Raw genomic sequence first — 57,671 nt, 5'->3', positions numbered from 1 at the left:
CCACGCCTGGCCGCTGATCGGCATGATCGACGCCGGACGCTCCATGTTCACCGTGGACGGCGCGGAGCACCGCCGGCTGCGGACAAAGACCTCCCAGGCCCTCACCCCCCGCCGGCTGGAAGCGATCCGCCCGGACATCGAGAAGTTCACCGAGGAACTGCTGGACGCGCTCGCGGAGCAGGGCAAGGACGGGGTCGTCGACCTAAAGACCGTCTTCGCCCAGCCGCTCCCGATGAAGGTGGTCGGGCTGCTGATGGGAGTGGACGAAGCGCTGCATCCCATGCTGACCCGGCAGTACAAGGCATTCTTCTCCATGCTCACCCCGCAGGAGGACCGGCTGGCACTGCTGGCCGAGCTCGATGTCTTCTACGCCGAGCTCGTACGGGAGAAGGCCGCGCACCCCACCGACGACCTCACCAGCGCGCTGATCCTCGCCGAGGAAGGCGGGGAGCCCCTCACCGAGGAGGAGGTCGTCGGCAACCTCAAGGCGATGGTCGCCGCTGGGCACGAGACCACGATCGGGCTCATCCTCAACGCCGTACGCGCACTTCTCGCCCACCCCGGCCAGCTGCGCAAGGTGCTGGACGGGGAGATCCCGTGGGAGACGGTCGTCGAGGAGACCCTGCGCTGGGACACGCCCTCCACGCACCTGCTGATGCGGTTCGCCACCGAGGACATCCAGGTCGGCGACCAGGTCATAGCCAAGGGGGAGGGTGTGGTGATCTCCTACCGCGCCATCGGCCGCGACACCGCACACCACGGGGACGACGCCGACGCCTTCGACATCACCCGGCCGACGCCCATCCGGCACATGACCTTCGGCCACGGGCCGCACATCTGCCCCGGCGCCGCGCTGTCCCGGGTCGAGGCGGGCATCGCGCTGCCCGCACTGTTCGGGCGCTTCCCCCAGCTGCGGCTCGCGATCGCCGACGACGAGATCCGCAAGCTGCCGGTCATGACGCAGAACGACATGGAGGCCTTCCCCGTCCTGCTCCACGGCTGACGGCCGACCATCTGTGGGTGCACGTCCGGGCGGACGGGCGTGCATCTGCCCCGATGACTCAACTGCACTTGCAGATAACCCTGTTCGGGATTTCGCGCGACGTCCGGTTTCCCGGTGGAAGCAGGCGCCGCGCGGCAACCGATGCGGTCACGGCGGCGACTGCGGGGTGGACTCCCCACCCCGACCCCCAAGGAGGTCCCCTCGTGAGCCGCACTCCGATGAGAACCCTCGCCGTACTTCCCGCAGCGTTCCTGATGGCCCTCGTGCCTGGCAGCGCGTCCGCCTACCCCAACCCCGGCGCCGTCAACGGCGACATCGTCGTCCACGACCCCAGCATGATCCGCAGCTCGTCCGGCCAGTACCTGCTCTACTCGACCGGCGAGGGTCTCCAGCTGCGCACCTCCACCGACCGCACCGCCTTCGGCCGCTCCGGAAACGCCTTCACCACCAAGCCCGGCTGGTGGAAGAACTACTCCTCGGCGTCCGACCCCTGGGCTCCCGACATCTCGTACCGGGGCGGCAAGTACCTGATGTACTACGCCGTCTCGTCCTTCGGCTCCAACACGTCGGCCATCGGCCTGGCGGCCTCCACCACCGGGCAGGCCGGCAGCTGGAGCGACTACGGGATCGTGTACACGTCGAACTCGTCGAGCGACTTCAACGCCATCGACCCCAACCTGTTCGTCGACGACGACGGCAAGTGGTGGCTGTCCTTCGGCTCCTGGTGGACCGGGATCAAGATGATCCGGCTCGATCCGTCCACGGGAAAGCAGTACGCCGGCGACACCACCCGCCGCTCGCTCGCCTCCCGGCCCACCGGGACCAAGGCCGTCGAGGCGCCCTCCATCGTGAAGCGCGACGGCTACTACTACCTCTTCGCCTCGTACGACACCTGCTGCGCCGGCACCAGCTCCACGTACAAGATCAAGGTGGGCAGGGCGACCAGCGTCACCGGACCGTACAAGGACCGCAACGGCGTCAGCATGCTCAGCAACGGCGGCACCCCCGTCATGGAGTCCCACGGCCGCTACATCGGGCCCGGCGGACAGTCGATCCTGGCGGACTCCGACGGCGACCTGCTCGTCTACCACTACTACGACGGCCAGGACAACGGCACCCCGAAGCTCGGTGTCAACCTCCTGAACTGGAGCAGCGGATGGCCCGTCGCCTACTGACCGTGTGCGGCGGTGGCGCCGGCTGAACCACACCAGCCGGCAGGCCGAACCCGTGCCGGTCTCCCGGGACCGCACCCGGCCAGCTCCAGGTCCGCCGCAGCTCACGGGCCCCGGCAACCGTAAGCTGCGGCGGCATGGCTGAACTCCTCGCCCTCGCCCCGCACCGCTCCACCACGGCCACCCTGCTGGCCGGCGCGGCCCGCGAGCGCGGCATGGACGTGACGGTCCTGCCGCGCGGCGGGACGCACGCCCTGCCGCCCGCGGACACCCGGGTGCACTACTACGGCGGTCCGCTCTTCGCCGACACGGCCGCCGTCCGCCTCGGGATCGCGCTCCTGGAGCCGGGTGACGGCTGGCTCGACGCACTGCCGTACGCCTTCACCGGGCGCCACGTCCGGTGCGTACCGCTCGGCGAGGCCCGTCGCACACCTGGCCCCCTCTTCGTGAAGCCACCCACCGGCAAGAGCTTCCCGGCAGCCGTGTACGCGGACGGCGGTGCCCTCCGCGTCCCCCCGGGCCCCCAGGGCGATCCCCTCGTCCAGATCAGCGAAGTGGTCACCTGGGTCAGGGAGTTCCGGCTCCATGTGCTGGACGGGGAGATCCGCACCGGCTCGCAGTACGCCACCTTCGGCAGGCTCGACGCGGCGCCCCTGGCGGGCCACCCGGATGAGCCCGCCGTACGCGAATTCGCCGGGCGGCTGGCCGCGGCGCACGCGGAGACCTGGCCCAGCGGAGTGGTGCTCGACGTCGGACAGATGCGCAGGGGCGACGGGGCGGGGGACGCGCAGTGGGCGGTGGTCGAGGCCAACATGGCCTGGTTCAGCAACGTGTACGCCGCCGACCCCGCCCGCGCGCTCGACGTGGTGCTCCGCTCCGCGGGCCCCGGTGACGCCGTGTCGGAGAGGGACGCACGCTTCCGGCGGACGTGACACCGGACCCGGCACCGTCTGGGCGGCTGCGGACGTGACCGGGACCGGACCCGGCACCGTCTGGGCGGCTACGGACGTGACCGGGACCCGGCAACCTTCGGGTCGGCTGCGGCGACTACTGCCCGGAACCCCACCTCTTCCCGACGAACGGATCAGGCCATGGCAACCGTGCGACGACGACACACCGACCTCCACCCCGGACCGCGCAGGGCGGTGACGGCGGGCGCGGCGGCGCTCCTGGCCGTGGCCTCCGTCTGGTCCTTCGGCACCGCATCCGGTGCCGAGGCCGCGACCACCCTCACCGTCGCCAAGGACGGCAGCGGGCAGTACACCACCGTGCAGGCAGCGGTGAACGCGATCCCCTCGGGCAACACCGCGCGGGTCGTCGTCTCCATCAAGCCGGGCACCTACCGCGAGCTGGTGAAGATCCCCTCCACCAAGCAGAACGTCACCCTCCAGGGCAGCGGATCCAGCCGCAACGACACAGTCATCGTCTACAACAACGCCTCCGGCACCCAGAAGCCCGACGGCTCCGGTACCTACGGGACCAGCGGCAGCGCGACCGTCGCGGCCGAGGCCAACGGTTTCCAGGCCCGCAACCTCACGATCTCCAACGACTTCGACGAGGCCGCCAACCAGAACATGAGCGGACTCCAGGCCGTGGCCCTGCGCACCGCCGCAGACAAGGTCTTCCTCGACTCCGTGATCGTCACCGGCGACCAGGACACCCTGCTGCTCGACACCGCGTCCAAGGCGACGCTCGGCCGCGTCTACATGTCCAACTCCTACGTCATCGGCAACGTGGACTTCATCTTCGGCCGCGCCACGGCGGTGATCGACAAGTCGGTCATCACCTTGAAGAAGCGGTGGGACGGCAGCTCCGGCGGCTACATCGCGGCCCCCAGTACGGCCGCCGACCGCAAGGGCTTCCTGATCACCGGCTCCACCGTCAACGGCAGTGTCTCCGCTTCGTCCTTCCACCTCGGCCGGCCGTGGCACGCGGGCGGCGACGCCTCGCTCGACCCGATGGCCACCTTCCGCGGCACGACGCTCAGCTCGGCGGTCAGGTCCGCCCCGTGGACGGACATGAGCGGCTTCTCCTGGAAGGACGACCGCTTCGCGGAGTACAGGAACACCGGGCCCGGATCCGGTCCGGCGAGCAGCGACCGGCCGCAGCTCACCGATGCCCGGGCCGCCGAGCAGGAGACCGCCGACTGGCTGGCAGGCTGGACACCCTCGGCGTCCTGAGTCACGGTGGCGGCAGCGGACCGAACCGGTGAGCGGCGGTCGAAGCGCTTCGACTCCACTCTGGACAGTGCCTGTGAGCGAGTCTAGGCTCGAGGGTGTCTGTGCATGTCAGAGTGCGAAGGGGAGCACAGCAAGGCGCTGTCGAAGCGCTTCACCCGCTCTCCCTTGCGGTCGCCCACTGTAGGGGAGAAGCCGAATGGTCACGCTTGCCGAGGTCGCCCAGCACGCAGGAGTCTCCGCGAGCACGGTGAGCTATGTCCTCAGTGGTAAGCGGTCGATCTCGGCCTCCACCCGGGAACGGGTCGAGGACAGTATCCAACAGCTGGGCTACCACCCCAACGCCGGTGCGCGCGCCCTCGCCAGCAGCAGGTCCAACATCATCGCTCTGATGGTGCCGCTCCGCACCGACATGTACGTGCCGGTGATGATGGAGATCGCCATCGCCGTCGCCACGAGCGCCCGTACGCACGGCCATGACGTCCTGCTGCTCACCGGCGAGGAGGGCCCGGCGGCCGTCCGCCGGATCGCGGGGAGCTCGCTGGCGGACGCCATGATCCTGATGGACGTCGAACTGCACGACGAACGGCTGCCGCTCCTCCGCGATTCCGGCCGGACCGCCGTCCTGATCGGCCTGCCCGCCGACACCTCGGGGCTGACCTGCGTGGACCTCGACTTCGAGGCCACCGGGGCGCTGTGCGTGGACCACCTCGCCGGCCTCGGGCACCGCGAGGTGGCGGTGATCGGAGAGGCGGCCGCCGTCTACGAGCGGCACACCGGTTTCGCCGAACGGACCGTGGACGGCATACGGGCCAAGGCGCAGGAGACGGGGATGCGGATCCTGCACCGCCCCTGCGAGGGCGGGTACGCCGCCATGGCCGGCACCCTGGGCCGGATCTTCGACGAACGGCCGGGAACGACCGGCTTCATCGTCCAGAACGAGGCCGCCGTCGAGCCGCTGCTCAATCTGCTCCAGCAGCAGGGGCGCGCCGTGCCGGAGGACGTGTCCGTCGTGGCCATCTGTCCCGAACAGGTGGCCACGCAGGCATCGGTGCGGCTCACCTCCGTGGCCATTCCCGCGCAGGAGATGGGGCGCAGAGCGGTGGAACAGGTGGTTGCCGAACTCGCGGGCCGGGGTACCGACGAAGTGGAGCTGCTGGAGCCGGTTCTGACGGTGCGCGCGAGTTCCGGGCCGGCGCCGGTCTGAGTGCCGGGGCGCGTTCACCCGGCCGGGTGGTGTGTGTCCCGGCGTGCTGTCGTGCGGACCGCCACGCGTGCGTCACGGGTCGTCAACAGGGCCTGGATCGAACCTGGTTGCTGAAGATCCGACGTGATAACTTCACGGTCTGTCATAACGGCGTTACCGACTCGACGGGGGTGGTCGGTGGTGGTGCACGGGCTGCCCGGAGTGGATGAACCGGACGAGACCAGAGCGCAACTCATCGGAAGACTGGTCGAATTCCTGTGCGTGCAGGATTTCGTGACCGATCGCGATCAGTGCGCCCAGTTCATCGCCTTCGCCGCCGAACAGCTCGGCGCGGAGTTCACCTATCGGCGTCAGAATCCACGCGCCGACATGCTGTTCTTCGTCAGGGACCTGCTGAGGTACGAAACGGGCCTCGCGGCCCTGGCCTTCACCGTGGGTGTCATCGGGGGGCCCGAATCCTCCGCCCAGCTCGCCCGGCTCTCGGAGCTCGCCCGGTCCGGCGGGGCGGGCGCCATGGGTGCACCCGACTTCACCGACAGGTCGGTGCGCGAGATCCACCGGCTGCTCGCCGACGTACGGCGCGTCGACGACGGCCGTCTGCACGCCCTGCTGAACCACGAGTTGGGCGTCGACATCCCCTACGGGCAGACGCCGGCCCAGCGCTTCGACCACCTGTGCGGGGTCAACACCCAGGTCGACGGTCTGCCCCCGGCGCTCGTGCTGGTCGAGATCACCGCGTTCCTGGAGCAGCCGGCGCTGCGCGAAGAGCTCAGGGAGTGGTCGGACGCGTGGGCCCGGGAAGTCGGCCCGGAAGCCGTGCAGGCGCTGGGGGAACGCAGGCGCGCGATCGCGGCCCTGCCGACGGCTGACCCTGAAGTGGCACGTTGCCTCGTCGTGATGGTGGAGCCCGCCGACGACAGTTCGGCCGATATCTACGTACGTCACTGGGTCAATGCCGCGCCAGGATACTGGGAGCCGGTGGCCGGGGAGGTCCGCCCCACGACGCTCGACGGACTGGCGGACGAGGTCGAACGAGCCATCGGGCGCGGTCAGGAGCGCTGGGCGGGCATGCCGGTGACGGAGAGCGAACCGACGCCCCAGGTGGAGTTCGTGGTGCCGTTCTCCCTGATGAACCACGATATGGCCCGGTTGGAAATGGGCACATGGAGTGGCGACCCGCTGCCGATCAGTCTTCGCTACCACGTCCACCTGAGGTCGCTCGAACGCATGAGAGCGGCGCAGACGGACGGATATCTGCCTCTGTGGCGGGAACGCTGGACACAACTCAGGAACGCCGGTGTGGCCGAGTCCTACCGCTGGCACGGCGAAGAGGGGGAGCGGCTCGACCGCTGGCGTGCCAAGCTGATAGCGGACCCAGGCCTGACCGCGGTCATCCTCGACGTACCCGCACTGCCCGGTCTCGGCCTGGAAGCACTCGTCACCGCGATCGCTCAGGGGGTGGGTCTTGCGGCCTGGGACCGCAGAACGGGAAGCCCCGAGCTGTCGGGCGAGGTGCTGACGCTGCTGCTGGCGCACCCACCCTCACAAATCCCTTCGAAGGTCAGCGCGTTGCGCAAGAAGGCCGAGGGGATGAACCGTGACAACTGGTCCCTCGGGAAGCATCTGGCACTTCTGTGGGATGATCCCAACCGCCTGATCGACTGCGAGGAGTTGACAGCATGACCGAGCAGGTCTCGGTGGCGCAGTCCGTCACGCCCCCCTCCTGGAGGGTGTTCCACGCAACGGGGCGACCGCCCGCCGGTGACGCGCCGGAGCTGCCCCAGCCGCCGCCCTGGCGGGTGTTCGCGGGAAGCCCGCTGCAGCAGGTTCCTCCCGACGACGCGCAGTCCGCGCTGCGCCGGCTCGGCACCGTACAGGAGGGCCCGCAGTTACGCGAGGACGAGATCAACGCGGTCAACGCCGCACTCCTGCTGCGCCGTCCTCTGCTGATCACCGGGCCGCCCGGAGTCGGCAAGTCCACGCTCGCCTACCTGATCGCCCAGGAACTGGGGCTGGGCAGGGTGCTGCCGTGGAGCATCGTCAGCCGGACCACACTGCGCGGCGGTCTCTACGAGTACGACGCCATCGGCCGGGCCCAGGCCATCGCCGCCTGGCGCGCCGAGGGCGCCGCGGAGCCGGAGAGCAACACGGGAAGCGCCCCTGACCTGGGGGATTTCGTGACGCTCGGCCCGCTGGGGACGGCTCTGCTCGCGTACGAGCGCCCCCGGGTGCTGCTCGTCGACGAGCTGGACAAGAGCGATATCGACCTGCCCAACGACCTGCTCCACGTCCTGGAGAACGGCAGTTACGAGATCCCGGAACTGGTGCGTGCCGGGGTGGCCGAGGTGTCCGTCTTCACCGACGACCCCCAGGGCCGGGCCGTCATCGAGGCGGGCCGTGTCGAGTGCGCGGAGTTCCCCGTCGTCGTGATCACGAGCAACGGAGAACGCGAGTTCCCGGCAGCCTTCCGGCGCAGGTGCCTTCCGCTCGAGATGCGCCCGCCCAGCCGTGAACAGCTGGTGTCCATCGTGGTGAGCCACCTGGGCCGGCGCCCCGAAGGCATCGAGAACCTCGTGGACGACTTCGTCAGGCGGCTGGACGGCGGGGGCACCCAGTCCGTCGACCAGCTGCTCAACGCGGTGCAGCTGACCACGGCCCACGGGTTCCGGGCGGACGCCGACGGGCTCAAGCTTCTTGAGATGCTTCTCCGCGATCTCTCGAAAGGCCGCTGATGAACGGCTCGCCACGGGAACGCGCACCGGATACGGAGCCCGCGCCGAGCGGCGGCGACCTCCAGGAAACCGACGGTGAGGCGAGCTGGCAGGACCTCGCCGACGCGGTCTGGCTGGCGGCTGCGTGGCATGGAGCCGACACCGGCACCGGCGCAGGGGCGGGCGGGGCCCCGGAATCCTTACCTGACGGTGTGGCCGAGCACTCCACCGATGTCCCGGCCCCTTCCGTGGAGCAGGGGGCACCGGAGATCGTGCCTGCCGGAAGCAGTGGCGAGAGCCTTCACGGTGCGGAGATCAGCGGTGTCGAGGAGAGCCGGCAGGACCTGCCCGACTCGGTCCTGCCCCACGAGATCCGCCCCACGCGCCCCGCGGTGCCTCTGCGCCTGGCCAAGGCCCTGCGCGGCTTCGGCCGTCGGGTGCCCTCACGCCACGAGAGCAAGCTCGACGAGGCACGCACCGCGGAGAACGGTGTCATCGACGGACTGTGGATCCCCTACCTCGATCCGGTGCAGGAGCGCGCCTTCGATCTGATGCTGCTCGTGGACAGGGCGCCCACCATGCCCGTGTGGGACAGATCCCTGCGTCAGCTGTCCGACGAAGCGGTGCGCAGCGGGGCCTTCCGGGACGTGCGTACGGTCGACGTCACGCTGCCGGGCGGGGAGGCACCCGTGCTGCGCTGGCCCGGCAACAGGCGCGCCGACCCCGCCGAGCTCCTTGACGGTCGCGGGTCGCGGCTGTTCCTCGTGGTGACCGACGGGCTGGCACCCGGGTGGGCGGAGGGCGGCGCCGACGAACTGCTGGGGCGGCTCGCGTCGTCCGGGCCCACGGCGCTGGTCCATCTGCTGCCGCCGTACCTGCGCCACCGGTCCTCGGTCTACCCCTTCAGGGCCCGGCTCGACGCCGCCGGTTTCGGGTCGCTCAATCGCCATGTCCTGTGCCACCCTCCCCAGGGCGTACCCGAGCACCCCCACGTCCTGCCCGGCACCGGGGACGGATCCGTGGCCGTTCCGGTGCTCAGCCTGCGCCCCGGATCGTTCCGTGCCTGGGCCGATCTGGTCACGGGCGAACGCGGTGTACGCCGGGCGCTTCCGGTCGTGCTGGCCGGGGCCATGGCCAAGGGCGTGTCCGCTCCAGGGCTGAGGACGCCCAGGCTCGACGGGCCACGCTCGGCGGCCGACGCCGTCCGCAGGTTCTTCTCACTGGCCAGCCCGTTCGCACGCCAGCTCGCCGTTCTGCTGGCCGTGGCGCCGGTGCGGTTCGACGTCATCGAGGAACTGCGGGACCGCGCGCTGCCCGAGACCCGCCCCGAGCACCTGTCCGAGGTGATGATGGGCGGCCTCATCGACTGGAACCGGGACGGCGAGGGCGGACCCGACTTCGCCGACGGCATACGCGAGGCCCTGCTGGCCACCGGCAGCCGCACCCAACTCGCGCGGGCGGTGGCCCTGCTGGCGGAGTCGCGGTCCGGCCGGTCCCAGGGCGTACGCCTGCGAGCGGCGCTGCGTGACCCGGTGGGAGCGGCGCTCCCGGACCGCGAGGCGGGGCCGGCCTGGGTGCGCATCGAACTGGCGGTGCTGAGGGCGCTGGGAGGTCTGCCGTACCGGCGCCGGGCCGCTCAGCTGAACCGGGGGATGTCGCGCGGCGCGGGAGTGCCGGCGGAGGGGACAAGAGATGATAAAGAGGCACCTGATGTGAATGAGAACGGCCCCGCTTCCCCGTCGCAATCGACGGTTCCACCTGGAGGATCTGTGTCGCCGACGACACCACCCGTAGACACCGAGCCGGATGCCCGGAGGGTCGACGAGCGTACGCACACGACGGCACCGGAGCTACGGTTCGTCCGCACGGGCCAGCCCAAGATCATGGGCAACGTGCCACCGAAGAACCCGAATTTCACCGGGCGGGAAAGTCTTCTGGCGGCGGTGGAGAGGCAGTTGCGGGAGGATGAGACCACAGCCGTACTCCCGCACGCGCTGCACGGCATGGGCGGTGTCGGCAAGTCACAGATCGCCGTGGAGTACGTGTACCGCCACAGCGGCGAGTTCAACGTCATCTGGTGGATCCCCTCGGAGCAGGAGAACCTGATCCTGGGGGCGCTCGCCGACCTCGCACGCAGCCTCGGCCTGGAGGTGGGACCGCAGGCCAACGCCGCGGTGCCCGCCGTGCGCGAGGCACTCCGTACGGGCAAGCCGTTCGACAACTGGCTGCTGGTCTTCGACAACGCCGAGGACATCGAGGCCGTCCGGTCCTACTTCCCCAACGGCGGGCCCGGGAAGATCATCGTCACCTCTCGCAACCGTGAGTGGGAACGCGTCGCCACGCCTCTCAGCGTCGACGTCTTCGACCGGGAGGAGAGCATCGCGCTCCTGCAGCGCCGCGCCCGCGGCCTCAGCTACGGTGACGCGGACCGGCTCGCCGCGGCGCTCGGGGACCTGCCCCTCGCGGTCGAGCAGGCCGGCGCCTGGCACGCCGCCACCGGGATGCCGGTCGACGAGTACCTCAGCCTGCTGGAGGAGCGCCGCCCAGAGATCCTCGAACTCGACCCTTCCCCCGACTACCCGCTGCCGGTCGCGGCGGTCTGGGACATCTCCCTCGGGCGCCTCTCACGGGACAACCCGGCGGCACGCCAACTCCTCGAGATCTGCGCCTGCATGGCGCCGGAGCCCATCCCGCTCAACCTCTTCAGGGGCGGCCGTAACGTCGAGGTCACCCCCGAACTCGACCCGGTCCTGCGTGACCCCCTGCTGCTGGCCCGCGCGACCCGGGACCTCAGCAAGCTGTCGCTGGTGAGGCTGGACCACAAGACCGCCACCCTGCAGATGCACCGGCTGATGCAGAACGTGATCGTGGCCAGGATGGATCCCGAGGAGCGGGCCAGGATGACGCGGGCCGCCCACCTGCTGCTCACGACGGCCAAGCCCGGTGCGCCCGCCTCACCGGACCAGTGGCCCGCCTACCAGGCGATCCTCCCGCACGTGATCGCGTCCGGAGCGGTGGAGAGCTCCGACGCGTGGGTCCGTGACCTCGTCTACGACATGGTGTTCTTCCTCTACTACTGGGGTGCGCACGAATCAGGCGCGGCCCAGGCCCGGCTGGCCTGGGCCGCGTGGCGCGCCCAGTCCGGTGACGAGGACCTCCACGTCATCAGGATCACCAAGCTCCTCGGCTTCTACCTGCGGCTGCTGGGGCGCCCGGGCGAGGCGATCGTGCACAACGAGCGGGCTCTGGCGATCTCACGAGGGGCGCAGATCCCCGACGAGGAACTCATCGACTCCATGTGGCAGATGGCCGGTGCGCTGCGGCACCAGGGTGAGTTCACGCAGGCGCGCGTGCTGGCCGAGGAGGCGTTCACCCGGGCGAGCGACCTGTTCGGACCGGAGGACCCCACGACGCTGAGCGCGGCGCACGACTACGGTGTGACGCTGCGGCTGAACGGGAACTTCGCACTGGCGCGGGAGATCGACGAAGAGACCGCGCGGCAGAGGGAACTGCTGTACGGCCCCGTGAACGGGCTGACGCTCAACACGTTGAACGGACTGTCCATCGACCTGCGTGAGGCCGGCGACTACCTGGGTGCCCGCGCACTCCAGGAGTCCAATTACCTGCCGTACGTGACCCACTTCGGGGAAACGAACGCGGCCACCATCCGCGCCGCGCTGAATCTCGCGGTGTGCCGCCGCAGGGCCGGTGTGGTCGAGGGCGGAGCCACCCTCGCCGAGCAGACCCTCGAGCGGTTCACCAGCCGCTACGGTCTGAACAACACCGACGCGCTCTGTGCCGCCAACCACGCCATGGTCGAACGCCGCCTGAACGGCGACCTCGTCGGCTCCCGCGAACTGGGGGAGCAGACGCTGTCCGGCTACCTCGCGGTACTCGGCGACCACCATCCCTACACCCACTTCGCCAGGGTGAACCTCGCCGCGACGCTCCGGGCACAGGGCGACACGGACCGGGCGGAGGCGCTGGACGCCCAGGCTCTGGAGGGCCTGGAGAGCACACTGGGGACGCGCCACATCAGTACGCTGACGGCGGCGATGTGCCGCGCCAACGACCATTACGCGCGGCTGGACTTCGCACAGGCCATGGCCGCCGACGCGGACCTGCTCCCCAAGCTCACGGAGATCGCCGGGCCCGAACATCCGCTGACACTCGCCTGCACGGCGAATCTGGCGCTCGACCGGCGCGGACTCGGCGAGTCGGAGGAGGCCGACCGGCTGAACAGTGTCGCGGCACAGGGGCTTTCGCGTCTGCTCGGCGCGAACCACCCCTGGCACACGGCGGCCAGGCTCCACCAGCGCATCGAGTGCGACATCACGCCACTGCCGATGTGACGTCGAGGCAGACCGGGGAACCGCCGGTCCTGCCCACCGCTCCCACAGCGACGGGCAGGACCGGCGGCACAGAGACGACGGGGGCGGACACATGACCACGGTGGTCTTCACTCACGGCACAGGTGTGCGCGAACCACATCTCGGCACGCTGCTCGCGCGGATCGTCTCAGGTCTCGCGACAACCGCTCCCGGGACTCGTGTCATCGCGTACGACTGGGGCGGGAGGTACGGGGCGAAGCTCGCCGCGGACGGCGCCAGTATCCCGGCGGCCCCCGGCGCGGGAACCGGTCGGAGCACCGGGGGTCCTGACGACAGCGACGAGGCGGAGGAGTGGGCCCGGCTGTACGAGGACCCCTCGGCCGAGCTCGCCACCGCCGCCGCCGGAGCGGGCCCGCGCGTCACGGCGCCCGGTGCGGCCTTCCCGGACGAACGTCCGAGGGCTCTCCTTCGGGGGATCGCCGGAGACACCGAACTCGGGGCGGGCGCGCTCGGCCCCGGACTTCCCCTTGCGGCAGCAGAGTTGGCGCGCAACCCTCTCCTAGGTCCCGCCGCCGAGGCCCTCGACCCGGAGGCCCTGGCATGGGTACTGGCCCGGGCGCTGACCGCTGTCGTCGTGGCCGCCGAACTCGCGGCCGACAGCCCCGTGCAGAGTGGCGGCGACGTGAGGGACGCGACTGTCGCGGTGCTTGCCGAGCGTCTGGGCGCCCCGCCGGCGGGCACCGGCCGCGGACCTCTGCTGCGGTTGGCGGGGAGGCCGATCGTGCGCCTCGGCTCCCGCTACGCCGTGCGCCGCCGCCGCGCGCTGACCGACGCCGCGCACCCGGCCGCCGGCGACATCCTCAAGTACCTCGCCCGAGGTGAGGACATGCGCCAGGGCCTGCGGGATCTGGTGGCGACAGCGGAGCCGCCCGTGGTCCTGCTCGGACACAGCCTCGGCGGCATCGTCGCGCTCGACACCCTCATATCCGGGCCCCTGCCGGGAGTCGAACTCCTGATAACGGTCGGCTCGCAGGGCCCCTTCCTGTACGAGACGGGCGCGCTGCCCTCGCTCGCCCATCCCGCTCCGCTGCCCGGTCACGTACCACCGTGGCTGAATCTGTACGATCGCCGCGACCTGCTGGGGTACGCCGCCGAGCCGCTCTTCCCCGGCCGGGCACACGATGTCGCCACCGACAGCCGGCAGCCCTTCCCCGTGGCGCACAGCGCCTACTGGACCGATCCGGCTGTCTACCGCGCGATCGGGGAGCGGCTGCCGTGAACCGCAGGCCCGTGCCGCCGGACCGTATCTTCGCCCTGGTCGTCGGCATCGAGCGGTACGCCGCCGGATCCGGCTGGGACCTTCCGGGGCCAGCCCGGGACGCCCTGCGCTTCCGCGACTGGCTGCTGGCCCGCGGGGTGCCCGACGGCCACATCCAGCTCCACCTCGCACCGCTGCCCGGGACGGCCCCCGGCATCCCGTTCCGCCCGGCGGACCACGACTCCCTGAGGCGCGCCTTCGTCCAGGAACTCCCGGACCGCCGGGACGAGGCGCTGTGGGTGTGGTGGGGCGGCCACGGGGTGCTGGACGAGGACGAGAACACGCGGCTCTACACCGCCGACGCCACGCAGACTGACCGGCGCAACATACACGTCGAGTCCGCACTCGCCCGGCTCAGAAGTGACGTGGCCCCGGGCCTCGGAGTGCAGATGTGGATGGTCGACGCGTGTCGCACCTTCGACGAGATGCACCACTTCCCCCAGTCGCTGCCCACCGAGCGTTTTCCCACCGGGGCGCGCGTCGCCGCACACGAGCAGACGCTGATGTTCGCCGCGGGCCGCGGGCAGCGGGCGGGCAACGACCCGGAACGCCGCCTCGGGTTGTTCTCGGACATCGTCCTGCGCGAACTGCCGGACGATCCGCTGCCGGAACCCCTGCCGTTGTTCGGCGCGGTCAAGGCGAGGATGAACGCTCTTCGGCAAGCGGGCCTCACCACCCAGGGGCCCGGCCTCCGTTTCGAAGCGCCCAGCCTCCGTCTCGAAGCGCCAGGACACCGCGAGCTCATCGGTTGGGGCAAGGAGGCGCGTCCCCGGCCGTCAGTACCTCCGACCGCCCGGGTCGTCTCGGCCCTGATGGCGTATCCGCTGATGAGTGACCGTGACGAACGGCAGGCCCTGGTCAGCGAGCTGCCCGCCGCCGTCGTCGCACGGATGCCGAGGCACCCCATGCCGCGGACCGATGTGATCGGGATCTTCCGCGCCCTCAGAACTCAGCCGGACGGTCTGTGGAAGCTGTACGCCGCAGTGACACTGATCGATGACGATCCCGCCCGTGCCTCCGAACTGAAGGCAGCGATACAGGACTTCCTCGCAGACCTGGGCCCGATACGTGATCTGCTGGCGTGATCACACGGGTTTCGGTAAGGGGTCTCAGTCGTCATGATGGAGTAAACGGTGGCATCCTGTGCCACCGCTCGCGAAGGGGGAGCGCGCCTTGTACCAGCCGGTGCCCGCTGACGGCACACCCGATCACCTCGAGTCCGACCTCATGGACCTGGCATCCGTAGGCGTCGCCGACCTGAGACGCCTGCCCGCTCCGGACGGGTCGGCACGTCTGCTTGCCGAACTCCGGCGTGCGCGCACCAACGCGATGGGGGGCGGTGAACCGGGGCGGGCCGAGTAGTGGGGCCGAAACGGGCCGCCGCTATGAATCCGTCCACGACAGGGAGCAACGTGTACGCGCCGATCCGTATGCCCGGCCCGCTGTTCGACGAGATCGCCGCAGGCGGCGGCTCGGCGGAGGCCGTCGCGTTCCTGGTCCGGGGCGAACGTACGCGCCGCATCCTGCTGCTGCGCGAGCTCCTCGACCTCCTCGACGCGACGCCCGGCATCCTCGGTCCTCTGGACGCGACGGCTGTCTGGCCCACGCTGGAGTCTGCCGCCGCCCGAGCTCCCGAGGCGGTCGACGAACTGCTGCTGACCCCCCAGGTCGGCAGCTGGCTCGCCCACATACTCCGCCGGCTGCACGGAACGGCCTCCGGGCCGCCGCTGTGGGCCGATGCCGGACAGCTCGCCGCCGTGGCCGCGGCGGCAGCCGTCCACGCGGGAACGGATGCCGAACTCCTCCTGCCCTCCAGGAACGCGGCCGTGAGTCTGCCCGCACTGGGGATGGTCAGACTGCCCGGCCCCGAAGACGGCACATTCCACGCGGTACGGGCGTCGGTGTCCGGCGGAACCCTCACCATCCGCACGGTGCAAGGGCCGGACATCGTCGTACGCCCGCTCGACGAGCCGGAATCGGAGCACTGGCTGCCGGTGCACCGGCTGGACACCGGACCCGGGTCGCGTGCCGTCCGGCTCGACGACCTGGACCCCTACCGTGACCTGGACGAACCGATAGCCCCCGCCCGCCTCGCGCCCGACGAACTGCGCGCCTGGCACGGGCTGTTCCAGGATGCCGTGGCCATTCTGCGCCGGGGCGGCACGGAACCCGGCGGGCTGCGGCCCGAGGAGATCAGCCGCATCGTGCCCTGGCAGGCCAAGGACGGCGACGCGGTGCTCCCGGTGCCGGCCGAAGGGCTCAGCGCCTCCACCGGTGACGCCTTCGCCTCCATGGTGATCGCCCGGCCGCGGGACGGCCTCGCCCTCGCGGAAACCCTTGTCCACGAGTTCCAGCACAGCAAACTCGGCGCGCTGCTCCACCTGTTCCCGCTCATCGAGGACGACCGGTCGGAGCGTCACTACGCGCCCTGGCGCGCCGACCCCCGTCACCTGCCCGGTCTCCTCCACGGCGCGTACGCGTTCGTCGGTGTCACCGGCTTCTGGCGGGAGCGGACCAGGGACACCGGGGCGGACCCGGCCGGCCGGGCGTCGTTCCTCTTCGCGATGCGCCGGCTCCAGACCCGCATGGTGCTGCGCACCCTGGCGACCCACGCGCGGCTCACGGAACCGGGCCTGCGGCTCGTCGCCCGGCTGTGCGAGACCGTCGACGGCTGGCTGAGAGAGCCCCTGGCACCCGCGACCGTGGCCAGGGCGCGGGCGTCGGCGGTCAGCCACCGGGTGGAGTGGCGGCTGCGCAACCTGCGGTGCGCCGAGGGTGACAGGGACGGCCTGGTCAACGCACTGCGCTCCGGCACCGCCCCCGTACCGTGCGGTGAGCCGCTGGTCGCGCCGGACCGGGGCCGCGGTCACTGGCAGGACGACCGTGCGCGCCTCTACGGGCTGAGGGAGTTCGAGGCGGGCAGGTCACCGACGGCCGATGAGCTGCTGGTCGCGGGGGACGCCGAGGCGGCACGCGCGGCGTACACCGAACAGCTGAGCGGCACCGGCCCGTTGGACCCGCACGCGCTGGCCGGCTGGCTGCTGGCGCACGCGGCCCTGTATCCGCGCGACCGGCGGCTGCTCGCCAGGCCCGAGCGGTTCGCGGCGCTGCTGGAGGAGTCCCCGCCCGACCGCTGGACACAGACCGCCCGCTGGCTGGCCGGTGGCCCCGTCGCCCGCTGACGCCTGGTTCGTGGACTCCCGCCGGCGCGGGCAGGGGGTTACCGGGTCTCATCCGCGTGCGCGGAGATACGCCTCCAGCTCCGCGGCCCCGGTCAGCATCGCCCGCCCGCGGGCGGCCAGCCGGCCGTGCCAGTCGCACAGGGCGGCCTCCAGCGGCTCCAGCCCGCCTGCCGCCCTCACCTGGGCGATCAGCGGGGCGATCTGCTCCAGCAGGTAGCCGCCCCGCCTGAGCTGGTGGGCCAGCCGCGCATCCTGTACCGCGGCCCCGTCGTAGACGCGGTACCCGGTCCGCGGGTCGCGGCGCGGGTGGACCAGCCCGGCGCGCTCCCATTTGCGCAGCGTCGCGGGCCGGATCCCGAGCTTCCGTGCGAGCGGCCCGATGAACAAGCTGCCGGGCCCGGACGCCGCGGCCTGCCCGGACTCCGCACGAGGCCCGGACCCGACGGCCTGCCAGGATGCCGGACCGGGCCCGGGCGCCGAACCGCGCTCCAGGTCGCGGAGGGCGCTCTCGACGGCCTGGAGGGTCCGCCGGTCGTCGAGGAGCTGGGCGTGGCTCTCGTCGATCAGGCGGAATGCCTCCTCGGCCGCGCCCCTGTTCACGGCCCGCATGATCGACGTCGCCGTCCGGTGGCCGTGGCCGGGCACCAGGGCGAGGAACGCGCCCAGGGCCCCCGCGTGCAGCGAGGTGTAGGTGCGGTAGCCGTGGGGTGTGCGACCGGCGGCCGGAAGGATGCCGGCCTCCTCGTAGTTCCTGACCGCCTGTGTGGACAGACCGTGCCCGCGCGCCAGATCAACCGGCCTCAGCCGTTCACCGCTTTGAAGGTTTCGCACCATGGGGCCGACGATATCGCGGCAAAGTTTCAACCGAAGGTTCAGCGATACCGTCGAAGGCATGGCTACCGACATCAAGGACATCACCCATGCCGTCGAGGCTGCCTCCGTCCTGAGGCTGCTCCCGGTCCGGCCCCGGCTGCTCGCCCTGGGCGAGCCCACCCACGGCGAGGAGACCCTGCTCGACCTGCGCAACGAGCTCTTCCGGCAGCTCGTCGAGCAGGAGGGCTACCGGACGATCGCGATCGAGAGCGACTGCGTGATGGGCCTGGTGGTGGACGACTACGTCACCGGGGGCACGGGCACTCTCGACGAGGTCATGGAGCACGGGATCAGCCACGGCTGGGGCGGCTTCGCCGCCAACCGCGAACTCGTGCGCTGGATGCGCGCCCACAACGAAGGCCGGCCCGCGTCCGAGCGGCTCCGGTTCGCCGGTTTCGACGGCCCGCTGGAGATCACCGGCGCCGCGAGCCCCCGGCAGGCCCTCACCGCACTCCACGCATACCTCGCGGGCCAGGTGGACGCGGACCTGCTCCCGTGCACCGGGGAGACGCTCGACCGCCTGCTCGGCACCGACGACCGGTGGACCGACCCCGCCGCGATGACGGACCCGGCCCGTTCCGTGGGCCGGTCGGCCGAGGCCGGCCGGCTACGGCTGCTCGCCGACGACCTGGTGGCGCTGCTCGACGCGCAGACGCCGCACCTGGTCACGGCGACCTCGCAGGACGCCCTGTACCTGGCGAACCTGTACGGGCGCACCGCGACCGGCCTGCTGCGCTACCACCACTGGATGGCCGACACCTCGCCGGCCCGCCTGAACCGGCTGGTCGCGGTGCGGGACCAGATGATGGCTCACAACCTCCTGGCCGTCGCCGCGCGGGGCCCGGCACTCGTCCACGCCCACAACTCCCACCTCCAGCGGGAGAGGAGCACGATGCGGATGGGCGGCATGCCGCTGGAGTGGTGGAGCGCCGGTGCGCTGGTGAGCGCCCGGCTCGGCCAGGAGTACGCCTTCGTGGCCACGGCCCTCGGCACGATCAGCCACCAGGGAGTGGACGCGCCGCCGCCGGACACCCTCGAAGGGCTCCTCTGCACGCTCCCGGAGAACCACTGCGTCATCGACGCCCCGCGGCTGGCCACAGCGCTCGGGGACACGCTGCCCGAGCCCCGTGTTTCCCCCTGGTTCGGCTACGCCCCGCTCGACCCGGCGCACCTCGCGGCAAGCGACGCCCTCGTATTCGTCAAGGACGTCCCGCAGCGCCTGTGACACCGGGGGATCGATCACCCGGACCGGTGCCGGTGGGGCCACCGGCACCGGTTGAGGTCCCGGACGCACCGTCCGCGCGGCCGTCCTGGCGACGCAACCGTGCTGCCACAGGCCGCACCACTCAGTCGAGACAGAACTCGTTGCCCTCGACGTCCTGCATCACCAGGCACGACTCGTAGTCATCATCGGCAGCCAGCAGTTGCACGCGTACCGCGCCGAGCGCGACCAGCCGTGTGCACTCGGCCTCGAGTGCGGCGAGGCGCTCCTCACCCACGAGCCCCGTGCCGACCCGCACGTCGAGATGCAGCCGGTTCTTGACGACCTTGCCTTCGGGAACGCGCTGGAAGAACAAGCGCGGGCCGGCACCTGACGGATCGATGCAGGCCGCCGACCCCTGATGGTCGGGCGACAGCGTGCGATCGAAATCGTCCCACGTGGCGAACCCCTTCGGCGGCGGCGGTACGACGTACCCGAGCACCTCGCACCAGAAGCGTGCGACGCGCTCGGGTTCCGCGCAGTCGAAGGTGATCTGGACCTGCTTGATCGTGGACATCGGGCCATCGTAGAGGCGGGTCCGATGCCGGGGCCATCCTCGCGTACGCGCTGATGGCCCCGACCACCTCCGGCCCGGACGGACCGGACGGACCGGACGGATCAGCTCGACGAGACGTTGAACCCGTTGGTCGTGAAGTTCAGCCCGCCCGACGACGAGGTGATCTCGTAGCCGAACTGGACGTCGCCGATGGTCTCGTTGCCCCACCAGCCCTTGGTGTCCTTGATCCACTTCAGGATGGGCAGGATATTCACCGTGCCGGCGGTGGAGTCGGACGTCCGCAGGAACGAGAAGACCTCGTTGGCGCCGTTGTCGCCCTTGTAGACGGCCCAGGTGTGCCCGCCGAGTGTGACGGTGCCCTGGGAGGTGCCGAGGGGGCCGACGGCGCCGTTGTGGTTCACCCAGAGCATGACCTCGTAGTCGTAGTCCGTGTCCCAGATGTCGTACGACGTGTTGTACGCGCCGGACGACGGGACCGTCACGTTGTAGCCGCTGGTCAGCGACGAGAGTGACGTGATCGGCTTGTTGACGATCTTCTTGGCGTTCGGGTACGACTTGATGCCGCCGGTGTTCGGGTGGTTGGCCGTCACGCCCCAGTTGCCCGACGAGTTGGCCCAGATGCTCTGGGTGCCCGCTCCGGAGCCCCAGATGTTGTTGTAGAGGATGTAGCCGTCGGACGTGGTGTAGTTGCCCCACTGCTCCGACGAGGTCCAGATCGCGGCGTGGGCCGGAGCCGCGGCGAAGCCGATCAGTGCGGCGACCGCTGCCGTCGGGGCCAGCAGCAGCCTGGTCAGGGTGGATCGTGCCATGGGGTGTTCCTTCCATGTGGGGATGGAGGAGTGCTACCGCGGCCCCAGGGTGAGGACGCGGTCCACGCCGGCCGTCAGCTCCAGCGGAGCCGTGGGATGTCCGGCGGAGGTTTCGGTGAGGACGAGCCCCTCGCCCGTACGCAGGTCGACCCGGGCGTCCCGGGTGGGACGCAGCACGGCCGTGGCACCGTCCCCCGACCACCGCAGGTCCAGGTGTGCGCCGAACCGGGTTCGTACCCCCCGGAGTTCGCCGGCCGGGTACGCCGCGGGGACGGCGGGCAGCAGCACCAGGCGGCCGGGCGTCGACTGGACGAGTGACTCGATCACGGCTGCGGGCAGGGTGTGTGCCGCGTCCGCGTTGTAGACGTTCCGGGACGGATAGTGCGCGCTCATCAGCGAGTCGTGGAAGAAGTCGCCGCCCAGCACCGAGCCCAGAGCCGCCGACACCCGGGACGGGTCCCGCAGCCGGGCGGCGATCAGGGCCTGGTGCAGATGACCGTGGGCGGAGTCGTTCTCCGAGCCGCGCAGTTCGAGGGCGCGGTGCGCAGCCGTGGCCAGCTCCGGGGTGTCGTACGGATTGATCGCGTCCAGCGGCCACACCGGGTAGAGGTGGCTCAGGTGGCGGTGGTCGTAGGTCTCCCGCAGGCCCGGCCACGCCCATTCGGCGAGCGCGCCGTCCTCGTTCACCAGGTAGTCCGGGAGCCGGGCCGCGAGTGACTGCCAGAGGCCGGCCGACGGGTGCCCGGGAGCGTGCTCGGCGGCCGTCGTCAGGGCGTGGCGGGCCGCGGCGATGTCCATCGTGGCGTTCACCGTGCCCCAGCTCGCGTTGGCCGGCCGGTTCTCGGGGGAGTACGACGGCACGACCGCCAGATTTCCGTCCGGGTCCTCGTGGCTGAGGAAGTCCTCGTAGAACAGCGCCGCTTGGATGAGGGCGCCGGTCAGCGCGGCGTCCGGAGTCCCCGCCGTGACCTCGGCGTGCTCCAGGAGCGGCTGCAGCAGCCAGTCCGCCCCGGCCGTCCACAGATGCAGCGGATAGGCGCGCTGGAAGTGCCGGGTGTGCCCCGAAGTGCCGTCCGTGTGGGACGGCGCGACGATGCCCCTAGCCCCGAAGAGCGCGCGGGCGTTGTCCTGCCAGTCCGCCAACTGCCCTTGGACCAGGGCCGCATGGGCCTCGGTGACCTCGGGGAGGGCGGCTGCCGCGGCTGAGGCGATCTGGAGGTTGAGGTTGGCGTTCGTGGTGAAGGCTCCGGACCACGCCGTGTCCCAGTCGCCGGTCCACAGACCGGTGAGCCGGGGCGGCAGCAGTCCCGAGGAGGAGAGCAGGTGGTAGCGGCCCGCCGCGAAGAGCCGCTCCAGGAGCGCGGGTGACCCGGGGGCACGCAGCAGCTCGCTGCCGGGCAGCTCCCGCTCCGGTGCGGCGTCCCGCAGGGTGAAGGAGGTGCGCCCGTACGCCGTACGGTGCAGAGGCCGGTGGCGGTCCAGCAGCGTGGCGTAGTCCTCTTCCGGCAGAGCGGCCCACAGCTCCCCGAGGTCCGGGCGGCCGGCCCCGCGGACGACCCGGGTCGTCAGGGTGAGGCTCCGCGCCCCCTCGATCCGGATGCCCTCGCCGGCGACCGAGACCGTGCCGCCGTCCACCCGCGCCGCCGTGACGCCCGTGTACCCGAGTGCGCTGCCCGGATAGCCCACCCGCAGGGCCAGGTGTGCGCCCTGCGGGGTCAGGACGGTGGAGCGGCCGACCGCCAGGTGTGCGGGGGCGCCGGGCAGGGTGTGGTCCAGGATGATCTCGGCGGTCAGCCCGAGGTCGGTGACGTGCTGCACGATCACGTCGTCGGCCCGTGAGACGAAGACACTGCTGCGCCATGCCTCGTACGACGCGGTCACCTCACCCGTGGTGAAGTCGACCTCGCGCCGGTATCCGGCGACCGCGTCGTGCAGCCCCCGGGTGCGGCGCACGCGCGAGCGGAACGCCGGGTGGAAGGGCTGGACCCACACCAGCGGACGCCCCGCGCCGAAGCCCTCGGCCGCCTTCGTGTCGCCGGCCAGGAGAGCGTCCTGGAGGCGGCCCAGCCCGTCGGCGAGCTCCGGCGGCCGCAGGTCCTCGCTGCCGTTCGGCCGGACCAGGGTGTGGTGGTTGACGATCACCCGGTCGTCCGCCGGATCGCCGTACACCATCGCCCCGTGGCGGCCGTTGCCGCTGAGGAACGCGTCCTCCCAGCGGATGGCGGGGCAGGGCTCCCATGTTCCGTCGATCATGCGGAGGCGTCTCTCAGGACGGCCACGCCGTAGCGCTCCAGCTCCACGGAGCCGTCGGTCACCGCACCCGTGAGCAGGTCGGCGTACCTGCCGGGCAGCTTCACCCCGGCCGGGGACCTGCCGTGGTTCAGCAGGAAGAGCAGGCCGCCCCGCCGGACCGCCTCGACCCCGGCGGGCAGCCCCTCCAGGACGGGGCGCACGCCCGCCCCGGCCGCCGCCCGGCCGAGCAGGCCTCGCAGCGCCTCGGGCTCGGGCAGCGTCGAGACGTACCACGCGGTGCCCTTGCGGAGCACCGCCGGAAGCCCGTCCAGCTCGCCGCCCCGATACACGGCCACCGTCTCCGCGCTGCGGTCCGGTTCCAGCTCCTCCGACCACAGGGTGCCGCGGAAACCGTCGCACTCCACGGTCGCGTCCGCGTCCAGGGGCCACCACTCGTGCACCGTGCGGATACCGAACAGCTCACGCAGCCGGCCGTCCATGCCGCCCGGCCTGATCCGGTCGTCCACGTCCGCGACACCGGTGAAGAACCCGCACACGAGCGTCCCGCCGCCCCGCACATACGCGACGAGGTTGTCGACCGCCGCGTCGGCGAGGAGCTGGAGCTGGGGCACGAGCACCATGCGGTACGCGCTCAGGTCGGCCTCGGGGCGGGCGAACTCCGTGCCGATTCCGCTCTCCCACAGTCCTCGGTGCCAGGCCTGGATCAGCTCGGTGTAAGAGACGAGGGAGGACGGCCGGCCGGCCTGGGTGCTTGACCACCACGCGTCCCAGTCGTGCAGCACGGCGACCTCGGCCGGTACCTCCGTGCCGCTCACCTCGGCTCCGATCAGGGCGAGTTCGGCGCCGATGCGCTTGACCTCGCGGAAGGTGCGGCCGTGCTCGCCGGCGTGGCTCAGCATCCCGGAGTGGAACTTCTCCGCCCCCTGCCGGGACTGCCGCCACTGGAAGTAGCAGAGGGCGTCCGCGCCCCTGGCCACCGACTGCAGCGACCAGAGCCGGTTGAGGCCTTCCGGCTTGGGGTGGTTGACCCCGCGCCAGTTGACCGGCCCGGCGGCCTGCTCCATCAGCATCCACGGCCCGCGCGCCTGCGAGCGGGTCATGTCGGCGAGCATCGCGTTGTACTGGCCGCCGGCGGGGTCCGTCGGGTCCGGGTAGACGTCGACGGAGACGATGTCCTCCTCCTCCGCCCAGGCCCAGGCGTCCTGCCCCGACCACAGCGGCATGAAGTTGGTCGTCACCGGGATGTGCGGGGTGTGCCGGGCGACGATGTCCCGCTCGGCGACGTAACACTCCATCAGCGCGTCGGAGGTGAACCGCTTGAAGTCCAGCTCCTGCGCGGGATTGCGCATGTACTGCGCCCGGCGCGGCGGCAGGATCTCCCCCCAGCCGTCATAGCGCTGACTCCAGAACGCCGTGCCCCAGGCGTCGTTGAGCGCGTCCAGGGTGGTGTACCGCGAGGCCAGCCAGCGCCGGAAGTGGGCGGCGGTCTCGTCGCACCAGCAGTGCGTGCAGTACTCGTTGTTGATGTGCCACACGGTGAGCGCCGGATGGTCCGCGTACCGCGCGGCGAGGTCCTCGGTGAGGGCCGCGGCGTAGCGCCGGTACACCGGAGAGCTCGGACAGAAGTGCTGCCGGGAGCCGTAGTTGACGATGGTGCCGTCCTCGGTGCGCGGCAGTGTCTCCGGGTGCAGGGCGCCCATCCACGGGGGCGGCGACGACGTCGGTGTGGCGAGGACGACCCCGATCCCGCTGGCGGCCATGAGGTCCAGCAGCCGGTCCAGCCAGCCGAACTCCCGTTGTCCCGGGCGTGGTTCGATCGCTGCCCAGGAGAAGACCCCGACGGTGACGGAGTTGACCCCGGCCTCCTTCATCAGCCGGACGTCGTCGGCCCACACCTCCTCGGGCCACTGCTCGGGGTTGTAGTCGCCTCCGAAGAGGACGCGGCCACGGGTGGCGTCGTGCAGGGACGGCATGGACTTCTCGTTCCTCTACTGGGGGTCGGCGTACTGGATGCCGCGGCCGTTGGTGCCCAGATAGACACGGCCGTGGACGCGGGGGTCGCCGGTGATGACCTCACCGGTCCACCCCCACCGGTGGGCGTCGTCGTTGATGCGGACCCAGGTCGCGCCCGCGTCGTCCGAACGGAGCACGGCCACGCCGTCGTACGTCGCGGAGACCCGCCCGGTCTGGAAGACCGCCGGGTAGCCGGCCCGTCCCTTCGACGGGGCGGCCTTCCCGAAGCCGAGGGCGTGCGAGGCCTGGCAGCCGGCCACCGGCGTGAACGTGCGGCCGCCGTCCGTCGAGCGCAGCAGCCCGTCGTCCTTGGCGGAGAGCCACAGATCCCCGGAGCGCCCCGGAGCCGCCGCGATGCGGAACTGCACGTCCCCGGAGGGGAGTCGGGTGGCCCCTTCGGTGAAGGTCAGGCCCTTGTCCGTGGACAGGAAGACCGCGCCCGCGTCCGTGTCGTACACGTAGAAGCGCTTCGGGTCGAGCGGGTCGGCGACCGGCGTGCCGCCCTTCGGGAACGAGGGGACCTCGGCCCAGGTGGAGCCGCCGTCCGTGGAGCGGTGCGCCGCGTACTTCGTGCCGTCCCAGTGGACGAACGACCACAGCAGCGTCGCCCCGTCGGCGGAGACCGCCACCGGGCCCGGAGCCGAGGGGGCGATCGCCGGCTGGGAGGCGAAGGGCTGCCAACTCGCCCCGCCGTCCCGGGAGTACGCACCGGCCGAGTCGGAGCCCGACGGCCATCCGGTCCGCACGACGTACGACGGTTCCAGGGTGGCCAGGGCGAGTCCGGTCGCCGTGCCGAACACCGGATCCGACGCCATGCCGCGCGACGGGGAGACGGTCAGGGAGTCGTGGCGCATGACGCCGATGTCCCCGAGACCGCTGAGCAGCCGTGCGCCCGAGGGGGGCGCGATCAGCTGCCGCACCGCCGACTCCTCCAGACCCCGGATCTCCGGGGCCCAGTGCACCAGGTCACGCGTCCCGAAGACCGTCGCGCCGGTGCCGTACACGATGTGCCGCGAGTCGTACGGGTCCACGGCGACGGCCTGGATCCACCAGCCGAACTTGGGCTCCGCGTCCCACTTCAGATACGGGGTCTCCGACACGTCCAGCACCGCGGAGTCCTTGAGCGAGGTCCAGCTCGCTCCGCCGTCCGTGGAGCGGAACAGGGTGTCCACCGGGCCCCAGCGGTTGTTCGTGGACACGACTACAGTGCCAGGGCGCCTGGCGTCGACGGCGACCCCGCCGTAACCGAACGCGTCGCCGTCGCCCGGCGCCACCGGGGTCACGTCGCTCCAGGTCCCGGTCACCGTGTCGAGCCGGTGCACCGAGCCGTCAGCCTGGTTGTTCGGGCCCGGCCCGTCGGCGTAACTCACGTACAGCGCACGGCTGCCCGCGTCGTACGCCGCTCGGACCGGCACCCTCGTCGCCGCACCGGCGGAAGGCTGCCCGGGGACGGCCTCCCAGCCGCCGGAGGCGTCAGTGCGGTAGAGGGCCGTGCCACCGTCGCCCCAGCCCGCGTACACCGTGCGGCCGGCCGCCACCAGCAGGGTGACGCCCTGGCCGGTCGCCGATGCCGTGGCCGGGAAGGAGGTGTCGGCGGCCCAGGTGGCACCGCGGTCCGTGGAGCGCAGCAGCCCGTCGTGGCGCGTGCCGAGCCAGAGCCTCTCGCTGTCGCGCGGGTCGACCAGGAGCCGCTCGCCGCAGCCCCGGCCGTCCTCGTTCGCCCCGAGACGCACGGTGAGATCCGTACGCGCCCAGGTCGCGCCGCGGTCCTCGGACCGGAGCACCGCGCCGGGGGACGCCCATGCCTGTGCGTACGTCCCGAGTGCGAGGTAGAGGCGGTCCGGGTTCGCCGGGTCGAGGGCCATCGCCTCGACGCCCAGCAGATTCCAGTCGTCCCAGCCGATGTGGTCGGTGAGCGCCGTCCACCGGGACCGTCGGTCGTCCCACCGGTAGGCGCCGCCGATGTCCGTACGGGCGTAGGCGAGACCGCGGACCGCCGGATGGAACAGGACGCCCGTCACGAAGCCCGTCCCGCCGATCGCGGCGGTGCGCCAGCGGTGCGGCTGCGATGTCGCCGGCCGCCGTGCGGCGGCGGCCGTCCCGGCCGCCGGCAGCACGGACGCCGAGGCCGCGACCACGGCCGCACCGGCCAGGACGGTCCGGCGCCGCGGGTGCACGGCGGGTTCTGGCTGTGGGACGGACGAAGCACGCATGACGAGGACCCTCCGGTGGGGGAGTGACGGGTGGATGCGGGGCAGGGACGGGTGACGCGGGCCAGAGGGCTCAGCCCTTGACGGCGCCGGTGAGCATGCCTTCCTTGAAGTGCTTCTGGACGAACGGGGACAGGAACGCGACCGGGATCAGCGCCAGCACCATGACCGCCATCTGGATGGCGAGCAGCGACAGATGGCCGGTGTTGATGACCTGCGTCAGACCGGTGGGCCGCTCCTGCTTGAGGACCAGCTGGTTCATCACGTTCTGCAGCGGCATCATGTCCGGGTCGCTGATGTAGATGGACGCGTTGAACCACGCGCTCCAGTAGCCCACCGCGTAGAACAGCGTGATCACCGCGATGACCGCGCGGGACAGCGGCATGACGATCTGCCACAGGATGCGGAAGTCGCCTGCACCGTCGATGCGGGCACTCTCGATGAGCTCCTGCGCCGTGCTCATGAAGAAGGCCCGCAGGACCAGGATGTTGAACACATTCAGCGCGCTCGGCAGGATCAGCGCCAGGTAGGAGTCGGTCAGGCCGAGCCCCTGCACCACCAGGTAGGTGGGGATGAGTCCGGCGCCGAAGAACATCGTGGCCAGCATGAAGAGCAGCAACGGGCGGTGCAGCACGGAACCGGTCCGTGAGAGACCGTAGGCGCACAGGACCGAGACGGCCATGCTGAAGAGCGTCCCGACCACGGTCACACAGATGCTGACCAGTGCCGCCCGGGTGACCTGGCCGCCGCCCAGGAGCTCCTGGTAGGCGATGAACGTGATGCCACGGGGAATCACCACCAGCCCGCCCGCTTCGGTGATGGTCTTCACCGAGGACAGGCTGGTGACGATCACGACCCAGAGGGGGAAGAGAACGGCCAGGCATATCAGGACCAGGACCACGCCCTTGGAGGCGAGGCCGCCCCTGGACGGTTCCTCCTCCCACACCGGACGAAGGCGGCCACGGGTTCCCGGCTTCACACCGGCCAAGCCGGTCAGGCCGGAGAGCAGGCTGCTCACTTCTTGTACACCCCCTGCTCACCCATGAGATGGGCGACCTTGTTGGCCCCGAGGACCAGCAGCAGACCGAAGATTCCCTTGATGATTCCGACGGCCGCCGCGTAGCTGAATCCGCCGTTGGTGATACCGACGTTCCAGACGTAGGTGTCCAGTACCTCCGACGCGCCCGGTCCGACCGCCGTGCGCTGGAGCAGGATCTGCTCGAAGCCGACCGTCAGCGCGTTGCCCACCTGGAGGACGAGCAGCAGGGCCACGACGGGGCGCAGGGCGGGCAAGGTGATGTGCCACATCCGGCGCCAGCGGTTCGCGCCGTCCATGGCGCTCGCCTCGTAGAGCTCCGGGCTGACCGCCGCCAGGGCGGCGAGGAAGACGATGACGCCCCAGCCGGCGTCCTTCCAGATCATCTCGAAGGTGATCAGGAACTTGAACAGCCCGGGGTCGGTCATCAGGTCGAAGCCCTCGTGACCGTTCTCCCGCAGCGTCTGCGCGACGATGCCGGCGCCGCCGAACATCTGCTGGAACACGGTGACGACCAGGACCCAGGAGAAGAAGTGCGGCAGATAGAGGATCGCCTGCGCCACCGCCCGGACCCGGGGCCGCACGAAGCTGTTGATGAACAGCGCGAGCAGGATCGGCACCGGGAAGAACAGCGTCAGCTGCAGGAGGAAGATCGCCAGCGTGTTCCGCAGCGCCGACCAGAACAGCCGGTCGTTCACCATCTGCTGGAACCACTCGAAGCCGACCCACGGGCTCTGTGCGATCGCCTGGAAGGCGTTGTCCGCGATGTACGGGTCGTAGTCCTGGAAGGCGACGATGTTGCCCGCCAGGGGGATGTACGCGAAGACCAGCAGCAGGACCATCGCCGGCAGGGTCATCAGGATCAGCGTGCGGTCCCGGCGCAGCCGGTGCCGCAGCGGCATCTCCTTGGCGACCGGCACACCGCCGGCCGCCCGTGTCTTGACCGGCGGCGTCCGTGAATCCCGCGCGCGCCGGTCCTCTGTGCTCAGCGACATGTCAGGAGGCCGACTCACCGGTCTCGTCGAGCAGCTTCTTGTACCAGTCCCGAAGCTTGTCGCCGCCCTTGGTCTTCCAGTCGGAGACCTGCTGCTGCATGTCGCTGACCTTCTTGCGGCCGCGCACGATGTCCTTCTCCAGGTCCTCGAACTGCGCGTTGAGCTCGGTGAAGCGGGTCGGCTCCTGGATCTGCATCCCGTGGAAGAGGGGCTTCCTGAGGTGGGCGCCCTGGCGCTGCTGCCACTCGACGACACCCTTGGCGACGTCCGGGAAGTCGGGGTAGGCGCGGAAGGGGGCCGGGGACGCCACGTACTCGTAGGTGGCGAAGACCTGGTTGTTTCCCTGCTCCGTCTTGGTGAGGACGCCGTCCTTGAGGGTGTGGTGGGTCCCCTCCAGGCCGTACGCCTTCAGACGCTGCTCCTTGGTGCCGTAGGGAGCGGCGGTGTAGTTGGCGAGGGCGAGGACGTCCTCGATCGTCTTCTTGTCCGCGTTCTTGTTGACGAAGCACCAGATGTTGGAGGGCGAGGCCTCGTAGATGACCGGGTCACCGCCGTCGGCGGCGAAGAAGTCCATCGCCCCCATCCGGAACTCCGGCTTGTCCAGGCGCTGGACAGCGGTCGCGGCGTACCAGTCGGAGATGTCCGCGTTGTACATGAGGACGTTCCCGGAGGAGAAGGTGGTCCGCATGTCACCCGTCTCGGCCTTGGCGTCCGGGTGCACGAAGCCTGCCGAGTACAGCGAGCGGGACCACGCCAGCGCCTCGAGGTACTCGTCGGTCTCGTACCGGTTGACGAGCTTGCCGTCGACGAGCTTCCAGTAGTACGGCTTCTCCGGCAGCACTCCGAAGAAGACGAACGCGGACCACGTCATGTCGCTGCACGCCCACACCTTGCTCTTCGGGGCGTTGACCTCCTTGCAGAGGTCGAAGAACTCCTGCGTGGTGGTCGGGACCTCGTACCCCTTCTCCTCGAAGATGTCCGCGCGGTAGAAGGGTGTGATGTTCGGTGTGGCCTCAGCGGGCATGGGAAGGCCGCGCAGCTTGCCGGCGAAGATCGCCCGCTGCCAGGCACCCGTGGGGATGGCCGCGAGGTTCGGGTAGTCCTTGACCTTGTCGCCCGAGAGGTAGGGGCCTAGGTCGGCGAACTTGTTGGCGATGGCGCTCGGTATCTTGCCGCCCAGTTCCCAGCCGGGGACGACGACCGCGTCGGGGATGTCGCTGGAGGCGAGCACCGCGCCGAGCTTCTGGCCGTAGACGTTGCCGTCCTGGTTCTGCCACTTGACCGCGACGCCGGCGGCCTCGTCCATCGCCTTCCAGTACGGGTTGCCCTCACCCGGGGATGTGCCCCACAGCGGTGCCATGATCCTCAGCTCGCTGCCCTTGCCGAGCTTCTTGGGCACCGACACCGCGAGCTGGTCGGCCGGGAGCGCGGTGGTGAAGCCGACCGCGGAGCCGTTCTTGCTCGGGATGTCCGGGGTGACCGCCTTGGAAGGCACGTAGGCCGGAAGGATGTCCTTCAGCTTCTTGCCCGTGGTCGTGCCCTCGTTCTTCGAGCCACCGGAACCGCCGCCACAGGCGGCGAGGAGCGGCATCCCGCCGCCCACGGCTGCCGCGACAACCACGGAGGAGGCGAGGAATCGTCTCCGGCTGGGAGCGGAGGGGGAGTTCGGCGTCATTGCGTCAACCCTTCGTGGTGCAACAGGACGGCCCGCGGCGGCTGCTGCCGCTCGGCCCTGTGTCTGAGGTAGGGGCGTTACCGGCCGAGCCGGTCGGGACTGCACCGGCTGAGCTGAAGCGGTCAACGGGCTGCCTCGTCGAAGCGCTTCGATGTTGCAGCGAGGTTAAGTGAAGGGTCCCGGCCACACAAGAGTTCGTTTCGATATTCCTCCGACCTGTTTCCGAACCGTTTCCCGGTCCGATGCCGCACCGATGTGTCCGTAAGGCTCTCTTTGGGGGCGGTAGTGCCCTTGACACCTGCGGGGTCGGCCGCAGAGCATCGAAGCGCTTCGAAAGATCCTCTCCTAGCGTCGAAGGAACACTCGGCGCCCGCAGACCGGAAAACCTCCCACCTCTCCAAGGGGACCCGCACGTGACGGACCATCCGCTTCCCTTCCGCGACCCGCAGCTGTCCTTCTCCCGGCGCACCGCCGATCTGCTCGGACGGCTCACGCTCGACGAGCGGATCGCGATGCTGCACCAGTTCGCCCCCGCGGTGGAGCGGCTCGGCATCGGCCCGTTCCGCACCGGACAGGAGGCCCTGCACGGGGTCGCCTGGATGGGACCCGCCACCGTCTTCCCGCAGGCCGTCGGCCTCGGCGCCACCTGGAACGACGACCTGGTCCGCCGGATCGGCGAGGCCGTCGGCAACGAGGTCCGCGCCAAGCGCGCCCAGGACGAGCGTGTCGGGCTCAACGTCTGGGCGCCCACGGTGAACCTGCTGCGCCACCCGCTGTGGGGCCGTGGCGAGGAGGGGTACTCCGAGGACCCGGCCCTCACCTCCGCCATCGCCGTCGCCTACACCCGGGGGCTGCGAGGGGACGACCCCCGTTACTGGCGCACCGCCCCCGTGCTCAAGCACTGGCTCGCGCACAACAACGAGACCGACCGAGACACCGCTTCCTCCTCGGTCCGCCCCCGCGTCCTGCACGAGTACGACCTGCGGGCCTTCCGCGACGCCGTGCGGGCCGGGGCGGTGGCCGGCGTGATGCCCGCCTACAACCTCGTCAACGGCCGCCCCAACCACGTCTCGCCACTCCTTGGGCAGCACCTGCGGCGCTGGACCGACCAGCCGCTCGTCGTCTGCTCGGACGCGGGCGCGCCCTCCAACCTGGTCGATTCCGAGCACTACTTCGACACCCACGAGGAGGCCACAGCGGCCGCCCTCAAGGCGGGTGTCGACAGCTTCACCGACCACGGCACGGACTCCTCGGTCATGACCGGCCGCATCCGCGACGCCCTGGCCAAGGGGCTCATCGACGAGAGCGACATCGACACGGCGGCCGGCAGGCTGCTCGCCATGCGGTTCGCGCTCGGCGAGTTCGACCCGGAGCTCGATCCGTACGCCGAGGTGGACGACCTGGACACCGAACAGCACAGGGCGCTCGCCCTGGAGGCCGCGGAACAGGCCGTCGTCCTGCTCAAGAACGACAGCCTGCTGCCCCTGGAGCCCGAGCAGGGCCGGACCGTCGCGGTGGTCGGACTTCTCGCGGACGCCTGCAAGCTCGACTGGTACAGCGGCACGCTCATGCACCGCTCGACGCCGCTCGACGGAATCCGCGAACGGTACGGCGCCGAGAACGTCCTCTTCGCGGAGGGCGTCGACCGGGTCCGGCTGAAGACCTCCGACGGCTGGCTCCAGGTGCCCGCGGCCGACGGCGCGGCGGACACAGAGGCGCGGGGCGCGGAAGGCGCCCTGGATCCGGCACTCCTCGCCGGCCGCACCGACCTGCCCCCGCTGACCTACGGCGACGATGCCACCGAACTGGCCCTCGTCGACTGGGGCGACGGCGTCCTCACCCTGCGTACCGACGAAGGGCTGTACCTCTCCGTCGCCGACGACGGATACGTCAGGGCATCCGCCGACGAGCCGGGCGGCTGGGTCGTCCAGGAGACCTTCCGCCTGGAAGCGGTGGAGGGGCACGACGGAGGGCACCGCCTTCTTCACATCGGGACGGGTGGATACGTGTCCGTCGCCGCCGACGGCGCGAAGGTTGCCGGAGCGGGCGAAAAGATTTCCCGGGACGACGCCACGGTCTTCGAGCGGGAGACCGTCGAGCACGGCGCCGACGCCGTGGCCCGCGTCGCCGCGGCCGCCGACACCGTGATCGTCGTCGCGGGCAACGACCCCCACATCAACGGCCGTGAGACCGAGGACCGCACCACCCTCGCCCTCCCCGCCCAGCAGGACCGGCTGTGGCGCGCCGCGCACGCCGCCAACCCGCGTACGGTTCTCGTCCTGGCCTCCGCCTACCCGTACGCGGTGACCGACGCGGCGGACAGCCTGCCCGCCCTGCTCTGGACGGCGCACGGCGGCCAGGCCGCCGGCACCGCGCTCGCCCGCGTCCTCGCCGGTGACGTGTCCCCGGCCGGACGGCTCCCGCAGACCTGGTACGCGAGCGACGACGACCTGCCGGGCCTGCTCGACTACGACATCATCGGCTCCCGCCAGACATACCTCTACTTCGACGGCACCCCGCTCTTCGCGTTCGGACACGGCCTCGGCTACGCCGACTTCAGCTACTCCGCGCTGCGGACGGAGGTGGACGGCGAGCAACTGCGGGTGTCACTGACCGTCACCAACGACGGCGGGACCGCCGCCGACGAGGTGGCCCAGGTCTACGTCCGTGCGGCCGTGCCCGCGGAGACCGTGCCCCCTCCGAAGGGCCTGGGGCGCCGGCTCGGGACGCTGGACGAGCCCACGGACCTGCCGCTGCGCAAGCTGGTCGCCCACCGTCGGGTGCACCTAGCACCCGGAGCGGCGGAGCGTATCGAATTCGACGTACCTGTCGAGGAGTTGGGTCACTGGAGCGTGGCGCACGGCCGGTGGTCCGTCGAGCCGGGCGCATACGAGGTCCTCGCGGGCGCGTCCAGCGCCGACATCCGGCTCACCGGCACCGCGGTCGTCGACGGGGAAGCTCAAGGCCCGCGCCCGGTGGCGGCACGCGGCCTTGAGGCCGTCGACTACGACTGGCAGAAGGACACGGAGATCCTCGACCGCACGAAGACGGAGGGTGACGCCGTAGCGCCCGCCTCCGCCGGCAGGGAGGGGAGTCTCGTCTACAGGGCGTGCGACTTCGGTGAGGGCGTGGACGGACTCGCGTTCCTGGTCTCGGGGGAGGGAAGCATCACTGTGAGCGCCGGCGGACAGGTCTTCCTGCTCCAGTTCCCGGACAGCGGCGGCCCGTACGAGTACCGCACCCTCGAAGCCGGCCTCGGCCTCCGGGGAGTGCAGGAACTGCGCATCGGCCTCACCGGGTCCGTGCGCCTCGCCCGGATCGACGTCGTGGCCGGAAAGGCGTCCGCATGAAGTTCACCGACGGCTTCTGGCTCATGCGTGAGGGCGTCCGCGCCTCGTACGCCACCGAGATCCGTGATCTGCGCGTCGATGCCGACCGGTTCACCGCGTACGCTGCGGTCAAGCGCGTCGCGGCACGCGGCGACACGCTCAACACCCCGCTGATCACGGTCGAATGCTTCGCCCCGGCCGAGGGCGTCATCGGCGTACGCACCACCCATCACGCGGGAAAGGCCCGGCGGGGGCCGGACTTCGCGTTGCTCGCGGACTCCGGCACGGCCCCCGCGGCCAGAACCCGCCGGGACGGCGCGGTCACGGAACTCACCAGCGGGCCACTGACACTGCGTATGGACGGTGACGGGCCCTGGGGAATCACCTTCCTCGACGGTGACGGCCGCCGCCTCACCCAAGTGGATCCCAAGGGAACGGCGTTCGCGACAGCGCCCGACGGCACCCACCACATGATCGCCCAACTAGCCCTGGACGTCGGCGAGAACGTCTACGGCCTCGGTGAGCGCTTCACCCCGTACGTCAAGAACGGCCAGAGCGTCGACATCTGGCAGGCCGACGGCGGCACCAGCAGCGAACTGGCCTACAAGAACATCCCGTTCTACCTGTCCTCACGCGGCTACGGCGTCTTCGTCAACCACCCGGGCAAGGTCTCCTTCGAGGTCGGCTCGGAATCCGTCGGCCAGGTGCAGTTCAGCGTCGAGGACCAGTCCCTCGAGTACTACGTCGTCGCCGGCCCGACCCCGAAGGACGTGCTGTCCCGCTACACGGCCCTGACCGGCCGGCCCGCGCTGCCCCCGGCATGGTCGTTCGGCCTCTGGCTGACCACCTCCTTCTGCACGTCCTACGACGAGGAGACCGTCACCTCGTTCGTCGACGGCATGGAGGAGCGCGGTATCCCGCTGAGCGTCTTCCACTTCGACTGCTTCTGGATGCGCGAATACCAGTGGTCGGACTTCCTCTGGGACCCCGAGGTCTTCCCAGACCCGGAGGGGATGCTGGCCCGCCTCAAGGAGCGCGGACTGCGCATCAGCATGTGGATCAACCCCTACATCGCCCAGAAGTCGGCCCTCTTCGCGGAGGGCGCCGAACACGGCTACCTGGTGCGGCGGGCCAACGGTGACATCTGGCAGTGGGACCTGTGGCAGGCCGGCATGGCGCTGGTCGACTTCACCAACCCCGAGGCCACCGCCTGGTTCCAGGCCAAGCTGAAGGTCCTTCTCGACCAGGGCGTCGACGGCTTCAAGACCGACTTCGGCGAGCGCATCCCCACCGACGTCGTCTGGCACGACGGCTCCGACGCGGAGCGCATGCACAACTACTACACGCACCTCTACAACCGCACCGTCTTCGAGCTCCTGGAAAGGGAGCGCGGTGCGGGCGAGGCCGTGCTCTTCGCCCGCTCGGCCACGGCCGGCGGGCAGCAGTACCCGGTGCACTGGGGCGGCGACTGCTGGGCCTCGTTCACCGCCATGTCGGAGTCCCTGCGCGGCGGGCTCTCACTGTCCCTGTCCGGCTTCGGCTTCTGGAGCCACGACATCGGCGGCTTCGAGGGCACGCCCGACCCGGCCGTCTTCAAGCGCTGGCTCGCCTTCGGCCTGCTCTCCTCGCACAGCCGGCTCCACGGCAACGTCTCCTACCGCGTGCCGTGGGAGTTCGGCGAGGAAGCGGTCGACGTGGCACGGAAGTTCACCCTGCTCAAGCACCGGCTCATGCCCTACCTCTACGGAGTGGCCGCCGAGGCGCACCGTACGGGCGTCCCGATGATGCGGCCCATGCTGGCGGAGTTCCCCGGCGACCCCGCCTCCCGCACCCTGGAACGGCAGTACATGCTCGGCCCGGACCTGCTGGTCGCCCCGGTCTTCACGGAGGACGGCGAGGTCGAGTACTACGTCCCCGAGGGCACCTGGACCTCGCTGCTCACCGGAGAGCGCGTCATCGGCCCCGCCTGGCGGCACGAGACGCACGGCTTCGACAGTCTGCCCGTGCTGGTCAGGGACGGCGCGGTGCTTCCGTGGGGCGCCGACGACCAGCGCCCGGACGCCGACTGGCTGGACGGCCTCACGCTGCGTGTCTTCGGGCCCGGCACCGATGCCGGCGAGCACACGGCCACGGTGCCCGACCTGGCCGGCAGCCCGGCGGCGGTGTTCCGCGTCGTACGGGACGGTGCCGGTGTGCGCGTCACGGCGGAGGGCACGGGGCGGCCCTACCGCGTGATCGTCGAGGAGTCCGGGGTCGCGGGGGAGGGGACGGGTACGGTCTCCGTCGCCTGACCGCACGTCCGGAGCAGGGAGACGCCCCGGCGTTTCCCTGCTCCGGACGTGTCGAGGGGACGAGGCGGCCGGTCAGCCACTGTCAGGCCAGGAGAACCCGATCCCTGGGGGGACCCTGCACACACGCTTTCGCCCCACAGAGCCATGAACGGCACCTACGCCCGCATGTTCCAGGTGGCCGGTCCAGTACCGTGACCCGCTCCCACAGCGTCGCCAGGACCGAGACGGTCGACAGGCCGTGATTCCGGCGTCGTCGACCGATGAGCGAGACCCGGGTCAGCCTCCGAGGCGGTGCGCAAGCCGGAGTGGATCCGGCAGGCGCAGCACTCGTCCGTCGAGTCCTTGGCGCAGGCTGTCCATCCCGCGCCGGCGATCGCGCGGGACTTGGGCAATCCGGCCGTTGTCCGTCCGAGACGGTCCGCCGGGCTCCAGCAGGGCCCGGCCCCGGCGCTCGGCTGTCCGCCGGGCTAGGTCCCGCGCCCTGGGCGGCCCGAACCCGCCGAACCCTTGGCGGGTTTGCCGGTCGACCGCCCGCTGCCGGCCTTCTTCGCAGTCGGTTTCGCCGAAGGCGCCTTCTTGACCGCGGCCTTCCTGGCTGGAGCTCTCCTGGAAGGTTCAGGTCTCTCCGATGCGGTGGTGGACCTGGCCGCCGACTTCTTGCCCGAGCCACCCTTCTTCGCGGTCCCGGCGCGGCCGGTCCTGCTCCGCTCCGTGGAGTCCTGCTCGGGGGCTCTGCTCCGTCGGCGGGCAGGCGGACGCTCGGGTTCTTCTGCCCCGTTGCCGTCTTCCTGCTCGTCGTCGTCCTGAACGTTCTCGATCGCGTCCGCACCGCTGTGGCCCACGTCCTCGACGGCGGCCCCCGCTCCCTCGCCGGCGCCTTTGACCGCCGTGCCTGTGCTCTCGCCGACGCCCTCCACCGCCGTGCCCGTGCTCTCGCCGACGGACTCGACCGCGGCGCCGGCGGCCTGCCCGACATCGCTCACGGCCTCACCGGCACCTTCTCCCAGTTGTCCCACCGCCCGGCCGGCACCGGCCCCGACGTTCTCGACCGCTGCGCCCGCGCTGCGGGTCAACTGCTCGAGGATCTCGGGGTTTCTGTCCACCGTGGTCAGCAGCCGGGTGACCACGGCAGCGACGTGGTGGAGCCGCACCTTGAGCTGCGCCTGTACGTCGACACCCTCGATGTCCAGCTTGACGCGCCCGAGCCGCACGTCCGCCCCGACGTTCAGCTTGAGGAGGTCCAGCACCTCCGCCTGCAGGGAGACGTGAGCCTCGAGGTCTTCGACTTCCAGGTGCAGTTCGTTCACGTGCAGGGCGGGAACATCCAGGTAGACATCCGAGGGACCCACCCCCGGCGCCTGGCCCTGCGTGGGCGCGTTCTCGTCAGTGTCCAGGTCCTGACGTTCGTGGTCGGCGCCGTCTGCGCTGGGCATGATGGGTACACATCCTCGCTGACCCTCCGGGCACAATCTTCACGTTCAAGTGTCGGCCGGGTGGAACGGTCACGCAATCGCCGGGCGGATACGCCCGCGGCAAACCGCGTCCGTACGACCCCTAATATCTCGTGGCATGAGCGATTCGACTCCTCTTCTGGACTGGTTGCAGAACTGGTATGCGCAGCAGTGCGACGGAGACTGGGAGCACGAGTGGGGCGTCCGGATCGCCACGCTCGACAATCCTGGCTGGACCGTCAAGATCGATCTGGAGGAGACGGACCTGGAGGAACACGTTCACCCCCGCCAGGACATCAATCGCAGCACGCAGGACTGGGTCTGGACCTGGACCGCCGAGAAGACCTTCCACGCCGCGTGCGGCCCCGGGAATCTCGCCGAAGCACTCACCGTGTTCCGTACCTGGGCCACCACGATCGCTGCCGGCGCAGAGCCGGAGACACGAGCCGGGTGAGCACCTGCGGCCGCGGGACTCGCAAGGTGAAGTCCCCTTTGCCCGAATCCTGTGGCCCTTCTTGGAACCGGCCCGGCTTCGGCCGGAGCGACGCGGCTACCCTCAGTGACTCCGCGGCCGGCGGCCCCGAAACGTCGGCCCCTCGGCCCCACCACCGCTGCGGCGGGAATCCCTGATCCAGGCGTCTCCGGGCCGGTCCGGCGTGGGCCGCTCGACGCCGTAAGTGAGTCACATCACCCAGAGTGAATATCTCGGCATACATCTGGCCGGAACGGAAAGGGTCCCAGACTGCTGGTGCCGAATCCCGGTCCACCGGCGCGTATGTGCTCGGCCGGACCGGTGCGGAGCAATCAGGCACGGAAGGCAGATCACTACATGTCGGTTCCCCGCTCGTCGTCTCACCCCCCGGCAGCCCTGGAAACCCTCCACATCGACGGTATCTGGCAGGCCGCCGGATCAGGCGCCACCCGCGAGATCCTCGACCCCGCGGACGCCACCGTCCTGGCCCTCGTCTCCGAGGGCGGCACCGAGGACACCGACGCGGCCGTGGCCGCCGCCCGCCGCGCCTTCGACGACGGCCCCTGGCCCCACCGGCCCGTCGCCGAGCGCGCCGGTCTGCTGCGCCGGGTCGCCGACCTCCTCCAGCGGGACCGCGAGGAGATCGCGATCACCGAGAGCCGCGACACCGGAAAGACCCTGGAGGAGGGCCGCGTCGACGTCGACGACGTGACAGCGGCCTTCCGCTACTTCGCCGACCTCGTCATGAACGAGAGCGGCGGCCGGGTCGTTGACGCGGGAGACCCCGATGTGCACAGCGTCGTCGTGCACGAGCCGGTCGGCGTCTGCGCCCTGATCGCCCCGTGGAACTACCCGCTGCTCCAGGCCAGCTGGAAGATCGCCCCCGCCCTCGCCGCGGGCAACACCTTCGTGCTCAAGCCCAGCGAGGTCACCCCGCTCTCCACGGTCCACCTGATCCGGCTGCTCGCCGAGGCCGGACTGCCCGACGGCGCCGCTAACCTCGTCACCGGCGCGGGCGACCCCGTCGGCGCGCGGCTCTCCGAACACCCGGACGTCGACCTGGTCTCCTTCACCGGCGGGCTCGCCAGCGGCACGAAAGTCGCCCAGGCCGCGGCGCCCACGGTCAAGAAGGTCGCCCTGGAGCTCGGCGGCAAGAACCCCAACGTCGTGTTCGCCGACGCGTGCGCCACCGACGAAGGCTTCGACACCACCGTCGACCAGGCACTGAACGCCGCGTTCTTCCACAGCGGCCAGGTCTGCTCCGCCGGAGCCCGCCTCATCATCGAGGAGTCCGTCCGCGACCGGTTCGTCACCGAGCTCGCCCGCCGGGCCGACGCGATCCGGCTGGGCCGGGGCACCGTCGACGGGGTCGAATGCGGCCCGCTCGTCTCCGCCCAGCAGCTCGCCAAGGTCGAGGCGTACGTGGCGTCCGCCCGCGAGGAGGGCGCGGTCGTCCGCTCCGGCGGAACGCGCCCCGAGCCCTCGGACGTCCGGCCCGCGAGCGGTTACTTCTACCGGCCGACCGTCCTCGACGGCTGCCACCGGGAGATGAAGGTCGTCCGCGAGGAGACCTTCGGCCCGATCCTCACCGTCGAGACCTTCCGCACCGAGGAAGAGGCCGTCACCCTGGCCAACGACACCGACTACGGTCTCGCCGGCGCCGTCTGGACCACCGACGCGGGCCGCGCCCGGCGCGTCGCGGGCCGGCTGCGGCACGGCACGGTCTGGATCAACGACTACCACCCCTATCTCCCGCAGGCCGAGTGGGGCGGCTTCGGCAAGTCCGGCACCGGCCGCGAGCTCGGCCCCACCGGTCTTGCCGAGTACCGCGAGTCCAAGCACATCTACCAGAACCTCAACCCGCGCCCGCAGCGCTGGTTCGCCGGCTGAACGAACCGTCTTTCTCCGCCCGGCTGTTCGCAGTACCACGCACACGTAAGCACCTTGCAGAAGGAGCAGTGACCGATGCCACCGTCCCCCAGCACCGCACGCCCCGAACCCGTCGACTACGTGATCGTCGGAGGCGGGACCGCCGGTTCGGTCATCGCCTCCCGTCTCACCGAGGACCCCGACGTCACCGTCACCGTCATCGAGGGCGGTCCGACCGACATCGACCGCGAGGACGTCCTCACCCTCCGCCGCTGGCTCGGCCTCCTCGGCGGCGACCTCGACTACGACTACCCCACGACCGAACAGCCCCGCGGTAACTCGCACATCCGGCACAGCCGCGCCCGCGTACTCGGCGGCTGCTCCTCGCACAACACCCTGATCAGCTTCAAGCCGCTGCCCGGCGACTGGGACGAATGGGCCGAGGCCGGCGCCGACGGCTGGGACGCCGCAGCCATGGACCCGTACTTCGCGCGGCTTCGCAACAACATCGTGCCCGTCGACGAGAAGGACCGGAACGCCATCGCCCGCGACTTCGTCGACGCCGCCCAGGCGGCGGCCGGGGTTCCCAGGGTGGAGAGCTTCAACCGGCAGCCGTTCCACGAGGGCGCGGGCTTCTTCGACCTGGCCTACCACCCGGAGAACAACAAGCGCTCCTCCGCGTCCGTCGCCTACCTCCACCCCCACATCGAGGCCGGTGACCGCCCCAATCTCTCGATCCTGCTGGAGACATGGGCGTACCGCCTGGAGTTCGTCGGCAACCGGGCCACCGGTGTGCACGTACGCACCAAGGACGGCGAGGAGAGGCTCCTGCGAGCCTCCCGTGAAGTGATCGTCTGCGCCGGCGCGGTGGACACCCCCCGGCTGCTGATGCACTCCGGCGTGGGACCGGCGAGGGACCTCACCGAGCTCGGTATCCCCGTCGTCCACGACGCCCCCGGCGTCGGCGAGAACCTCCTCGACCACCCCGAGTCCGTCATCGTCTGGGAGACCGACGGGCCCATCCCGGAGAACTCCGCGATGGACTCCGACGCGGGCCTCTTCGTGCGGCGGGACCCCGGATCCCGGGGCCCCGACCTGATGTTCCACTTCTACCAGATCCCTTTCACCGACAACCCGGAGCGCCTCGGCTACGAGAGGCCCGAGCACGGTGTGTCGATGACCCCGAACATCCCCAAGCCGCGCAGCCGCGGCCGGCTCCACCTCACCAGCGCCGACCCCGAGGCCAAGCCGGCCCTGGACTTCCGCTACTTCACCGACGAGGACGACTACGACGGCCGCACCCTGGTCGACGGCATCAAGCTCGCCCGCGAGATCGCGAAGACCGAACCGCTGGCCCACTGGCTCAAGCGCGAGGTGTGCCCCGGGCCCGAGGTCACCTCCGACGAGGACCTCAGCGAGTACGCCCGCAAGGTCGCGCACACCGTCTACCACCCGGCCGGCACCTGCCGGATGGGAGCCGTGGGTGACCCGGCGGCCGTCGTCGACCCCCAGCTGCGCATCCAGGGCCTGGAGGGCATCCGGATCGCCGACGCGTCCGTCTTCCCGACCATGCCCGCCGTGAACCCCATGATCGGCGTCCTCATGGTGGGCGAGAAGTGCGCCGAGCTGATCCGAGCGACCCCGACCACCGGAGGCGATGTCCGATGAGTGAAGCCGGTACCCCTGTGTTCAGCGTCCGGGACCTCTGGAAGGTCTTCGGGCCCAAGGCCGACCGCATCCCCGGCAGCGAGTACGCCGCCCTCCCGCCCGCCGAACTGCGCGAGCGCACCGGCTGCACCGCCGCCGTGCGTGACGTCTCCTTCGACGTCAACAAGGGCGAGGTCTTCGTCGTCATGGGCCTGTCGGGCTCGGGCAAGTCCACCCTCGTGCGCTGTCTGACCCGGCTCATCGAGCCCACCAGCGGCACCCTCGCGATCGACGGCGAGGACGTCCTGGCCATGGACACCACCCGGCTTCGCGAACTGCGCCGCCACCGCGCCGCGATGGTCTTCCAGCACTTCGGGCTGCTGCCGCACCGCACGGTGCTCGACAACGTCGCCTACGGCCTGGAGATACAGGGCCTCGGCAAGGCCGAACGGCGCGCCAAGGCCGCGGAACTGGTCGAGAAGGTCGGCCTCGCCGGCCTCGAGAACCGCCGCCCCGCCCAGCTCTCCGGTGGCCAGCAGCAGCGCGTCGGGCTCGCCCGCGCCCTCGCCGTCGACCCGTCCGTACTCCTCTTCGACGAGCCGTTCAGCGCGCTCGACCCGCTGATCCGCCGCGAGATGCAGGACGAGGTCGTGCGGCTGCACCGCGAGGAGGGCCGCACCATGGTCTTCATCACCCACGACCTCAGCGAGGCGCTCCGACTGGGCACCCGCATCGCGCTGATGCGCGACGGCGGCATCGTCCAGCTCGGCACCCCCGAGGAGATCGTCGGCTCGCCCGCCGACGACTACGTACGCGAGTTCGTCCGCGACGTACCGCGCGAACAGGTCCTCACCGTCGCCACCGCCATGCGTCCGCCGACCTCCGGCGAGGGCGAGAACGGCCCCGCCCTGCGCCCCGGGGCCACCGTCTCCGAAGCCATCGAGGCCGTCGCCCGCTCCGGTGACCCGGCCGCACGCGTGATGGAGGACGGCCGGCTGCTCGGAGTCGTCGACCACGCGTGCCTGCTCGGTGTCGTCGCCGGGGCGGGCGGGGGCCCGGGAACCCGCGAGGTGACCGTCTGATGGCCACCGCCCAAGCCACCACCCGAACCGCCGCGGGCCCCCCGGGGAGCGGCCCGCTCGCCGCCCTGCGCGGCCGCCCCGCCGTCGGCAAGATGCTTCTGCTGCTGGTGATCGCCGCCGTCGCCGTACCCGTCGCGCACGCCCGCTGGGGCGGCGGGGTCTGGCCCGGCGCACTGACCGTCGACCTGAGCGGGCCGCTCGGCGAGGTCAACGACTGGATCATCGGCAACCGCGACAGCCACCCGCTGTTCCTCTACTTCTTCGGCCACATCAGCAACGCCGTCGTCCTGTCGGTGCGTGGCGTCTACCTGGCGCTGCTCGCCCTCGGCTGGGCCGGTGTCACCGCCGTCGCCGCGCTCGTCGCCTGGCGGACGGCCGGATGGCGCCTCGCGCTGACCGCCGGACTGTCCTTCCTCGTCTGCGGCATGCTCGGCATGTGGGTGCCGACCATGCAGACCCTCGCGCTGATGACCGTCGCGGTCCTCGCCTCGGTGGTGCTCGGGCTGCTCCTCGGGCTCGCCGCCGGGCTCTCGGACCGTACGTTCCGGGTCCTGCGGCCCGTCCTGGACACGATGCAGGTGCTGCCCGCCTTCGCCTACCTGCTGCCCGTCGTGCTGGTCTTCGGTATCGGTGTGCCCGGCGCGGTCCTCGCGACCGTCGTCTACGCGGCTCCGCCGATGGCCCGGCTCACCGCACTCGGACTGCGCGGAGCCGACGCAGGCGTCATGGAGGCCGTCGCCTCCCTCGGCGCGACCGGCCGGCAGAGCCTCCTGAGCGCACGGCTGCCGCTGGCCCGCAAGGAGCTGCTCCTCGGCCTCAACCAGACGATCATGATGGCGCTGTCCATGGCCGTCATCGCCTCCGTCATCGGCGCCGGCGGTCTCGGCGACCGCGTCTACCAGGCTCTCTCCTCCGTCGACGTCGGCGCCGCGCTCGCCGCGGGCATCCCCATTGTGCTGCTGGCCGTCGTCCTGGACCGTACGACCGAGGCGGCCGGACGCAAGATCGGCACGGAACCCACCGGACCCGCCGCCCTGCGCGGGGCACGCGGCTGGGGGACCGCCGCCCTGATCGCCGCGGCGGTCGCCGTCGTGGGCCGCTTCACCGGCGGCCGGATCTGGCCCGAGAGCGGCATCGTCGCCATCGCGGGACCGGTCAACACCGCCAAGGACTGGATGGTCGACCACCTCTACACCGGCATCCCCGTCATCGGCGGGACCGCCGACTGGGCCGCACACTTCACCAACTGGGTCCTCAACCCGCTCCGCGACGGACTGCAGGGCCTGCCCTGGTGGGCCGTCCTGCTGATCGTCGCCGCTCTCGCCTGGACCATCGGCACCTGGCGCACCGCGCTCACCGCCGTACTCGCCATGGCCGCCATCGGGGTCCTCGGAGTCTGGGAACTGTCGATGGACACGCTCAGCCAGGTCATCGCCGCCGTCGCCGTCACCCTGGTCCTCGGCTTCGGCATCGCCGTCGGAGCAGCGCGCAGCCGCCGCCTCGAACGGCTGCTGCGGCCCGTCCTGGACGTCTTCCAGACGATGCCGCAGTTCGTCTACCTCATCCCGGTCGTCGCTCTCTTCGGCGTCGGCCGTGCCCCCGCCGCCGCGGCGGCGGTCGTCTACGCGCTGCCCGCCGTCGTCCGCATCACGACCCAGGGCCTGCGGGGCGTCGACCCCGCCGCGATGGAGTGCGCCCGCTCGCTCGGCGCCACCAGCGGCCAGCGACTGCGCCAGGTCCAGATCCCGCTCGCCCGGCCGGCACTGCTGCTGGCCGTCAACCAGGGCGTCGTCCTGGTCCTCGCCGTCGTCATCATCGGCGGTCTCGTCGGCTCCGGCGCACTCGGCTACGAGGTCGTCTTCGGCCTGGCCCAGGGCGACCTGGCCACCGGCCTCGTCGCGGGCGCCGCCATCGTCTGCCTGGGACTGATGCTGGACCGTGTCACCCAGCCCACCGCCCGCCGCCAGCGGAAGGAGAGCTGACATGGCTCGCACCCGTACCCGCGCCCGTCTCCGCGCGTCCGCGGTCGTCGCCTCCGCCGGCGCACTGCTCGCCGTCACCGGCTGCGGCGCGGCGGACATGACCAAGCAGGGGAGCCCGTTCGCGGCCCCCGCCGACATCAAGACCGTCACGCTCTCCGTCCAGTCGTGGGTCGGGGCGCAGGCCAACGTGGCCGTCGCCCAGAAGATCCTCGAGGACGAGCTCGGCTACCGCGTCGACCTCGTACAGACCGACGAGGTTCCCGCCTGGGACGCCCTCAGCCAGGGCCGGGTGGACGCCATCCTGGAGGACTGGGGCCATCCCGACCAGGAGCAGCTGTACGTCAAGGAAAAGAAGACCATCGTCTCCGGCGGCGACCTCGGAGTCACGGGCCACATCGGCTGGTACGTCCCCAAGTACTGGGCGGACGAGCACCCCGACGTCACGGACTGGAAGAACCTCGACAAGTACGCCGACGAACTGCGCACCCCGGAGAGCGGCGACAAGGGCCAGCTGATGGACGGCTCGCCGTCCTACGTCACCAACGACAAGGCGCTGGTGAAGAATCTCGGCCTGGACTACAAGGTCGTCTTCGCCGGTTCCGAGGCCGCGCAGATCACCCAGATCCAGCAGTTCGCCAAGGAGAAGAAGCCCTTCCTCAGCTACTGGTACCAGCCGCAGTGGCTGTTCAACGAGGTGCCGATGGTCGAGGTGGAGCTCCCCGAGTACTCCGACGCGTGCGCGGCCAAGGATCCGGCGGACATCGACTGCGCGTACCCGACGACCCCGCTCCAGAAGTACCTCAACGCGGACTTCTCCAAGCGGGGCGGGGACGCCGCGGCCTTCCTGAAGAAGTTCAAGTGGTCGGAGAAGGACCAGAACGAGGTCTCCGAGCTGATCGCCTCCGAGAGGCTGTCGCCCGACGAGGCCGCCGGGCGCTGGATCGAGGAGCACCCTGACACCTGGAAGAAGTGGCTGGACCGGTGACCTGAGCCGGGTTTCCTCCGCCGTCGTCAGCCGCCCCTGCACCTGCCGGGGCGGCTGACGACGTATCAGGCCGTATACGAGAGACGGGAGATGAGGCCCGGTCCGGATTCCTGGCTCACTATTCACTCAGTACATGTACTCGGGTTATAGTCGCCGCATGAGCACCCGCCATGTCCTCCTGGGCCTGCTCGCGGCCGGGCCCACGCACGGCTACGACCTGAAGCAGCAGCACGACGCACGCTTCCCGCAGGCCCGCCCGCTCGCCTACGGGCAGGTCTACACAACGCTGCAACGCCTCGTCCGGGACGGCCTGGCCGCCGTCGAAGGCACCGATTCCGACGGCGGTCCCGAACGCACCCTCTACCGGTCCACGGACGAGGGCTCCGGCGAACTCGCGCGCTGGGCCGAGGAGATCACCGCCCCCGCCCCCTTCGTGACGAACGAGATCTTCGCCAAGGTGGTGGTCTCGATCCTCGTCGCGGCAGCGGGCACACGGACGGCTCCTGAGGGACGGAAGCCGGACGCCGCCGCGCATCTCAGGGCGCAGCGCGCCGCACACATGGAGCGGATGCGCGAGCTCACCGCACTCAAGACAGCGCCGGGCGCCGATCTCAGCACGGTGCTCTCCGCCGACTACGCCCTTGCCCACCTGGATGCCGACGTGCGGTGGATGACCACCACCTCGGCCCGCATCGACACCCTGACCGCGGAGGTCAACGCGATATGAGCACACGGGACGAACAGCCCCTCCCGGGGGCGGGCGCGCTGATCTCGGCGCGCGGCCTGCGGAAGTCGTACGGCAGGACCGAGGCGCTGCGGGGTGCTTCCCTCGACCTCCACGAGGGCGAGATCCTGGCCGTCACCGGGGCGAGCGGAAGCGGCAAGTCCACCCTGCTGCACTGCCTGTCGGGGATCGTCCGACCTGACGAAGGCACTGTCACCTACGGGGGCGAGGAGCTCGGCGGGCTGCCCGAAGGGCGGCTCAGCGAACTGCGGCGCCGCGACTTCGGGGTGGTGTTCCAGTTCGGCCAGCTCATCCCCGAGCTCACCGCGCTCGACAACGTGGCGCTGCCGCTGCTGCTCGCCGGGACCCGTCGCGGCGAGGCGAACGAGCGGGCAGGGGAGTGGCTGGAGCGCTTCGGCGTCCGCGGGCAGGCGGATCTGCGCCCCGGCGGGATGAGCGGAGGTCAGAGTCAACGGGTCGCCCTGGCAAGGGCTCTGGTGACCGGCCCCAGGGCGGTCTTCGCGGACGAGCCGACCGGGGCCCTCGACACGCTCGCAGGGGAACAGGTGATGACCGCACTGGTGCACACCGCGAGGGAGTCGGCCACGGCGGTGCTGCTGATCACCCATGACGCGCAGGTCGCGGCGTACGCGGACCGTGAGGTGGGGCTGCGGGACGGGGCTGTCCACTCAGGCTCCGCCCAGGCCGCCGGTCAGGAGGCGGTTCGCCGTGAAGGCTGATATCCGCATCGCCTGGACCCTCGCGCGGGGTTCGGAACGCCGTGAGTGGTGGAGGATCTCGCTCACCCTGCTGGGCGCCCTGCTCGCCACGGGCTTCGCACTCGCCGCGGTGACCATCGCCGCCGTGCCGGGGCAGGTCTCCATCCCGTACGCACACGGGCTGCTCGACCAGCCGGGACAGCGCGCGGGGGTCGTGCTCACCCTCGTGCTCCTGCTGATTCCCGTGCTGGGCTTCCTCGGCCAGTGCGCGCGCATCGGCGCCGTGCACCGCCATCGGCGTACGGCCGGGATGCGGCTCGCCGGGGCGTCCCCCGCGCAGATGCGCAGAATCGCCGCCGCGGAGTCGGGCTTCGCCTGCCTGGCCGGATCGACGGCCGGTTCCGCCGCGTTCGCCGTACTCCTCGCCGTGACGGGGCACGCCCCGCGCCCGGTCGCCTGGACGGGCTTCGCGGCGGTCGTCGTCGCCGTCCCACTGGTCGCCGCACTCGTGAGCGTCTTCGCACTGCGCCACGTCGTCGCCTCACCCCTCGACCACGTGCGCACGACCGGCCCGGACCGGGGCCGCCGGGCCGTTCTCGGCTTCATGCTCGCGGCCGCGCTCATCGCCACGGCGGGCCTGCTCACACTGTTCCCGGCCAGCCTGGGATTCACGCCGTTCGCGCTGCTGGTCCTGGGGCTGGTGGTCTTCAGCGGGGCGGGCGCGATCTGGACGGCGGGGGCGTTCGCGGCCTTCGTCGGACGCAGGCTCACCCTCCGCGCGAAGAGCCCTGCGGTGCTCATCGCCGCGAGCCGCCTCGCACACGACCCGTGGGCCGCCGCGCGGACGCACGCCGCGCTGCTGCTCGTCACGGTCGTCGGCGTGGGCTTCGTGGGGGTGCGCGGGGTTCTGCTCGAGACGCTGTCGGTCGGCTACCGGCCGGTGGACCTGGCCTTCTACACCACCGGCATCGACCTCGCGGGATCGGCCGTACTGGTGGCCCTGGCGATCAGCCTCTGCGGCCTCGCCGTCGGCACCGCCGAGTCACTGGCCACCCGCCGCAGGGGCCTCGCGGCCCAGGCCGCCGCCGGGGTACCCCACCGGGTCCTGGCCAAAGCCGCGCTCCTGGAGACCGCGCTCCCCCTGGCACCCGCACTCCTGCTCGCCGGGACCGGAGGCACGGTGGTGTACCTGGTGTACGCCACCATCGCAGGCACCGGAGCACCTCTGCTGCCGCTGCTCGTCCCGGTGGCCGTCTACGCGGCCTGCGTGCTGGCCGCGGCGACATCGCTCCCGCTCCTGCGGCGCGTGGCGCACCCGGCGGAGCTGCGGTTCACCTAGGGCCTCTCGTCTGGATCATGCTGGGCTCGCGTGCCCCTGATCCAGCCTGATCCGAACGAAAGACCCTGGCCGCCCAGGCGCGCGCCGGCGTCCGACCCGCCGGCGCGCGGCTCCCGGCTCTGCAACCCCGTGCCGGTCACCTCACCGCCCGGTCCGCCTCCTCCGCTCCCGGACGCTCGAACTGGGTGCGGTGCAGCTCCTCGTACCGTCCTCCGGCGGCCAGCAGTTCGTCGTGCGTGCCCCGTTCGACGACCCGGCCGGCCTCGACGACCAGGATCAGGTCCGCGGCCCGCACCGTCGACAGGCGGTGGGCGATCACCACCGCCGTCCGGCCCTCCAGGGCCTCGGCCAGCGCCTCCTGGACCGCGGCTTCCGAGGTGGAGTCCAGATGTGCCGTCGCCTCGTCCAGGATCACCACCCGCTGACGGGCCAGCAGCAGCCTGGCGATGGTGAGCCGCTGGCGTTCGCCGCCGGAGAGCCGGTAGCCGCGCTCGCCGACCACCGTGTCCAGCCCCTCGGGCAGCGACGCCACCAGACCCTCCAGGCGGGAGCGGCGCAGCGCCTCCCAGATCTCCTCCTCGGTGGCCTCCGGCCGGGCGAGCAGCAGGTTGGCGCGCACCGACTCGTGGAAGAGGTGCCCGTCCTGGGTGACCATGCCGAGCGTCTCGCGGATCGAGTCGGCCGTCAGGTCGCGTACGTCGACGCCGTTCAGCCGCACAGCGCCGGAGTCGGTGTCGTACAGCCGGGGGAGCAGCTGCGCGATCGTCGACTTACCGGCTCCGGACGATCCGACGAGCGCGACCATCCGGCCCGGCTCCGCTGTGAAGGAGACGTCGTGCAGTACCTGTTCGCCGTTCCCGGAGTCGAGGGTGGCGACCTCTTCGAGCGAGGCGAGGGAGACCTTGTCGGCGGAGGGGTAGCCGAAGGACACCCCGTCGAACTCGACGGACACCGGCCCGTCCGGGACCCGGCGGGCGTCGGGCCTCTCGGCGATCAGCGGCTGGAGGTCGAGGATCTCGAAGACACGTTCGAAGCTGACCAGTGCGCTCATCACCTCGACCCGGGCTCCCGCCAGCGCCGTCAGAGGTGCGTAGAGCCGGGTGAGGAGCAGGGCCAGGGCGACGACGGCCCCGGGCTCCAGGCTGCCGCGCAGCGCGTAGTAGCCGCCGAGGCCGTAGACCAGGGCGAGCGCGAGCGCCGACACGAGGGTGAGCGCCGTGATGAACGTGGACTGGAGCATCGCCGTACGGACGCCGATGTCACGCACCCGGCCCGCGCGGGCGGCGAATTCGGCGGACTCGTCCGACGGGCGCCCGAAGAGCTTGATGAGCGTCGCGCCCGGGGCCGAGAAGCGCTCGGTCATCTGGGTGCCCATGGTGGCGTTGTGGTCGGCGGCCTCCCGCTGGAGGCCGGCCATCCGGGCGCCCAGCCGCCGGGCGGGGACGACGAAAACCGGCAGCAGCACCAGGGCCAGCAGCGTGATCTGCCACGAGATCGTGAGCATCACCGCCAGGGTGAGCAGCAGCGTGACGAGATTGGAGACGACACCGGAGAGGGTGTTGCTGAACGCCCGCTGGGCGCCGATCACGTCGTTGTTGAGCCGGCTGACCAGAGCGCCGGTCCGGGTGCGGGTGAAGAAGGCGACCGGCATCCGCTGGACATGGTCGAAGACGGCGGTCCGAAGATCCAGGATCAGGCCCTCACCGAGGGTCGCCGACAGCCACCGGGTGAGGAGTCCGAGCCCCGCCTCGGCCACGGCGATCAGGGCGATCAGCAGGGCGATCCGGGTGATCGTCCCGCCGTCCTTCCCCTGCACGATCGCGTCGACGACCCACCCGGCGAGCACCGGTGTGGCCACCGCCAGCAGCGCGGTGACCACACTGAGGAGCAGGAAGCGGAGAATCCTGCCCCGGTGCGGCCGGGCGAACACCGCGATGCGGCGCAGCGTCGCCCTGGAGAAGGGCCTGCGGTCCTTCTGCGCGTTCATCGTGCTGTGCAGCGAATGCCACGCGGTTACTTCCATGTCCATGAAGGGTGTCTCCGGGATCTGGTCGGCCAATGCCTGGTTCCCCTCGGCCGGGGCGGCCGGGGCACACGGGGAACGCTAAAACCGCAACCAAGGTTGAGGTCAATCGGTTCCGGGCGGGAAAACAGCCCCGGGTAGTGTCCTACCAACAACCGGTACAGGATTTCGTGGAACCGGGAACGCGATGAGGGTTCCGGACAGTGACGAGGTGTCATGACGCACAGAGTGACCGTAGGACTGGACGGCTCGCAGGAGAGCCGTGCCGCCGCCGAGTGGGCGGCGGGGGAGGCTGTGCTGCGGGGCGTGCCACTGCGGCTCGTGCACGCGGAGGAGTATCCGACGACGGCGGCCGTCCCCATGGCCCCGGAAGACGTGCAGCAGCGCTGGGCCGACGCGCTGCTGGACGAAGTCGCCGGGACACTGCGGGGCCGCCACCCGGGGCTCGAGGTGACCAGGCTGCGGCGGCCAGGGCATCCGTCGGCAGCCCTGGCCCTGGAGGGCGCCGAGGCGGACGTGCTGGTGCTGGGCTCGCGCGGCCTGGGCATGGTCGCGGGGTTCCTGATCGGGTCGGTCGGGATGGCGACCATCGCCGCCACCGAGCAGCCGGTGGTCCTCGTACGGGCGCCGGCGTCCGCGCAGGCCCACGACGCACCGGCGGCGGCACTCGGCGAGGGGCGCCCGGCAGGGGGCGGCGGGGTGGTCGTCGGCGTGGACATCCACGAGTCCTGTGACGCTGTCCTCGGGTTCGCCTTCGCCGAGGCGGCGCGGCGGGGCTGTGCCCTCACGGCCGTGCACAGCTGGAGGATGCCCTCCGCACTCCTGTACCCCGTCCTGGACCCCGCATTGCGGAACGACCTGGTGGCAGAGGTGACCCGCTCGCTCGGCGACATGCTGCTGCCCTACCGGCATAAGTTCCCCTCGGTGGACGTGATCGAGAAGCCGGTCCTCGGTTCCGCGGGGGAGCAGCTCACGGCCGCAGCCGAGGGCGCGGAGCTGGTGGTCGTGGGCCGCCGTGTCCGGCATGCGCCGTTGGGTCAGCACATCGGCCATGTCGCCCATGCCGTCATGCACCATGCCTCACCGCCCGTCGCCGTGGTGGCGTACGAAGGGCAGTGAGGCACGGGCGTCCACCGACTCAGGCGTGAGGTACGACCGCGACCGCACACCGCGCGTGGTGAAGTGCCGCGTGGGTGACCGGGCCGAGGCGGCGCAGGCCCGTGTCATGGGTGCGGCGCCCGACGACGAGGAGTCCGGCCCGGTCGCTGTGGGACAGCAGGACCTCGGCGGCCGTGCCGGCTTCGACGTGTTCGACGACGTCTACCTCGGGATACTTCTCGCGCCAGGGACTCAGGGCGTCTGCCAGGATCTGCCGGTGCAACGGCTCCAGGCCGCCCTCCTGCTCGGCCAGCCACATGGACCCGGGGCTCCAGAGAAGGACCGTGGGGATGCTCCAGGCGTATACGGCGCGCAGGGACGTCCCCCGCTCCGAGGCGGCGGCGAAGGCGAAGTCGATCACCGCTCCACCGGCCTCGTCCGCGTCCTGGACGCCGACGACCACGTCACCGGCGGGCTGCCGCACGGTGGCGTCCTGCCCGGTTCCGCGCACCATCACGACCGGCCGCTCCGTCATGCGCAGCACGTGCAGGGAGACCGAGCCGATCAGATAGCCGGCCAGGGTTCCGTAACCCCGCGAACCCAGCACCAGCATCCCGGCCCGTGCGGCCTCCGCGACCAGCGCCGGCACCGGGTCGTCGACCAGTAGTTCGGTGGAGACGTCCAGGGCGGGGTGGGCCTCGGCCACCCGGGACTCCGCCTCACTCAGCATGGTGCGCAGCGTGCGCTCCTCGGACGCGCGGTCCCCGACGTAGGCCGTGTCGGTGGGGTGCCACACCCAGGCGTGCACCAGGCGCAGGTCCGTGCCCCTTCGCACCGCCTCCTGCGCCGCCCAGTCCGCGGCGGCGAGGGCGTGTTCGGTTCCGTCGAGTCCTACCGTGATGGTGCCGGGCATGGAGCCTCCTGATGATGCCGCCGCAGGCCTTCACGACGGGCGTACCGATTTTCCGGAACAAGCGTCGCAGACGGGTGTTGGTGGCGTGGGTCAGGTGGACCCTGTGTCCCCCCGGCCGGCCTCGGAGCGCTCCGAGGCCGGCCGGGGGGAACGGTCGCGGATCGCTCAGAGGCCCGGCGGGACGTGGGAAGGGCGTCCGCGGCCACGCGTGAGGGAGTAGCCGAACACCCCTGCCAGCGCGGCGAGTACGCCACCTCCGACGGTCCACAGCCAGCGGTCGGTCCACCAGCCGGAGGACCAGCCGTCCTCCGGCTCGCTGCCGGCCGCGGCGGAACCGCCCTGCGCCGAGACGGCGGACGCGCCCGGCACCAGGGGTTCGGCGAGGGCGCCGTCCACGTCGGCGGCGCCGCCCCGGCCGGCCGAGATGACCTCGGTCTCGACGTGCACCGGGAGGCCGAGGTCCTCCTCGGCCAGGCCGACCACCGTCAGGCGTACGTAGTAACTGCCCGGCAGCGGGTCGGACGCCCACGGCTCGGACCAGGCGCGCACCGTACGCAGTACGCAGGACAGTTCGACGGTGCCCGCGTCCGGCGCCGCCTTCCGGGTCTGGTGGCCGTACATGCAGGCCTGCCGGCGGCGGAGCCCGTCGTACACGTCGATCTGCCAGGTCGACGCGCCGTTCCGGGTGGCGCTCTCCGGCAGGCTCACCTTCGCGCGCACGGTGGGGCGTTGCCCGGCGTCGGCGGGGAACGCCCAGTACAGGTAGTCACCCGTGGACGCGTCCGCGGTGGCCGTCTGCTCCTGCTGGATCGCCGTGGCGGTGCGGAAGGTGGTGCCCGCCTCCGTCGGCCCCGGTGACTCGCCGTCCGCCGGGCTCGCGCTCGCGGACGGGTCGTCGGCTACGGCCCCGCCCGCCGAGGTGAGGAGGGTGACGGCAGCCAGGAGCGCGCCCACGCATCCGCGCCGCACTGTGTTTCTGCGGGAACTACGCATCAGTTGGTCCTCCATACGGCCACACGCCAGCGCGAGATCCAGCCGAAGAGCAGGCCGGCGATCAGTCCGGTCAGCACCATGACGCCCAGCAGCCACCAGCCGCGGCCCAGGCCGAACGCTGCGGCGTCGGCGGCCTCGTCGGGGGAGTCCACCAGGTCGATGGTCAGCTCGACGGGCATGCCGGGAGTGGTCTTCACGGACTCGGGCGCGGAGAAGGAGTTGCTGAGCTGGAGGCATACGGCCTCGGCGGCCGGCTTCACATCGGCATCGACGTCGTCCGCTTCGGGCTTGGGATAGCGCAGCCCGGTGGAGATGGCGTCCGTGCGCCCCGTGCCGGACTCCGCGCCCCGGACGATCTCGCGGCCGTGCGCGGTCACGGCGCGCAGCAGCACCCCGTAGTCGTTGTCCACGGCGCGGTCCGCCGCCACACTCACGGAGGCGCGCAGTTCCTGGCCGGGCAGGACGTCCACCCGGTACCAGCGGTGCTTGCCGATCTCCTGCCGGTCCGTGTAGAGCCCGGCCTTCAGCTCGGGAGCCGCGGAGCAGCTGCCCGCGCCCTCGGTCGCCACGGGGGTGACGGCCGGCTCGGCGGCCCGGTCCACCAACTGCTTGACACGACCCGAGAGTTCATCGGTGTGCTGGACCGCCGTGTAGGTGCCGCCGGTGGCCTCGGCGATGCAGGTCAGCTGCTGCCGGATCTTGGCGTTCGGCACCAGGCCCAGCGTGTCGATGACCAGGTGGATCCCCCGGGCGGCGATGTCACGCGCCACCTCGCAGGGGTCGAGCGGGCCGCAGGTGTCCTCGCCGTCGGTGATCAGGACGATCCGCCGGGTGGCGTCACCGCCCTCGAGGTCGTCGGCGGCGCCCAGCAGTGCGGGGCCGATCGGGGTCCAGCCGGTCGGCGCCAGAGTGGCGACGGCGGTCTTGGCCTCGGTGCGGTCGAGCGGGCCGACCGGGTAGAGCTGCTTGGTGTCCTTGCAGCCGACCTTGCGGTCGTCGCCCGGATAGTCGGCACCGAGCGTACGGATGCCGAGCTCCACCTCCTCGGGCACCGCGTCCAGGACGTCGTTGAACGCCTGCTTGGCGGCGGATATGCGGGACTCTCCGTCCATGTCACGCGTGCGCATGGAACCGCTGACGTCAAGGACCAGTTCGACCTTGGGCGATGGGGTGGCGGGGGGTTCGTCGGCGGCGGCCGGCAGGGCGGTGCCGAGCCCGGCGGCCAGGGTGGCGAGCAGAACGCACACCCCGGCCGTCAGCCGTTTTCTTATGATCATCGCCGGATCCTATTGAAGATCCGCAGTCATCCCCAAAACCGTTCCACCGAGCGCTGTTTCGGGGCAGCCGTCATGCGCCGAGCAGTGGCTCCGCCGCCCTGTCCAGCACCGAACCGACGCGCTCCCACGTCTCGGTGTCCCTCTCCACCGGCGGGAGTTCGGCATCCGTGTCGGACGGCTTCGCGTTCCACCGGGTCGCTACGGCGACCGGGTCGCCGTAACCCGCCGCCGACGCGGCCAGCGCGGCCGCGCCGAGAGCGACCAGCTCGCCGCTGCCCGGCACGAGCAGGGGCCGGCCGGAGAGGCGGCGCACCGTCTCCACCCAGGTGCGGCCCTGGGCGCCGCCGCCGACCAGGCGCAGGGGCCGGCCCGCGACCTCGGGGTCGGCCGGGTCGAGGCCGCACGCCAGCAGCAGCTCGTCGAGCGCCCGCAGCACGGTGAAGGCCGCACCCTCGTACGCCGCGCCCAGCAACTGCTGCGGCGTGGTGTCGTGCCGGAGCCCGGTGAGCAGCCCGGAGGAGGTGGGCAGGTCAGGGGTGCGCTCCCCGTCGAGGTAGGGGAGGAGGACGGCCTCGCCACCGGGTGTCGCGTCGTCGCGGTGCAGACCGAGGAGGGTGGCCACCTTGTCGACGGCCAGGGTGCAGTTGAGGGTGCAGGCCAGCGGAAGATACGTGCCGTCGGCCGCGGCGAACCCCGACAGGGCCGTGGACGCGGGGCGGGTCCGGGAGGCGGCGAAGACCGTGCCCGAGGTGCCCAGGCTCAGGACCGGGTGGTCCAGCAGCCCCGCGCCGCCCAGGCCGAGACCCACCGCGGCGCTCATGTTGTCGCCGGTGCCGGCCGCGACGGCGATCCCGGCCGGCAGGCCGAGTGCCCCGGCCGCGGCCTCGGTCAGGGAGCCGATCCGGGCCCCGCCCGTCGCGGCGACCTCGGGCAGCATGGACGTGTCCAGGCCGAGGCGGTCCAGGAGCTCCGGGTCGTACGCGCCCGTCGCGGTGGAGTACCAGCAGGTGCCCGACGCGTCTCCGGGGTCCGTCGCCGCGACGCCCGCGAGCCGCTCCGTGAGGAAGTCGTGGGGCAGTCGCACGAAGGCCGTCGCCCCGGCGCTCGCCGGATCGTTCTCGCGCAGCCAGCGCCACTTCGTCGCGGTCATGGACGCGACGGGCACCGTGCCGGTGCGCGCGGTCCATGCCTCGGGTCCGCCCAGCTCGGCGACGAGTGCGGCCGCCTGCGGCGCGGACCGCGTGTCGTTCCACAGGAGTGCGGGGCGCAGCGGGCGCCCGGTCCGGTCGAGGGTCACGAGGCCGTGCTGCTGTCCCGCGACGGCGATGCCGACGACGGCGGACGCGGAGAGCCCGGACTCCTTCAGCCCGGCCGCGACGGCATCGCGGAGCGCCTGCCACCAGACCTCGGGGTCGGTCTCGCGGGCCCCGCCCTCACCGTTGACCACGTGCGCGGCGCGGCCGACGGCGAGCAGCTCACCGGTCTCGGTGTCGGTGACTGCAGCCTTGGTGGACTGGGTGGAGCTGTCCACGCCGATGACGACGGTACGCGGCGGCATGGGCTACCTCTTCTCGTGCGATTCCGGTGGTGCGGGTTTTGGGAGTGCGACAAACAAATTACGTGATCGAGGCCGCCCCGAACAGGGGCGGCCCTCGTTTCGTCGTTCGGGGGGTTACGCAGGCGGAACACCGTGTGCATAATTAATCATGTCAGTGAACAAATAGGCTCGGACTGCGGACGGCGGTTCCGGACCCAGGCAGGCGAAGGCGGACACACCATGACGGAGCGCTTCACTCCCACCCCTGCGGACAGGTTCACCTTCGGTCTGTGGACCGTGGGCTGGCGTGGCAACGACCCGTTCGGTGACGCGACGCGTCCCGCGCTGGACCCGGTCGAGTCGGTGGAGCGGCTCGCCGAGCTCGGTGCGCACGGTGTGACGTTCCACGACGACGACCTGATCCCGTTCGGGTCCGACGACGCCGAGCGGGCCCGGCTGATCGGCCGGTTCAAGGACGCGCTGGAGCGCACCGGGATGAAGGTCCCGATGGCCACCACCAACCTGTTCACCCACCCGGTGTTCAAGGACGGCGGGTTCACCTCCAACGACCGCGACGTGCGCCGTTTCGCGTTGCGCAAGACCATCCGCAACATCGACCTGGCCGCCGAGCTCGGCGCCACCACCTACGTCGCCTGGGGCGGCCGCGAGGGCGCCGAGTCCGGCGGCGCCAAGGACGTCCGTGTCGCCCTGGACCGGATGAAGGAAGCCTTCGACCTGCTGGGCGACCACGTCACCGAGCAGGGCTACGACCTGCGCTTCGCGATCGAGCCCAAGCCCAACGAGCCCCGCGGCGACATCCTCCTGCCCACCATCGGCCACGCCCTGGCCTTCATCGAGCGCCTCGAGCGCCCCGAGATGGTCGGCGTGAACCCGGAGACCGGCCACGAGCAGATGGCCGGACTGAACTTCCCCCACGGCATCGCCCAGGCCCTGTGGGCCGGCAAACTCTTCCACATCGACCTCAACGGCCAGTCCGGCATCAAGTACGACCAGGACTTCCGCTTCGGCGCCGGCGACCTGCGCCAGGCCTTCTGGCTCGTCGACCTCCTGGAGACCTCCGACTACACCGGATCACTCCACTTCGACTTCAAGCCCGTACGTACCGACGGCATCGACGGCGTCTGGGAATCCGCGAAGAACTGCATGCGCAACTACCTCATCCTCAAGGACCGCGCC

40 protein-coding genes and 1 pseudogene (1 of these 41 running past the window's edge) are annotated in these 57,671 nt (G+C 71.2%); 26 read left to right on the top strand and 15 right to left on the bottom strand.

The annotated features are described in order from the left end of the window. From BFF76_RS17875 to BFF76_RS17820, 12 genes and pseudogenes are all read left to right on the top strand, one after another. Positions 1–1,003, top strand: partial view of a cytochrome P450 family protein gene (locus BFF76_RS17875; RefSeq protein ID WP_053930838.1) — the 3' portion only. It extends 221 nt beyond the left edge of the window; the window shows 1,003 of its 1,224 coding nt (coding positions 222–1,224); its start codon lies beyond the left edge, outside the window; its stop codon occupies positions 1,001–1,003. A 218-nt stretch (positions 1,004–1,221) separates the two neighbouring features. Beyond that, positions 1,222–2,178, top strand: a complete 957-nt coding sequence (locus BFF76_RS17870) for an arabinan endo-1,5-alpha-L-arabinosidase (protein WP_107418447.1) — start codon at positions 1,222–1,224, stop codon at positions 2,176–2,178. Between the two features lie 134 nt (positions 2,179–2,312). Continuing rightward, complete coding sequence (locus tag BFF76_RS17865; RefSeq protein ID WP_065848600.1) at positions 2,313–3,107, top strand: ATP-grasp domain-containing protein; 795 nt, start codon at positions 2,313–2,315, stop codon at positions 3,105–3,107. 279 nt (positions 3,108–3,386) lie between these two features. Next, a pseudogene (locus BFF76_RS17860) lies at positions 3,387–4,355 on the top strand (pectinesterase family protein); the annotation flags it as partial. A 196-nt stretch (positions 4,356–4,551) separates the two neighbouring features. Next, on the top strand, positions 4,552–5,559 hold the full coding sequence (locus BFF76_RS17855) for a LacI family DNA-binding transcriptional regulator (protein ID WP_053930840.1): 1,008 nt from the start codon (positions 4,552–4,554) through the stop codon (positions 5,557–5,559). Positions 5,560–5,832: 273 nt separating this feature from the next. Then, positions 5,833–7,242 carry a VMAP-C domain-containing protein gene (locus BFF76_RS17850; RefSeq protein ID WP_234316817.1) on the top strand — a complete coding sequence of 470 codons (1,410 nt, stop codon included), beginning with the start codon at positions 5,833–5,835 and terminating at the stop codon, positions 7,240–7,242. Beyond that, positions 7,239–8,291 carry an AAA family ATPase gene (locus tag BFF76_RS17845; protein ID WP_031096226.1) on the top strand — a complete coding sequence of 351 codons (1,053 nt, stop codon included), beginning with the start codon at positions 7,239–7,241 and terminating at the stop codon, positions 8,289–8,291. The genes BFF76_RS17850 and BFF76_RS17845 overlap by 4 nt, the downstream gene beginning before the upstream one ends. Continuing rightward, positions 8,291–12,622, top strand: a complete 4,332-nt coding sequence (gene fxsT, locus BFF76_RS17840) for an FxSxx-COOH system tetratricopeptide repeat protein (RefSeq protein WP_031096228.1) — start codon at positions 8,291–8,293, stop codon at positions 12,620–12,622. Before BFF76_RS17845 ends, fxsT begins: the two co-directional genes overlap by 1 nt. 91 nt (positions 12,623–12,713) lie before the next feature. Further along, entirely contained in the window at positions 12,714–13,880 is a 1,167-nt protein-coding gene (locus BFF76_RS17835) for an alpha/beta hydrolase family protein (protein WP_065848598.1), read from the top strand. Further along, entirely contained in the window at positions 13,877–15,004 is a 1,128-nt protein-coding gene (locus tag BFF76_RS17830; protein ID WP_065848597.1) for an effector-associated domain 2-containing protein, read from the top strand. The genes BFF76_RS17835 and BFF76_RS17830 overlap by 4 nt, the downstream gene beginning before the upstream one ends. A gap of 88 nt (positions 15,005–15,092) precedes the next feature. Continuing rightward, positions 15,093–15,281: a hypothetical protein gene (locus BFF76_RS17825; RefSeq protein WP_051834674.1), complete on the top strand. Its 189-nt coding sequence runs from the start codon at positions 15,093–15,095 to the stop codon at positions 15,279–15,281. Between the two features lie 50 nt (positions 15,282–15,331). After that, positions 15,332–17,101 (top strand): HEXXH motif domain-containing protein, encoded by a 1,770-nt coding sequence (locus BFF76_RS17820; RefSeq protein WP_065848596.1) that lies wholly within the window; start codon positions 15,332–15,334, stop codon positions 17,099–17,101. A gap of 48 nt (positions 17,102–17,149) precedes the next feature. Here BFF76_RS17820 and BFF76_RS17815 read toward each other — a convergent pair whose 3' ends face one another. Continuing rightward, positions 17,150–17,935, bottom strand: a complete 786-nt coding sequence (locus tag BFF76_RS17815; protein ID WP_053930846.1) for a TioE family transcriptional regulator — start codon at positions 17,933–17,935, stop codon at positions 17,150–17,152. A gap of 58 nt (positions 17,936–17,993) precedes the next feature. Between BFF76_RS17815 and BFF76_RS17810 the strand changes: the two genes are divergently transcribed. Further along, positions 17,994–19,199 (top strand): erythromycin esterase family protein, encoded by a 1,206-nt coding sequence (locus BFF76_RS17810; RefSeq protein ID WP_065848595.1) that lies wholly within the window; start codon positions 17,994–17,996, stop codon positions 19,197–19,199. 121 nt (positions 19,200–19,320) lie between these two features. On the opposite strand, the gene BFF76_RS17805 is transcribed toward BFF76_RS17810, so the two are convergent. The 8 genes from BFF76_RS17805 to BFF76_RS17770 form a co-directional block, all read right to left on the bottom strand. Beyond that, the gene (locus BFF76_RS17805) at positions 19,321–19,752 is read right to left on the bottom strand and encodes a VOC family protein (RefSeq protein ID WP_031096246.1); all 432 of its coding nucleotides are present in this window, start codon (positions 19,750–19,752) and stop codon (positions 19,321–19,323) included. Positions 19,753–19,853: 101 nt separating this feature from the next. Beyond that, entirely contained in the window at positions 19,854–20,561 is a 708-nt protein-coding gene (locus BFF76_RS17800; RefSeq protein ID WP_031096249.1) for a GH12 family glycosyl hydrolase domain-containing protein, read from the bottom strand. Between the two features lie 33 nt (positions 20,562–20,594). Beyond that, the gene (locus BFF76_RS17795) at positions 20,595–22,814 is read right to left on the bottom strand and encodes a glycosyl hydrolase family 95 catalytic domain-containing protein (RefSeq protein WP_065848594.1); all 2,220 of its coding nucleotides are present in this window, start codon (positions 22,812–22,814) and stop codon (positions 20,595–20,597) included. After that, complete coding sequence (locus BFF76_RS17790) at positions 22,811–24,787, bottom strand: beta-galactosidase (RefSeq protein WP_065848593.1); 1,977 nt, start codon at positions 24,785–24,787, stop codon at positions 22,811–22,813. Before BFF76_RS17790 ends, BFF76_RS17795 begins: the two co-directional genes overlap by 4 nt. Before the next feature lie 15 nt (positions 24,788–24,802). Continuing rightward, positions 24,803–27,040 carry a sialidase family protein gene (locus BFF76_RS17785; protein ID WP_065848592.1) on the bottom strand — a complete coding sequence of 746 codons (2,238 nt, stop codon included), beginning with the start codon at positions 27,038–27,040 and terminating at the stop codon, positions 24,803–24,805. A gap of 70 nt (positions 27,041–27,110) precedes the next feature. Further along, positions 27,111–28,046, bottom strand: coding sequence for a carbohydrate ABC transporter permease (locus tag BFF76_RS17780; protein WP_051834678.1), 936 nt, complete (start codon positions 28,044–28,046; stop codon positions 27,111–27,113). Between the two features lie 5 nt (positions 28,047–28,051). Then, the gene (locus tag BFF76_RS17775) at positions 28,052–29,068 is read right to left on the bottom strand and encodes an ABC transporter permease (RefSeq protein ID WP_053930850.1); all 1,017 of its coding nucleotides are present in this window, start codon (positions 29,066–29,068) and stop codon (positions 28,052–28,054) included. 1 nt (position 29,069) lies between these two features. Further along, entirely contained in the window at positions 29,070–30,743 is a 1,674-nt protein-coding gene (locus BFF76_RS17770) for an extracellular solute-binding protein (protein WP_065848591.1), read from the bottom strand. Between the two features lie 413 nt (positions 30,744–31,156). On the opposite strand from BFF76_RS17770, the gene BFF76_RS17765 reads away from it, so the two are divergent. Together BFF76_RS17765 and yicI are read left to right on the top strand one after the other, a co-directional pair. Beyond that, the gene (locus BFF76_RS17765) at positions 31,157–34,093 is read left to right on the top strand and encodes a glycoside hydrolase family 3 C-terminal domain-containing protein (RefSeq protein ID WP_065848590.1); all 2,937 of its coding nucleotides are present in this window, start codon (positions 31,157–31,159) and stop codon (positions 34,091–34,093) included. Further along, complete coding sequence (yicI, locus tag BFF76_RS17760; RefSeq protein WP_065848589.1) at positions 34,090–36,363, top strand: alpha-xylosidase; 2,274 nt, start codon at positions 34,090–34,092, stop codon at positions 36,361–36,363. The genes BFF76_RS17765 and yicI overlap by 4 nt, the downstream gene beginning before the upstream one ends. Before the next feature lie 467 nt (positions 36,364–36,830). On the opposite strand, the gene BFF76_RS17755 is transcribed toward yicI, so the two are convergent. Further along, positions 36,831–37,796, bottom strand: coding sequence for a hypothetical protein (locus BFF76_RS17755; RefSeq protein WP_031100027.1), 966 nt, complete (start codon positions 37,794–37,796; stop codon positions 36,831–36,833). A gap of 136 nt (positions 37,797–37,932) precedes the next feature. Here BFF76_RS17755 and BFF76_RS17750 point away from each other — a divergent pair, with 136 nt between their 5' ends. From BFF76_RS17750 to BFF76_RS17710, 9 genes are all read left to right on the top strand, one after another. Then, positions 37,933–38,268 (top strand): immunity 53 family protein, encoded by a 336-nt coding sequence (locus tag BFF76_RS17750; protein ID WP_031100025.1) that lies wholly within the window; start codon positions 37,933–37,935, stop codon positions 38,266–38,268. A 375-nt stretch (positions 38,269–38,643) separates the two neighbouring features. Continuing rightward, positions 38,644–40,176, top strand: a complete 1,533-nt coding sequence (locus BFF76_RS17745; protein ID WP_053930855.1) for an aldehyde dehydrogenase family protein — start codon at positions 38,644–38,646, stop codon at positions 40,174–40,176. Positions 40,177–40,251: 75 nt separating this feature from the next. Then, positions 40,252–41,823, top strand: a complete 1,572-nt coding sequence (locus tag BFF76_RS17740; RefSeq protein ID WP_065848588.1) for a GMC family oxidoreductase — start codon at positions 40,252–40,254, stop codon at positions 41,821–41,823. After that, positions 41,820–42,884, top strand: coding sequence for a quaternary amine ABC transporter ATP-binding protein (locus tag BFF76_RS17735; RefSeq protein ID WP_031100018.1), 1,065 nt, complete (start codon positions 41,820–41,822; stop codon positions 42,882–42,884). The genes BFF76_RS17740 and BFF76_RS17735 overlap by 4 nt, the downstream gene beginning before the upstream one ends. Further along, positions 42,884–44,866 (top strand): ABC transporter permease, encoded by a 1,983-nt coding sequence (locus BFF76_RS17730; RefSeq protein ID WP_065848587.1) that lies wholly within the window; start codon positions 42,884–42,886, stop codon positions 44,864–44,866. Before BFF76_RS17735 ends, BFF76_RS17730 begins: the two co-directional genes overlap by 1 nt. 1 nt (position 44,867) lies before the next feature. Next, on the top strand, positions 44,868–45,851 hold the full coding sequence (locus BFF76_RS17725) for an ABC transporter substrate-binding protein (protein ID WP_053930859.1): 984 nt from the start codon (positions 44,868–44,870) through the stop codon (positions 45,849–45,851). 157 nt (positions 45,852–46,008) lie between these two features. Next, positions 46,009–46,578, top strand: coding sequence for a PadR family transcriptional regulator (locus BFF76_RS17720; protein WP_031100013.1), 570 nt, complete (start codon positions 46,009–46,011; stop codon positions 46,576–46,578). Further along, positions 46,575–47,315 (top strand): ABC transporter ATP-binding protein, encoded by a 741-nt coding sequence (locus BFF76_RS17715; RefSeq protein WP_065848586.1) that lies wholly within the window; start codon positions 46,575–46,577, stop codon positions 47,313–47,315. Before BFF76_RS17720 ends, BFF76_RS17715 begins: the two co-directional genes overlap by 4 nt. Beyond that, positions 47,305–48,633, top strand: coding sequence for a hypothetical protein (locus BFF76_RS17710; RefSeq protein WP_065848585.1), 1,329 nt, complete (start codon positions 47,305–47,307; stop codon positions 48,631–48,633). Before BFF76_RS17715 ends, BFF76_RS17710 begins: the two co-directional genes overlap by 11 nt. Before the next feature lie 136 nt (positions 48,634–48,769). Here the strand turns inward: BFF76_RS17710 and BFF76_RS17705 are convergent, their stop codons facing one another. Next, entirely contained in the window at positions 48,770–50,662 is a 1,893-nt protein-coding gene (locus BFF76_RS17705; protein WP_065848621.1) for an ABC transporter ATP-binding protein, read from the bottom strand. A gap of 210 nt (positions 50,663–50,872) precedes the next feature. Between BFF76_RS17705 and BFF76_RS17700 the strand changes: the two genes are divergently transcribed. Continuing rightward, complete coding sequence (locus BFF76_RS17700; RefSeq protein ID WP_065848584.1) at positions 50,873–51,775, top strand: universal stress protein; 903 nt, start codon at positions 50,873–50,875, stop codon at positions 51,773–51,775. 19 nt (positions 51,776–51,794) lie between these two features. Here the strand turns inward: BFF76_RS17700 and BFF76_RS17695 are convergent, their stop codons facing one another. The 4 genes from BFF76_RS17695 to xylB all read right to left on the bottom strand — a co-directional run bounded on the left by BFF76_RS17695 (position 51,795) and on the right by xylB (position 56,495). Next, on the bottom strand, positions 51,795–52,667 hold the full coding sequence (locus tag BFF76_RS17695; protein WP_065848583.1) for a universal stress protein: 873 nt from the start codon (positions 52,665–52,667) through the stop codon (positions 51,795–51,797). Positions 52,668–52,832: 165 nt separating this feature from the next. Further along, positions 52,833–53,660 (bottom strand): hypothetical protein, encoded by an 828-nt coding sequence (locus BFF76_RS17690; RefSeq protein ID WP_031100002.1) that lies wholly within the window; start codon positions 53,658–53,660, stop codon positions 52,833–52,835. Beyond that, positions 53,660–54,937: a VWA domain-containing protein gene (locus BFF76_RS17685; protein WP_053930861.1), complete on the bottom strand. Its 1,278-nt coding sequence runs from the start codon at positions 54,935–54,937 to the stop codon at positions 53,660–53,662. Before BFF76_RS17685 ends, BFF76_RS17690 begins: the two co-directional genes overlap by 1 nt. A 70-nt stretch (positions 54,938–55,007) precedes the next feature. Continuing rightward, positions 55,008–56,495 carry a xylulokinase gene (xylB, locus tag BFF76_RS17680; protein WP_053930862.1) on the bottom strand — a complete coding sequence of 496 codons (1,488 nt, stop codon included), beginning with the start codon at positions 56,493–56,495 and terminating at the stop codon, positions 55,008–55,010. A 219-nt stretch (positions 56,496–56,714) separates the two neighbouring features. Between xylB and xylA the strand changes: the two genes are divergently transcribed. Next, the coding region (gene xylA, locus BFF76_RS17675; RefSeq protein WP_065848582.1) for a xylose isomerase at positions 56,715–57,671 on the top strand (957 nt) is incomplete at its 3' end.

The organism is Streptomyces mutomycini (assembly GCF_001700505.1).
Taxonomy (GTDB): Bacteria; Actinomycetota; Actinomycetes; order Streptomycetales; family Streptomycetaceae; genus Streptomyces; species Streptomyces mutomycini.
Note: the sequence above shows the minus strand (reverse complement) of the source record. Positions and strands in the feature narration are given on the sequence as shown.

Coding starts and splice junctions, on each gene's coding strand:
- BFF76_RS17870 (WP_107418447.1), top strand. CDS start 1,222: ATGAGAACCCTCGCCGTACTTCCCGCAGCGTTCCTGATGGCCCTCGTG.
- BFF76_RS17865 (WP_065848600.1), top strand. CDS start 2,313: ATGGCTGAACTCCTCGCCCTCGCCCCGCACCGCTCCACCACGGCCACC.
- BFF76_RS17855 (WP_053930840.1), top strand. CDS start 4,552: ATGGTCACGCTTGCCGAGGTCGCCCAGCACGCAGGAGTCTCCGCGAGC.
- BFF76_RS17845 (WP_031096226.1), top strand. CDS start 7,239: ATGACCGAGCAGGTCTCGGTGGCGCAGTCCGTCACGCCCCCCTCCTGG.
- fxsT (WP_031096228.1), top strand. CDS start 8,291: ATGAACGGCTCGCCACGGGAACGCGCACCGGATACGGAGCCCGCGCCG.
- BFF76_RS17835 (WP_065848598.1), top strand. CDS start 12,714: ATGACCACGGTGGTCTTCACTCACGGCACAGGTGTGCGCGAACCACAT.
- BFF76_RS17815 (WP_053930846.1), bottom strand. CDS start 17,935: ATGGTGCGAAACCTTCAAAGCGGTGAACGGCTGAGGCCGGTTGATCTG.
- BFF76_RS17810 (WP_065848595.1), top strand. CDS start 17,994: ATGGCTACCGACATCAAGGACATCACCCATGCCGTCGAGGCTGCCTCC.
- BFF76_RS17805 (WP_031096246.1), bottom strand. CDS start 19,752: ATGTCCACGATCAAGCAGGTCCAGATCACCTTCGACTGCGCGGAACCC.
- BFF76_RS17800 (WP_031096249.1), bottom strand. CDS start 20,561: ATGGCACGATCCACCCTGACCAGGCTGCTGCTGGCCCCGACGGCAGCG.
- BFF76_RS17795 (WP_065848594.1), bottom strand. CDS start 22,814: ATGATCGACGGAACATGGGAGCCCTGCCCCGCCATCCGCTGGGAGGAC.
- BFF76_RS17790 (WP_065848593.1), bottom strand. CDS start 24,787: ATGCCGTCCCTGCACGACGCCACCCGTGGCCGCGTCCTCTTCGGAGGC.
- BFF76_RS17785 (WP_065848592.1), bottom strand. CDS start 27,040: ATGCGTGCTTCGTCCGTCCCACAGCCAGAACCCGCCGTGCACCCGCGG.
- BFF76_RS17775 (WP_053930850.1), bottom strand. CDS start 29,068: ATGTCGCTGAGCACAGAGGACCGGCGCGCGCGGGATTCACGGACGCCG.
- BFF76_RS17770 (WP_065848591.1), bottom strand. CDS start 30,743: ATGACGCCGAACTCCCCCTCCGCTCCCAGCCGGAGACGATTCCTCGCC.
- yicI (WP_065848589.1), top strand. CDS start 34,090: ATGAAGTTCACCGACGGCTTCTGGCTCATGCGTGAGGGCGTCCGCGCC.
- BFF76_RS17755 (WP_031100027.1), bottom strand. CDS start 37,796: ATGCCCAGCGCAGACGGCGCCGACCACGAACGTCAGGACCTGGACACT.
- BFF76_RS17750 (WP_031100025.1), top strand. CDS start 37,933: ATGAGCGATTCGACTCCTCTTCTGGACTGGTTGCAGAACTGGTATGCG.
- BFF76_RS17745 (WP_053930855.1), top strand. CDS start 38,644: ATGTCGGTTCCCCGCTCGTCGTCTCACCCCCCGGCAGCCCTGGAAACC.
- BFF76_RS17740 (WP_065848588.1), top strand. CDS start 40,252: ATGCCACCGTCCCCCAGCACCGCACGCCCCGAACCCGTCGACTACGTG.
- BFF76_RS17735 (WP_031100018.1), top strand. CDS start 41,820: ATGAGTGAAGCCGGTACCCCTGTGTTCAGCGTCCGGGACCTCTGGAAG.
- BFF76_RS17730 (WP_065848587.1), top strand. CDS start 42,884: ATGGCCACCGCCCAAGCCACCACCCGAACCGCCGCGGGCCCCCCGGGG.
- BFF76_RS17725 (WP_053930859.1), top strand. CDS start 44,868: ATGGCTCGCACCCGTACCCGCGCCCGTCTCCGCGCGTCCGCGGTCGTC.
- BFF76_RS17720 (WP_031100013.1), top strand. CDS start 46,009: ATGAGCACCCGCCATGTCCTCCTGGGCCTGCTCGCGGCCGGGCCCACG.
- BFF76_RS17715 (WP_065848586.1), top strand. CDS start 46,575: ATGAGCACACGGGACGAACAGCCCCTCCCGGGGGCGGGCGCGCTGATC.
- BFF76_RS17705 (WP_065848621.1), bottom strand. CDS start 50,662: ATGGACATGGAAGTAACCGCGTGGCATTCGCTGCACAGCACGATGAAC.
- BFF76_RS17700 (WP_065848584.1), top strand. CDS start 50,873: ATGACGCACAGAGTGACCGTAGGACTGGACGGCTCGCAGGAGAGCCGT.
- BFF76_RS17695 (WP_065848583.1), bottom strand. CDS start 52,667: ATGCCCGGCACCATCACGGTAGGACTCGACGGAACCGAACACGCCCTC.
- BFF76_RS17690 (WP_031100002.1), bottom strand. CDS start 53,660: ATGCGTAGTTCCCGCAGAAACACAGTGCGGCGCGGATGCGTGGGCGCG.
- BFF76_RS17685 (WP_053930861.1), bottom strand. CDS start 54,937: ATGATCATAAGAAAACGGCTGACGGCCGGGGTGTGCGTTCTGCTCGCC.
- xylB (WP_053930862.1), bottom strand. CDS start 56,495: ATGCCGCCGCGTACCGTCGTCATCGGCGTGGACAGCTCCACCCAGTCC.